Source organism: Nonomuraea sp. NPDC049649, from assembly GCF_040675175.1.
Classification (GTDB): Bacteria; Actinomycetota; Actinomycetes; order Streptosporangiales; family Streptosporangiaceae; genus Nonomuraea.
On the sequence record NZ_JBFAOH010000013.1, the window covers coordinates 1 to 56566 of the forward strand.

The window sequence follows — 56566 nt, forward strand, 5'->3', positions numbered from 1 at the left end:
GACCCTCAACGAGGCCGGTGTGAAGAAGATCGTGGCGACCTGCCCGCACTGCTTCAACACCCTGGCCAATGAGTATCCGGAGCTGGGCGGCACCTACGAGGTGATCCACCACACGCAGTTGCTGGCCCGGCTGGTGGATGAGGGCAAGCTGACCCCGGTCACCCCGATCGAGGAGAAGATCACCTATCACGACCCGTGTTTCCTGGGCCGGCACAACAAGGTCTACTCCCAGCCGCGCGACATCATGGCCAAGGTGCCGGGCGTGCAGGCGCAGGAGATGCACCGGCACAAGGACCGCGGTTTCTGCTGCGGCGCGGGTGGTGCGCGGATGTGGATGGAAGAGCGGATCGGTAAGCGGATCAACACCGAGCGGGTGGATGAGGCGCTGACCACGGATCCGGACACCGTTTCCACGGCGTGCCCGTTCTGCATGGTGATGCTGGGTGATGCGATCAACGAGAAGAAGAACAGCGGCGAGGCGAAGGAATCGCTGGAAGTCGTGGACGTCGCCCAGCTGTTGATCAAGTCGGTCAAGACCTCTGCCTGACGCGGGAAAGTGAAACTCCTCCACACGCCATGTGGAGGAGTTTCACCGGTCAAGAGGGGTGATCACCGGAAAACCGGCATCCACATAACGGGAAAATCACGGTAACCTCAACGTCGCATGGCTCTATTCGACGGGGAGGGGGGCTCGTGATGAGCGTCGTCGTCACAGACGCGGAAGTCACCCTGGCCGATGTCCTCTCCCTGCGCCTGGCCATGAAGGAGCCGCTGAAGAGCGGCACCGAGCTGGTGCTCCGCCACCGCACCACCGGCGTGGAGCGTGAGGTGACGCTCGGCACGCCCGGTGCCGTCGCCCGCGAGGCCACCGTCGCCGTGTCGCTGGCCCCGCTGCTGCTCACCGCCGGGCGCTGGGACGCCTACCTGCGGCATGAGGGCAAGCGCACCAGGCTGCGCAGCATCGACCCGGGTTTCTCGCTCGACCATCTCGACGCGTACGCGCTCTGCAAGCGCACGCTCGCCTACCGGTCCTACCGCACCCGCAACGGCTACCTCGCGCTCAAGATCGACGACGCCGCGCCCGCGGCGGAGGTGCGCGCGGTCTGGTTCCGGGAGGGCCGTTTCGAGGTGACCGGCCTGCTCGCCTACACCGGCCTGGAGGACGACGACTCCCGCCACGAGGCGATGCTCGCGCTGCACCGCAAGCAGACGGGCGCGCGGGTGTCGGCGACCGCCACCGTGCAGGGCGTGCGCTTCCACGCGGCCGTCTCGCTGGTCGACGTGCTCGCCGCCGACCCCGAGGCGTCGGGCACGTGGGTGCCGACGCTGGAGGTGGACGGCGTCGGCGAGCCGTTGCGGCTGGGCGGCTGGCTCGACGACGTCGACGGCAAGCGGCGCCGCCTCCATTACCCGTCGGCCCGGATCGACGGCGTGCCCATCCGGCCCTCCTACACGGCCGACGATGAGCTGCGCATCGAGGTGGGCGGGTGAAGGTCAGTTTTCTGCTCTCCTCGGCCTACGCCATGCGGGGAGATGTGCGATCGATCCTCAACCTCGCCGGCGCGCTGGCCCGGCGCCACGAGGTCGAGGTGATCAGTCTCAGGAGGCAGAAGGAGAAGCCGTTCTTCCCGGTCGCCCCGGGCGTGACGATGCGCTCGGTGGTCGACGTCCGGCCCGGGGTGCGGCATCTGCTGCCGCGCGGGCAGGTGCGCACGGAGGTGGCCCTCTGGCGGGTGCTGCGCTCGCTCAAGAGCGACGTGCTCATCACCGCCAGGCCGGGGCTGAGCGTCCAGGCCGCCCGGCACGCGCCGCGCGAGGTCCTGCGCATCGCCCGCGAGTGGGGCAGGCCCGCGGTCCCCGGCCCGGTCAAGAAGTTCTATCCGCGCCTGGACGCGGTGGTCGCGGCCACCGAGCCGGCCCGCGAGGAGTGGGGCGGGCTGCTCGACTCCGGGCCGCCGGTGTACGCGGTCCCGGACGCGCTGAGCGGGTCGCCGTGGCCGCGCTCGCGGATGGACAACCGCATCGTGGCGGCGGGCGGCCGGTGGGTGGCCGCCCGGTCGTACGACCGGCTGATCCGCGCCTTCGCCGTCGTCTGCGCCAGCCGTCCCGACTGGACGCTCAGGCTGTACGGGAGCGGCCCCGAGGAGCGCCGGCTGCGGGCGCTGGTCGACGAGCTGGGCCTGCACAACCACGTCTACTTCATGGGCACCACCCCCGACCTGACCGGCGAGTTCGCCAAGGCGTCGATCGTGGCCAACACCTCGCACAGCGCCGACATGGGGATGACCGTGCTGGAGGCGATGGGCTGCGGGGTGCCGGTCGTGGCGTTCGAGGGCGCTCACGGGCCCGCCGAGTTCGTGGCCACGGGCTACAACGGCGTGCTGGTGCCCGAGGCCGACGAGGAGGCGTTCGCCGCGGCCCTGCTGGCGCTCATCGGCGACGAGCGCAGGCGGCGCTCGCTGGCCGCCGGGGCGCTCGACACCGCCATCCACCACGCGGCCGACGAGGTGAGCGAGCAGTGGGAGAAGCTGTTCGCGGAGCTCCGCTGACAGATACCCGTAGCGGGTACCCTGGCGGTATGCATGGGTACAGCGGAGACAAGCAGGCCTATCTGACGCGACTCAGGCGTATCGAGGGGCAGATCAGGGGTCTGCAGCGCATGGTCGACGACGACGCCTACTGCATCGACATCCTCACCCAGGTCTCCGCGGCCACCCGGGCGCTGCAGGCGGTGGCGCTGGGGCTGCTGGAGGAGCACATCGCCCACTGCGTCGCCGACGCCATCGCCACCGGCGGCCCGGAGGCAGACGCCAAGGTCAAGGAGGCCTCGGCCGCGATCGCGCGGCTCGTCCGCTCGTAGGAGAGCCCTCCGGGGGACTAGTCATCGTGAGTCACCCCCTACATGACGAGTCCCGGACCCCTGAGGAGTCCGGGACCAGGCCGTGTGATCGTCTTCAGCGACTCGCCGAAGTCCGCAATCCGAGCGCGTCGTCGAGCTCGTCCAAGGTCAGCCGCCGCTCGCTGACAGCGACGGCGGTGAGCACCTCGGCGTAGAGCGCAATCTCGTCCAACGCGACACGGTCATGGACTCGAGTGTCCAAGTCTTCGTGCCCCACCGCGTCGTCCTTCCTCCCGCAGCCCACACCCTCTACGAGGTTACGGCTCGGGCCCTTCCGGCGACATGGCCCATCGGAGTCATTCCTTTCGCCGCCGAAGAGGCCCCAAGGGGGTCATTTCCCCGAGTAGAGATCACAATTCAGCTAATGCCGTGTGATCTTATGTGTTCAAACGATATAGGCGGAGTTAGGGTGAAATAGCGCCATTAGTGGTTTAGGTGGGACTGCTGGGGTCGTCTCGTTCCAAGATCAAGCGGCGCACCAGCGCCCGCGACCCCGCGAACCCCCGCTCCGGCACCCGCGCCCCGGAGACGCGATGCCAGGCCAGCCCCACCGCGTACGCCGCGCCCAGCACCGCCGCCGTGCTGTCACGGTCGGGCGGCATCAGCCCCGTCCCCGCCTCGTCGCGCACATGGGTGAACCCGTCACGCCGATCGTCGGGCCCGATTCCCGGCAGCCTGAGCCGCTCCGGACCGTCGCCCTCCACAGCCGTTCCCGAAATGTGACCTCTGCTCAACTTATTCGGCATGGGAATGCCTCCCATGCCGGGGAGCGGGCCGGACCCGCTGTGCGTCCCCGTAAAGGAACCCGTATCCGAGTTCCGGTAATGACCGGAAAACCCCGCCCGCACCTCGAACCCGTCCGGCTCGGTCCGCTCGCCCGCCGACGTGCCGGTCAGCCCGGCCCGCAGCAGCTCCTCGTACGCGTGACGGAGCCGGTGGTCGAGCCGGGACGGCAGCGCGCCTGCGGAGTCCGACAGATCTGCCAGATAGGCGGCGGCCGCCCGCGGCGGGTCGGGCGTGAACTCCAGCGCCTCCACGAGGTCGTAGACCGTGTGCGCCAGGTGCGCCTCCGGATCGGTCTCCACCAGCACGGCCCGCGCCAGCCGCGGCGGGCAGCGGCGCAGCCAGGTCTCGCGCAGCGCCTCGTCGCCGCGCGCGGCGGCCGCGTCGTCCAGCCCCGGCCTCCTGAGCGCGGGCTCCACCATCGTCAGCAGGGCGAGCGCGCGCGGCCGGAACCGGGTGTCGGACAGCAGGATGTGCGCGGTGTCGGCGATCAGCGCGGCCAGGCGCAGCGCGGCCCGCTCGTGACCGGCGCGCTGCCGCTCGGCCACGAGCGTGACCAGGTCGGCCAGCGGCGGCGCGGGCAGCCAGCGCACCCACTCGTCGCCCGGCAGCGACCGGCGCAGGAACTCGCCGAACAGGCTGATCAGCCGCTCGTTGCCGTCGAAGGCGGGCGCGTAGGCGCACCACATGACCGTGCCCCAGACCGCGGCGACCGTGCTGGGCACGTCGGCGCCGAAGATGTCGCCGAAGGCGGTGAGCGGGTACTCCACCTCGCTCCTGCGGCAGTGCGCCCGCACCAGGTCGTTGATCCGCTCGCACAGCTCCGGCGGCACGTCCGGGCCGACGAAGGCCTGGGTGGAGCCCGGCTCGGCGGCGAAGTCGGGACCCAGCGGGACGATCTCCGGGGGCAGCGCCGCGGGGGAGTGGCCGGCCTGCCGGGCGCGCAGGCGGCGGGGCGGCGGCGCCGGGTGCCAGCGCCCGCCGGCCGGGTCGTGCAGGTGCCAGCGCGCGTGCGCGCCGAACAGCCACCGGTCGCCGTCGCGGGTCACCAGCGCCCTGACGGCGATCGCGTGCGCCCGGGTGTCGCCGGGCAACTCCTGCCAGCGCGGGTCGACGACCATCGCGCGGATCTCCGCCTCGGCGGCGGTGAACGCATTCCAGGGGCGCACGGCGGTCATCGTAGCCGTCCGCTCTGAAACCGGAGTTTGGCGGTACACGGCAGAATGTCCGCTATGAGGGCGAGACTGGCGGGCATGGTGGCGGTCGTGGGCGTGCTCGGCGCGTGCGGGACGGGAACGGCGGCTCCCCCGCTGGAGGGGCCGGGCGTGCTCACCCTCGACAAGGCCCAGCCCCCGACACCCGGCGGGGAGGTGGGCGGCGCCTCCACGGAGTTCGCCACCGCCAAGGACCGGTCGATGTGGCTCAAGCTCAGCGACACCGAGAAGGACGTCGACCGCCTCGCCAAGCTCGACGTCGACAAGACCGCCAAGGGCGCCATGTACCTGGAGCCCCGGACCTCCGCCTGGTTCGACGGCTTCCGCGGCCCCTTCGTCTACCAGGACCTGGCCGGCGACATCGTCATGCACGCCCGGGTGAAGGTCCAGGGCAAGCGCGGCGCCAGGCCCCGCCGCACGTTCTCGCTCGGCGGGCTGATGGCCCGCGTGCCTGATTCGTACGAGAACCCCAACTGGGTGTCGATCACCACCGGCACGACCGACACGCCTGGCCGGATCGAGTCGAAGTACACCGGCGACGGCAGCTCCAAGCCCAAGGAGGTGGCCGCCAAGGGCGGCTGGAAGGAGTTCGTGCTCGCCCGGGTGGGCAGGATGTGCGCCGCGCTGTACAAGGAGGAGGGCGGCGAATGGAAGGTGGCCGACCGCTGGGCGACCGAGTTTCCGGAGGTGCTGCAGTGGGGCGTGACCGCGTACACCGACTGGGACAGCTACGGCCCGCTCAAGAAGAACCACGAGAAGGCCAACGCCAGGCAGGTGAGAGGGACGCCCGACCTGAGGATGACCGTCGATTACGTCAGGTTCCTCAGGCCGGAGCTCCCCGATTACGCCGATCCGCTGAATCCCGCGTCGGTGCCGGACGACGTGCTGATCAAAGTGCTGACGCCCGCCGATGCCTGACCGCGTTGGCCATGTAGGTCTCCGGCGTGCGGGCGAAGGACGCCCGGTCCTCGTCGGTCAGCTCGCGTACGATCTTGCCCGGCACCCCGGCCACCAGCACGCCCGCCGGGATCTTCTTGCCGGGGCCGATCAGCGCGCCGGCGGCGACGAGCGTGCCGGCTCCCACCCGGGCGCCGCCCAGCACGATCGCGCCGATGCCGATCAGCGCGCCCGACTCCACGTAGGCGCCGTGGACCATGGCCTTGTGGCCCAGGCTCACGCGCGGCTCCAGGATGGCCGGCTCGCCGGGGTCGGCGTGCAGGCAGCACAGGTCCTGGATATTGCACTCTTCACCGATCTCGATCCGTTCACTGTCGGCCCTGACCACCGAGCCGTACCAGATGCTCGACGCGCGGCCGATGGAGACCTTGCCCACCACGACGGCGCCGGGGGCGACGTAGGCGTCCGGGTGGATCTCCGGGACCGCCCCGTCGTCCAATGCAGCGATGTACATCTGGCCCATCGTAATTGCCGCTTTTCCCCGCCCGGCTCCGGCATTCCGGTTGCGGGTGTGGGCAGATGGCAGGAAAGTCGATTACTGACGTCTGGTCGTCAGACCCTCACAATCCGCAGTTTCCCCCGCCTCACGCTAACGTATAGGTAATCCCCATGACACACGGGCACGACAGCATTCCCGACCTGATGCAGGATGACACCTTCGAGGTCGCCCTGCGCGGCTACAACCGCCGCCAGGTGCACGACTACATGGCCAGGACGCGCAACCAGATCAGGGATCTGGAGGAGCGGCTGGCGCGCGCGATCGACCAGGCCGAGCAGAGCCGCATCGAGCTGGTGGAGGCCCGGCGGCAGATCGCCGAGGTGCCCAGCAACTTCAACCCCAGCACCCGGCTGGAGCAGATCCTGAAGCTGGGCCAGGAAGAGGCCGCCGCCCTGCGCGAGGAGGCCGAGGCCGAGAGCAAGGCCCTGCGCGAGTCGGCCCAGGCCGAGGCCGAACACCTGGTCACGACGGCCCGCGAGACCGCCGACAAGATGCTCACCTCCGCCCAGGCGGAGGCGGAGCGGCGGGTCGGCGAGGCCACCGAGGCGGCCGAGCGCATGGTGACGCAGGCCGACGCCGACGCCGAGGAGACCCGCAGCGCGGCCCACGCCGAGGCCGAGAAGGCGGTGCGGGAGGCGCACGCCGAGGCGGAGCGGATGCTCACGACGGCCCGCGAGGAGGCCGAGCGGCTGGTCTCGTCCGCGATGGCCGAGGCGGAGCAGACCCTGGCGGCCGCCCGCGCCGAGGCGGAGCAGACGGTGACGGCCGCCCGCGCCGAGGCCGAGGCGTCGCTGGCGGCGGCGCAGCAGCGGGTGGCCTCGCTCGACGAGCACGCCGGCCGCCGGGTGGAGTACCTGACCAACACCCACAACGAGGTGGTGCGCAGGCTGAACGAGGTCAACTCGGTGCTGAGCGACCTGATGCGCAAGGAGGCGGGCGCGGGCCCGCTGGTGCCGGAGGCGATCGCGCCGCCCGCCGCCCAACCTCAGCTGGCCAGCGGTCCGAGCCAGGACGATGTACGGGTCATCGTCGAGGAGCAGGAGCCGGAGCAGGAGCAGCCGCGGGAGGAGACCCCGTCGGAGGTCACGGACGTCAACCTGGGCCGGCTGGAGCTGCGGCAGTAACAGGTGGAAGCCTCCGCCCCCGATCGGGTCGGAGGCTTCCACGCGTGCCCCCTCTTGGTGGCCCGGTGCCGGGGCCGCCGAGACGCTGAACACGGCACCGGGCGGATCGTGGTGGCGGCGGGTGAGGCGCCCGCCGCTCACGGAGGGGCCGGGCCGGCGCGCCGCTGCGGCTCGCCCGCCCGCCTCTCCTGGTCCCGGAGCTGCTCGCGCAGGTCGTCCGGGTCGTCCGCGTCGATGGTCATCGCACATCCGGCGTCGCGCTGCGTCTCGCTGAGCGGGTGGTGGCGCGTGGCCCACCAGCGGCCGGCGTCGCTTCGCCAGATGGTCCACTGTGGGTACTCCCGGGCGATCTCAGCGAGATGCCGATCAAAGGCCATCCAGACCAACCTTCCGAGAGCACCCCTCGTGCGAGGGTCCATCCGCTATCGAGAGTGCGCCACCTCTCTAGAGAACGCAATGATCGTGGAGGTCAGGTCAACGTAGCCGCCGGGGTCAGGCGTCGAAGTCGTATTGGAGAACGTAGGCCGCCGCGTCCAGGACCATCTCGTTGACCTCGACGGGGAGCCCGCCGGCGGCGAAGGCGGTGCGGTCGACGACGATGACGGGGGTGCCGGCCGGCAGGCCGAGCAGGGCGCTCTCGCGGGGGCCCGGCATGCGGGCGCGGACCTCCTCGGTGAAGTGGGCGGGGGGCAGGCCGAGGTCGCCCAGCCGGGCGTAGACGCCGCCGGGGCCGGTCTCGTCCTGGGTGATGGGGCTGTCCTCGACGAGGTGGGCGGGGAAGTAGGAGCAGGCCAGCTGCACGGGCCGGGCGTCGACGAGGTAGCGGCGCCTGCGGACCCAGACGTCGGGGACGCCTAGCACGCGGGCCACCTCGTCGGGGGCCTGTTCGCGGGCCACCTCGACCTGGTCGACGATGAAGGGGCGGCCGCGGGTGTCGGCATCCCAGATCGAGCGTCCCTGGCCCCACTGTTCGCGGGCCAGCCTGCGGGAGCCGTGCCTGCGGATCGGTTTGAACAGTCGCACGTAGACCCCCGAGCCTCGCTTCGGCACCGCCAGGCCTTCGTTGATCAGGACCGCGAGCGCCTGCCTGGCGGTGGCCCGCGCGATCGTGTACTCGGCCATGAGGGCGTTCTCTCCTGGCAGCCGGTCCCCGTCGCGCAGGTCGCCGGAGAGGATCCGGTCGCGGAGAGCGTCGGCGATCTGGCGGTAGATGGGAGGTTCGTGGGGTACCGGGGACTCAGACACAGTTCAATCACCCTCTGTCACCGCATGGCTTTGGCGTCTCCAGAGAACTTGCCCCGTCTTGTCCACGATCGCACAGATACAGAGGTTGGTCGCGTGTCTCTTTTTGAGCGGTGTATGCCTGTGTGGTGATATCGGGCGGTTTTCTCGGAGCCGTTACCCGGGTTGGGGCGCATCCGTAACGTCCGGCGCCCACCAGCGGCGAGTAATCATCGCCGCCCCCACCGCACCGGCCGTGTTGATCAGGACGTCGTCCACGGACGAGAACCTGCCGAGTTCGAGCACGTACTGAAGAGTCTCCACGAGCAGCGAGGCCGCCGCCGCGACGGCGGCCACCCGCGGCGGCGAGGCCAGCGGCGCGGTGCGCACCGGGAGCAGCGCGCCGAGCGCGGCGAACACCAGCAGGTTGCCTCCGACCTGCACGAACACCGTCTCCGGCGGAGCCTGGACCACCTCGGCGAGGTCGGCGAGCGGGATCAGGCTGACGCCCTCCTGGCCGGTTCCCGGAGTGAGGATCATCCAGATCCAGGGCGCGGTGCCGGTCGCGATCCCGACGTCGGCCAGGGCGGTGCGCAGCGGGGCGGGGTGTCCCCGGCGGGTACGGCGGCGGGACAGGAGCAGCACGGCCACGGCCGCCAGCGGAAGGGCGAAAGCGCCGGCAATGATGACCGATCCCCACAAATCCCACGTACGCGTCACTGGATCATGATGTCCGCGGGCGACGGCTACGGGAAGATGACCCTCAGGACAGGTCGCGGACGCCGTGGCGCGTGGCGGCATGCCGGGAGACGATGCGAAGAGGAACGATCACGATCAAGCGGGAGTGACCCGATGCAGGATGAATGGTCGCAGGCAGTCGACACGCGGAGCCACGCCGCCGACCGATTGGCGGAGGCGGCGCGGTCGGGCAAGCCGTGCGAGCCGGTGCGTGACCTGATCGGCACCGCGGGCGAGGCGTACGCGGTGCAGGAGATCGGCACGCGGCGGGCGCTGAGTGAGGGGCGCCGGCTGGTGGGCCGGAAGGTCGGGATGACGAACCCGGCGGCGCGGGAGAAGTTCGGCATCGACCAACCCGACTACGGCATGCTTTTTGCGGATATGTCGTATCTCGATGGGCTGCCCATCCCCATCGACCGCTTCCTGCAGCCCAAGGTCGAGGCCGAGATCGCCTTCGTCATGGGCGCCGACCTGACCGGCGGCCCGTTCACCGTGGCCGAGGTGATCAGGGCGGTCGACTTCGTCCTGCCGGCCATCGAGATCGCCGACTCGCGCATCGCCGACTGGGACATCACCCTGCCCGACACCATCGCCGACAACGCCTCCGCGGGCGCCTTCGTGCTCGGCAACACGCCCGTCCCACTGACGGGCCCCGACCTGCGGCTGGCGGGCATGCGGATGACCCGCGCGGGCGCCGAGGTCTCCGCCGGGGGCGGCGCGGCCTGCATGGGCCACCCCCTCAACGCCGTCGTGTGGGTGGCCGGCGTGCTGGGCCGCACCGACTTCCCGCTCCGCGCCGGCGACGTGGTGCTGAGCGGCGCGCTCGGGCCGGTGGTCCCGGCCGAGCCGGGCGACGCGTTCGAGGCCGCCATCGACGGGCTCGGCTCGGTCCGGGCGGTGTTCTCCCGGTGACGGCCGACCAGAACCGCGCGGTGCGGGTCAAGGGCAAGGCGACGCCGCGCGGCCGGTTCCCGCACGCCCGCCGCGCCGGTGACTTCCTGTACGTCTCGGGCACCAGCTCCAGAAGGCCGGACAACACCTTCGTGGGCGCCCAGGCCGACGAGATGGGCGTCACCGACCTCGACATCCGCGCCCAGACCAGAGCCGTCATCGAGAACATCGGCGACATCCTCAAGGCCGCCGGCGGCTCGCTGGCCGACCTCGTCCAGATCACCACGTACCTGGTGAACATGAACGACTACAAGGGCTACAACGAGGTCTACGCCGAGTTCTTCGACGAGGAGGGGCCGACCAGGACCACGGTGGCCGTCCACCAGCTCCCGCACCCGCATCTGCTCATCGAGATGCAGGCCGTCGCCTATCACCCACTGGAGAGATCATGATCCCCCCGATCGACTTCACGAAATGGATCGACGAGCACTCCCACCTGCTCAAGCCCCCGGTCGGCAACAAGGTCGTCTTCGAGCAGGCCGAGGACTTCATCGTCATGGTGGTCGGCGGGCCGAACTCGCGCACCGACTACCACGTCGACCCGTATGAGGAGCTCTTCTACCAGGTACGGGGCAACATGCACGTCAATGTGATCACCGAGCGGGGCCCCGAGACCGTGCACATCAGGGAGGGGCAGATGTGGCTGCTGCCCCCGTCCATGCCGCACTCCCCGCAGCGCCCCGAGGAGGGGTCGGTCGGGTTGGTGGTGGAGCGGATCCGGCCGGAGGGCACGCTGGAGAAGTTCCAGTGGTACTGCGAGCAGTGCGGATCGCTGGTCCACGAGGTCGAGCTGCAGGTACGCGACATCGTCAAGGACCTGCCGCCGGTGTTCGACGCGTTCTACGCCGACGAGCGGGCGCGCACCTGCGCGAGCTGCGGCGCCCTCCACCCGGGCAAGGGCTGAATGATCATCGACGTACACACCCACTTCGTGCCCAAGGGCTGGCCCGACCTGGGCTGGCCGGGCGCGCCCAGCCTGCGGGTCGAGTCGGAGCGGGAGGCGGTCATCCTCGTCGGCGGCGCCGACTTCCGCCGGATCCGCCACGAGGCCTGGGATCCGCGGGTGCGGCTGGAGGCGATGGACGCCGACGGGGTGGACCGGCAGGTGGTCTCGCCGACGCCGGTGTTCTTCGGGTACGACCGGCCGCCCGCCGAGGGCGTCCGGATCGCCAGGGTCTTCAACGACCTGGCGCTGGAGATCTGCGACGGCGACCGGCTGATCCCGTTCTGCCAGGTGCCGCTGCAGGACCCCGACCTGGCCTGCGAGGAGCTGGACCGGTGCCTGGCGAACGGGCACCGGGGGGTCGAGATCGGCAACCACGTCGGCGACCGCGACCTGGATGACGACGGGATCGTGCGGTTCCTGGCGCACTGCGCCGAGCGGGGTGTCCCGGTGTTCGTGCACCCGTGGGACATGCCGGCGGGGCCGCGGCTGGACCGGTGGATGGCGCAGTGGCTGGTGGGCATGCCGGCCGAGACCCATCTGTCGATGCTGGCGATGATCCTCGGCGGGGTGTTCGACCGGGTGCCCGAGAGCCTGCGGATCTGCTTCGCCCACGGCGGGGGGTCGTTCGCGTTCTGGCTGGGCCGGTTCGAGAACGCCTGGCACCGCAGGAAGGACCTGGTCGGGGTGTCGAAGCTGCCGCCGTCCGGATATATCGGCAGATTCAGCGTGGACTCGGTGGTCTTCGACGAGCGCGCGCTCCGGCTGCTCGTCGACACCTTCGGCGAGGACCACGTCATGCTCGGCTCTGATTACCCGTACCCGCTGGGCGAGTCGCCGGCGGGCGAGCTGATCAGGACGGCCGGGTTCCTCACCGACGAGGCGCGGGCGAAGCTGCTGAGCCGGAACGCGGAGGTGTTCCTGGGCTGCTGAAGGGGCTCGCTTTGGAAGGCGCGGCGGTAGCAAAATGGTACAAATCGGGGCTATCGCCGCCCTTCCCCTCCTTAAGGAGTGCCAGTTGCTGGATCGCGACCGCTGCCTCGCCCTGGACGCCGAAGACCCGCTGCGGGAGTTCAGGGACGAGTTCGTGCTCCCGGAAGGCGCCGTCTACCTCGTCGGCAACTCGCTCGGCGCGCTGCCCCGCCACACCCCGGAACGCGTCCGCCAGGTGGTGGAGGACGAATGGGGCGGCCGGCTCGTCGGCGGCTGGAACAGCGCCGGCTGGTGGGAGAAGCCGCTGACCCTCGGCGACCGGATCGCCCCGCTCATCGGCGCCGGGCCGGGCCAGGTCGTGGTCGGCAACACCACCTCGATCGCCATCCACCAGGCGGTCGCGGCGGCCGTGCGGCTCCGCCCCGGCAGGAAGGTCATCGTCTCCGACGCGGACAACTTCCCGACCGACCAGTACATGATCCAGGGGCTGGCGGAGTCGCTCGGGTACGAGGTGCGCGACGTGTCCGAGGGCCGCTTCGACGACGTGGCCGCCGTGCTGCTGTCGGAGGTCGACTACCGCACCGCCGAGCGCTACGACGTGGCCGAGATGACCGCCCGCGTGCAGGACGCGGGGGCGCTGATGATCTGGGACCTCTGCCACAGCGTCGGCGCCATGGCCGTGGACGTGTCGGCCGCCGACTTCGCGGTCGGGTGCACGTACAAGTACCTCAACGGCGGGCCGGGCTCGCCCGCGTTCCTGTACGTGAACCCGGACCACCAGGCCGACGCCGTGAACGTGCTGTCGGGCTGGTACGGGCACGCCGAGCCGTTCGCGTTCGAGTCCGGCTACCGCCCGGCGCAGGGCATCCGGCGGTTCGCGGTGAGCACGCCGCACGTGCTGTCGTTCGCCGCGCTGGAGGCGGCGCTGGACGTCTGGGAGCGGGTGCCGCTCCACCTGCTGCGCGCCAAGAGCGTCGCGCTCGGCGAGCTCTTCATCGACCTGGTCGGCGACGCCCTGGAACTCGTCTCGCCCGCCGACCCCGAGCGGCGCGGCAGCCACGTCGCCTTCCGCCACCCCGACGGGTACCCGGTGATGCGCGCGCTCATCGACCGGGGCGTGCACGGCGACTTCCGCGCGCCCGACATCCTGCGCTTCGGACTCGCCCCGCTCTACGTCCGCTACGTCGACGTGTACGACGCGGCCCGCACGCTGCTGGAGGTGCTCGAAAAGGAGCTGTGGCGGGACGAGAAGTACGCCCAGCGCCTCGCCGTCACCTGACCCTTTCGTCGAGCTCCTTGACCGCCCGCTTCGGGGCGATCGTCCGGTAGCTCTCCTCGACCCAGTCGAGCAGCACCTCGGTGGGCGGCAGCGGCGACTCCAGCGGCACCGTCACCCACCCGGCCTTGCCGAGGCCGTAGCCGCTGGGCGCCGCCCCCTCCACGGTGAGCGCGTGCCCGTGCGCCTCCGACCGCAGCTTCACCCCGAACGCGGGCCGCCACCTGTCCGTCGGCTCCTCGGCCCCGAGGAACAGGAAGATCTTCTTGCCGACCTTGACGACGGTGTCGCCCCAGGGATGGTCCTCCCACGCCTCGGGCAGGCCGAGCGCGAAGGCGCGCAACTCCTCCCGGACGTCGCGCCAGCCGGTCATCGCGGCCCCTTCCTGAACTCGGTCAGCTTGCGGTCGATGTCGGCCCGGATGCGCTCGCGCGCCTCCATCCGGGGCACGCCCGCCATCAGCATCGCGTCGTACTCGGTGTCCTGGTGGCGGATGGAGGCGACCACCGCGAGCGTGATCGCCTCCTCGTCCAGCGCCTTGGCGGCGGCGGTACGGCCGACCCGGCCGCTGCCGCGCAGCCCGGCGTGCTCGGCGACGGCGCGGGCCCGCTCCGGCGGGCAGCCGGGGAACAGCCGGGCGATCTCGGTCGCCATCCGCTCCTGGTAGACCACGTCCTGCTCGGCCCGGCGCGCACGGTCGCGTTCCCGGCGGCGCGAGCGGGCCTCCTCGTCGGCCAGGCACCGCTCCTCCGCCCTGGCCAGCGCCTCCTCCTCGATCAGCAGGCCGCTGCGCCGGTAGACCTTGCGCCGCCGGTCGTAGCGGACGACTACCGCCGCCAGCCCGCTCTCCTGCTTGGCCCGGCGGCTCAGCGCCGCGTTCCCCGACGGCAGGAACACCAGGTGGTCCAGGTCCGCGCAGGTCAGGCAGTGCGGCCGGTCGTCCTCCATGATCAGATACGGCCCGGTGTCGGCGCACCCGGCGCACGTCCACGCCTCCTGCGGCTCGACCACGACCAGGTCCGGCGGCTTGGCCTGGCGTTCGGCGAGCCGCCGCACCCGCGCCTCGCTCATCTCAGGCGACAGCCAGTGCACGGTGAACGGCTCCTGCTCCGGATGCGCGGTGAAACGCAGCGGCCTGCGGTCGCGGCTGCCCGACACGTACGGCGCGGGCACCGGGCGCAGCCCCTTGGCCTCGGCCCAGTCGCGCAGCAGGGCGGCCGTGGTCAGCAGGCGGTCGCCGTCGACCGCGGCCAGTTCGGCGAGGGTGGCCGCGCGGCCCTGCCGCCAGACGTCGACGTGCCGGGTGCGCAGCCAGCGCAGCCCCGTCACCACGTCGAGGAACGTCACGTACTGGTGGTCGGCCAGCGCGATCTCGGCGGCCTGGGCGACCCTGCGGGCCAGGTTCGGCTTGCTCACGTCCCTCAGTGTGCCGCGCCTTTGTCGGCCGGTGGGCATCCCTTGTGCCGATCGCGGCGAGTTATCGGGGCAGGCCCTGTCCTTCGGAGGAATCTTGCGCCAGCTCTGGCCCGCCCTGCTCATGCTCGCCACGTCCTGCGGCACCACCGCCGCGGCACCGCTGCCCGAGGTGAAAGGCCCGTTCGGCGTCAGACCGGAGGTGACCATCCCGGGCGGCAAACCGGGGCACACCGCGCGGGTGGCGGTGCTGGAGCCGGGCGGCGGCCGGGCGACGGCCGCGGGAGACGTGGTGCTGGCCGACGTCGAGATCCGCCGCTGGCGGGACAACTCCACCCAGCTCAGCACGTACGGCACCCACCGGCCGGTCGCGGTCGTCCTCGACGGCCGGCCGCTCTCGCACGCCTGGCGGCGGGCCGTCGTCGGCCGGGCGGCGGGCAGCCGGGTGCTGCTGGTGGGGCCGGCCGGGCAGGTGCTCGGCCCGGACCTGGGCGCGGGCGCGCTGCCGCCGGGCGAGCCGCTGGTGGCCGTGGTCGACATCCTCGGCGGCTACCCGCGCGACGCCCGCCTCGTCGGCCGGCCGCTGCCCGCGCCGCCCTCCGGTCTCACGCCGGAGGCCCCGGCCCGCACGCTCATCGGGGGTTCGGGAGCGGAGCTGCGGGCCGGGGCCAAGGTGGTGGTGCAGTACGTGGCCGTCGACTGGCCGTCGGGAGCTCTGGCGGACTCCTCGTTCCGCACCGGGGGTCCCGCCGCCTTCACGCTGACCCCGGAAGGCGCGCCGCCCGGCTGGGTGGAGGGGCTGCGCGGGCAGCGGGTGGGCGGCCGGGTCGCGTTCGGCGCGCCTTCCGGGGTGGTCTACGTGGTCGACATCGTGGACTGCGTGACCTGCTAGCCGCAGTGCTGGAAGGGGCTGTCGTGGCTGGAGGATCCGGCCTTGCCGCCCCACTTGACGCACTTGCCCGCGGCCTTGGCGATGACCGGGCCGGCGTAGTAGGAGAAGTCGCCCGAGTCCGTCTTCCTGGCGCTGCCCTGGACCTCCAGGTAGGCGCTCGTAGCGGTGGGCGTGCCGATCGAGCTCCGCTTGATCGTGGTCACGCAGTTGTAGCCGTTGGACTTGTTGTAGAGCAGGTAGACGGTGCCCGCCGAGCCCAGCCCCGCCGAGTTGATCACCGTGTACCCGGAGCCGCAGACCGACTCCGCCGTGTGCGGGTTGGTGCTGCCGCCGCAGCCGTTGCGCGAGGTCAGCGTCTGGTTCGGGTAGCCGAACGTGACACCGTTGAAGACGGCCTTACGGACGTTCGCCGGGTAGTTGCTGCCCTGGCGGACCTCGAAGTGCAGATGGGCGCTGATGTTGTTGCCCGGCCTGCTGGTCTTGCCCACCGTGCCGATCTTCTGGCCCTGCGAGACCGACTGACCGGCGCTGACTGAGCGGGCGTTCAGATGGGCGTAGTAGGTGGACCAGCCGCCACCGTGGTCGATCTTCACCAGGTTGCCGAAACCGTTTGTCGAACCCTGGTGCGAGGAGATCACCACCGTGCCGGCGGCAGCGGCCACCACCGTGTCACCCAGATCGGCGTCCGGGCTGCCGCCCCGGTTGAAGTCGATTTCGTAGGAGGTGTGGGCGCTGCTGTTGTTCGAGTTGCCCGTCCACGACTGACCGCAGGGGAAAGGCAGCTGGAAATTGGTCGCCAGCAGCTGCGCCTGGTGCGTCGTCTCCGGCTGCGGATCGGCCGGGTCGGCTGCCGCCGCGGAAGCCGTTCCGAGGCACGTCACGAGAGCGACTCCGGCCACGATTGCTCCGCTGATCTTCATCAGGGTGATCCTTTCGGGGGAGATCTCTGCCACCCAGGGTCGGGATAACCCGTACAAGAAACGTCCAGAACCGGTACAACAAGCTGTCAGGCCTCATAGAGGAGCTGATGCGGTCATGACGGTCACCTTCCATGTGCTCGGACCGCTGGAAGTCCGGTCGGCGGGTCGCCCGATCCGGATCTCCGGCAGAAAGCCACGCCTGCTGCTCGCCACACTGCTGCTGCACGCCAACCAGCCGGTCGCCGCCGACCAGCTGGTGGAGGTGCTCTGGCCGGAGCGCGCCCCCCGCTCCGCCCTGGCCAACCTCCGCACCTACGCCAGCTCGCTCCGCGCCGCCCTGGCCGCCGCCCGCGCCGCCGGCGACACGTACGGGGAAGCCGCGATGCTGCGCGGCCTCGCCCAGGTCGCCCTCTACCGCGACCGGTACGAAGAGGCGGCCGACGGCTTCACCCGCTCCCGCCGGCTCTTCCGCGAACTGGGCGACCCGCGGGCCGAGGCCACCTCCGTCTGCGGCCTGGGCGCCGTCAGCCAGTTCGGCGGCCGGCACGCCCGCGCCCTCGGCCACTTCAAACAGGCGCTGGCCATGTTCCTGTCGGCGGGCGACCCGCACGGCGAGGCGTTCACCCGGCAGGCCATCGGACGGGCCTGCATCAAAGCCGGCGACCTGGCGCAGGCGTCCGAGTCGCTCGGCCAGGCCATGCGGCTCGCCCAGGAACTCGGCGACGCGCACCGCGAAGGCTGCGTCAGCCTGCAGATGGGCACCCTGCACGGGGCCATGTCGTTCCACCGGCACGCCCTGGAGATCTTCGAATCACTCGGCGACCGCCACTGCGGCGCGTACGCCCTGCAGAGCCTCGCCGGGCTGCAGGTCGACCGCGGTGAACTGGCCCCCGCCTCGGCCGGGCTGGAACGGTCACTGCTGGTCTTCCGCGAACTCGGCGACCGCAGCGGCGAGGCCTCCGCGACCCAGCTCCTCGGCGAACTCCACCGCTCCGCGGGGCGCACCGGCCTCGCCCTCGACTACCTCAACCACGCCAGCGCCCTCCGCCGCGAACTTCCCGCCTGACCCTGTGGAGGAAGGGTGTGGGAGAACATGCCGGCACTTTCCGCCGCGAGCCCTGCGGTGGTGACTCACTAGGAAGCAGGCGTAGGAGGACACACCAGCACTCTCCGCCGCCTGACCTGGGCGGCCCTCCCTCCTGCTGACCCCCGTCGCGTTTGTCCGCGGGTTTGATCGCCTGGTGGTCAGTCGTCGGGGAGGCAGCGCCAGCCTTCCCCTCGTATTGCCCCTGCTGCGTAGTTCGTGGTCATTCGTTGGGGAGGAGGCGGCGGAGGAAGCGTTTGAAGGGGGAGACGCGCTCGGGGATGCCTTCCAAGGCGGCCAGGGACTCGGCGGCCGTGGGGCGTTTGGCGGGGAGGGGGTCGATCATCCGGCGCACCACGTCGGGGACCTCCTGCCCGTAGGCGTCGGCGCTGGTCGGCAGCGTGCCGGTGAGCAACTGGTAGGCGATCACGCCGGCCGCGTACACGTCGGCGGCGGCGGTCATCCGGTCCGGCCGGTCCTGGCATTCGGGCGCGACGTAGTGGGCGTCGAGGACGTTGTGGAGCTCGTGCACCACCGTGTAGTCGCGCGGCCCCGGCTTGGCGTAGTCGAAGCCGGTCAGCACCGCGTGGCCGTCGTCGGTGACCAGCACGCTGGCCGGGGTGAGCGCGCGGTGGATCACCCCGTGGGCGTGCGCGTGGGCCAGCCCGCGCAGCAGGTCCTGGATCACGCCCAGCCGTTCGCCGCTGCCCAGCCGCAGGTGGAGCGCCTGCCCGTGGACGTCGTCGAGCACCAGCACGAACCGGCTCTCGTCGTCGATGGCGAAGAAGTCGCGCGAACGCACCACGCACGGGTGGGGAGGGATCCTGGCCAGCGTCTGGTAGGCGTTCGCGATGCGCTGCCGCTCGGCCACCCTCTCGGCCTGCCCGGCGAGCGGGTCGGCCTGGTAGACGCGGAGCAGCACGGTCTCGCTGCCCGGCAGGGTGGCGTTGTAGGCGCGGTATTCGGTGACCCGCGCGTCGCCGCCGAGCTGCTCCTCGACCTCCCAGTTGCCGAACCTGGGCGGCGCGGTGCTGCGCCGCACGGTCTGGTTGAGCGCGTCGAGCACGGCGGTGAGGTAGGGGCGTACGTCGGGGCTGCAGCCGCGCCGCACCCGCGAGACGTCGCTCAGCGTGGGGATCAGACCGGGCAGGTCGGTGACGTGGGGCGCGTCGCGTCCCGCCGGGTCGACCAGCTTGGCGTCGGGGGAGGTGAGCACCACCAGGCTGTCGACGTACACCCGCTCCAACTGGGTGGCCTTGGAGACGATCAGGCCCTTGAGCGCCTTGGCGGTGCCGCGCAGTTTGGTGACCGGCGAGCCGAACGCCTCCCGGCGTGGCGGGAACCACCGCGAACCCGACACCTCGATGCGGCCTCTGGTGCCCTTGACGTCCACGACCACCAGCGCGTGACCGGTCAGCACGAGCAGGTCGACCTCGAAGACGTCGTCGCCGCGCGGCACCTCGACGTTGTGCAGCAGCAGCCAGTCGGCGGGCGCGTGGTCTCTCAGATAGGCGATCACCCGCCGTTCGGCGTCGTTGACCGGCTTGCCGCCCCCGACGATCTCTGCCATGTGCTTATCCTCGCACGAATCGGATTGACAGCATGCTGTCGAAATGACAGTATGCTGTCATGAGTGAAGCGAAGAAGACCGTACATGTCGCGACTTACGACACGATGGCCGACTGGGAGGTCGGGCACGCCACCGCCCACCTGCGCACCGGCCACTTCCACCGCGACCCCGGCGGCTACGAGATCGTCATGGTGGGCCTCACCCGCGACCCGGTCACCAGCATGGGCGGCCTGCGCATCACCCCCGACGCTGCCCTCGACGAGATCTCGCCCGAGCAGAGCGCGCTGCTCATCCTGCCCGGCGCCGACCTGTGGGACGCGGGCGACGACCTCGCGCCGTTCGCCCGTACCGCGCGTGCGTGGCTCGACGCGGGCGTCCCGGTCGCCGCGATCTGCGGCGCCACGGCGGGGCTCGCCCGGGAGGGGCTGCTCGACGGGCGCGCCCACACCAGCGGCGCCGTCCAATACCTCCAGGCCCAGCAGGGCTACTCCGGCTCCTCCCGCTACGTCGAGACGGACGCGGTCACGGACGGCGACCTCATCACGGCGGGACCCACCGAGCCGGTCGCGTTCGCCAGAGAGATCTTCCGCCGGCTCGCCGTCAACCGTCCCGAGGTCATCGACGCCTGGTACCGGCTGTTCGGCCGTAGCGACGCTTCGGCGTACGAGGTCCTGATGTCGGCATGAGTGCCCGGAGAAAGATCTGTAACTGGCGGGCAGTCGGCCGGTGAAGAGGCCGGTCGGCCGAGCTTGCGTTGATCCGCAGGTGGGAGGCCGCAGCGGGCGAGTTGTCGCCCGGCGAGCCGAGTTCCGGTGGGGTGACGGGCGAAAGGTTCGCGACGGGCGACCGGTCGGCCGGTGGTCCGGCGGGTGGGTCCGTAGCGGGTGGGCCGCGCTCCCGGAGGGTCGGCGGGGGTCCGTGACGAGTGGGTCCTCGGCTGGTGTGTCGACTTCTGACGGTTGAGGAGTGGGAGGTTTGCAGTGAGTGGTGGGTCGGCTTCGGGTGGTGCGGAGGATGTGGGGGAGTTGCTGTCGGAGACGGCGGTGACGGTTTTTCGGGTGCATGGGCGGTTTCTGGAGGTCTCTGAGGGGTTGGCGCGGCCGGCGGGGTTGACGGCGGCGTGGTGGCAGGTGCTGGGGGCGGTGTTGCGGGAGCCGCTGCCGGTGGCGGGGATCGCGCGGGCGATGGGCATGACCCGCCAGGGGGTGCAGCGGGTCGCCGATCTGCTGGTGGAGAAGGAGCTGGCCGAGTATCGGCCTAATCCGGCGCATAAGCGGGCCAAGTTGCTCGCTCCGACCGATGAGGGGCGGGCCGCCGTCGCCAGGATTCGCCCGGGGCATCGGGAGCTGGCCGAGAGGCTGGCGGGCGAGCTGGGTGTCGACGGCTGGCGCGACTGCCTGGAGTCCCTGCGGCGGTTGAGCGCCGCCATGGAGCGGGTCACCGAAGCCTGAGGTCGGCGGTCTCGCGTCCGCGTGAACGGCCCCTGAGGTCAGCGGTCCGGGTCCGCGGTGGGGCGGACGGCGCCCAGGTAGGTGTGGCGGCGGTCTATGGGCTCCACGCGGACGCGGCCGCCGGTGTAGGGGGCGTTGACCATCCGCTTGCGGTTGATCGCGATGCCGACGTGCTCGGGGCCGGGGCGCTTGGGGTTGTTGTCGTAGAAGACCAGGTCGCCGGCCCGGACCTCGTGCCTGGGGATGCGGACGCCGTCGCGCCACTGGGCCTGGGAGGTGCGGCTGATGGTGACGCCGGCGACGGCCCAGGCGTACTGGGTCAGGCCGGAGCAGTCGAAGCCCCAGGTGCGGGCGCCGCGGCCGATGCCGTAGCCGGGGCCGCCGCTGCCGCCTCCGCCCCACGAGTAGGGGATGCCGATCGTCTCGAGGGCGGCCTCGGCCGCGATCCGGCCGGGTCTCATGCGATTCATCTGCTCGAAGCATTCCTCCAGGCGCAGGTCGAAACAGTCGTGCGCCTTCGCCATGGCCGCATTCGGGACGGCGGAAAAAGCACATGTCATGGCCGTGAGAATGAGTACGCGTCGTGCTCTCATCAGGAATTCACCGCTTCTGCCTTCTCGCGCCGATCCTCGCCGCCGGCGCCGCATCGTCCTCCCCTCATGGATGCTCCGCGGAGTATGTGGAGAAAACGCCCTTTAGCCAGGCGGGACGCACGTATGGCAGCAAGCTGAAAATAAGCCCCAGCGACTCACTGACAAAGCGGACCAATCCGGAAATATCCGCCCGCGAGATTGCGCGCTATTTTGTCATCCCGAAATGCATTGGGCCTTTCCCGAAAAACGCCCGATCGACTAGCCTTCTGCCCGGTTCATGGAAGGGTGTCATTTCGGTCATTTTCCCGCGAAGATTACATACGCAGGCATAGTTCGTGTATTGTGGGCAGCGACCGGCGTCCCCCGCCATAACGGGCCCGGTGACTACCCCCGTGGGCAGAGTGGGGGTGTGTGCGAGTGGTGACCGAGGAACTGGGCCGGCTGCTCTATCAGGACGCCCAGCTGCGGATCGTGGCGCGGAGCGCCCTGGACATCCTGTTGGTGGGCGAGATCGACGTCACCAACAGTCCGGCGGTCGCCCGTACGCTGCGAAGCTCGTGGCACGGCCGCGAGCCGCTGACCGTCGACACCGGCGGGCTGACCTTCGTCGACCTGTCCGGCCTGCGCGTGCTGGTCATGCCCGAGCTGCCGCCCGAGCAGCGGTGGATCCGGCTGACCAACGTGACTCCGTGCCAGAGGCGGCTGCTGGAGCTCCTGGGCTGGCACCCCGAAACCCCACGCAGCCGCTCACCGGAAACCCCGCCGAGAAGCGCCTAGAAGATCGCCAGGGCGGCCGTGCCGAGCCCGGTCGGCCCGGACGGCAGCCCCCGGAAGGCCTGGTTGTGCCGCCGCAGCGACTGCTCGTCGTAGCGGCGGCAGCCGCGATGCCAGACCAGGATCCCGGACAGCCAGTTCTCCAGGTCGCGCACGTACCCGTCGAGCGCCTCGGTCGCCCGCTCGTCCAGCCCGAGGTCGGCGCGGAGCACCGGCAGCTCGTGCGCCACCACGTGCTGGAACTGCCGCATCCGCGACTCCATCAGGTCGACCACGATCCGCAGGCCCTCCGGGTAGCCGCAGCCGAAGAAGTTCTGCACGACCAGCACCGCGTTGTGGATCTCCCCCTCGAACTCGATCTCCTTCTGGTACGAGAAGACGTCGTTGAGCAGGCAGGCGTAGTCCTGCGCGGCGTTCTCCAGCGACCGGAGGGGCCCGCTCTCGTACACCTCCGGAGGGATCGCGTCGGCGCGGGCCAGCCGGCACAGACTCATCGTCAGGTCGGAGCCGAACGTCAGCCGCCGCATCTCGATGTAGTCGACCGGCTCGGGGATGCGGTGCACCGCCTGGTTGGCCAGCTCCCACACCCAGCTCTCGGTCATGTCCTCGACGGCCTTGCGGAACGTCCGCCGGGCCTGCGGGCTCATCGGCCCGGCCGAGCGCGCCCACAGGTCGGCCAGCGAGCGTTCCAGCGGGCTCGCCGGCGTCGCGACGGGCGGCCCGTCGATCGGCATGAACGCGGGCAGCCGTGTCACCGCCGCCCGCGCGGCGACCAGGTTGCGCCCGAACACCTTGGGGAAGTAGTCGTCGCCGTACGTCCCCCAGGCCAGCCAGCCCGACGACACGTCCAGCTCCTCGGGCGTGGCGTCCGGGTGGATGCCGGCCGCGCAGAGCGGGAGGTCGTAGTCGACGATCTTCTCCTCGTCCCAGACCGCGAGGTCGAGGATGCCCATCCGCCGCGCCCACGCCACGAGGTTGCGCCGGGCGCCCTCCAGGTGCGGCGAGAGCCGCGCCGTGAACGGCATGTACAGGTCGGGCACCCGCGCCGGCCCCACCCGCTGGTACGGGACGTGCGTGTGGGAGCGGAACCGGTGCAACCCCAGCGACGCCATCCCGAGCGCGGGCCCCGGCTTGGCCTTGGTGTAGCGGCTGGACCGGGCGTGCCACTCGTGCCCGCCGGACTGCCAGTCCTGCAGCCCCTTCACGTACGCCAGCACCCCGGCGGCGCTGACCGGGTCGATCCGGTGCTCGGCCAGCAGCGGCCCCAGCTCGGTGGCGAAGGTGTGCTCGAACTGCTGCAGCCGCGCGGTCAGCAGGTCGTTGACCGCGTCGGCCGCCTGCTGCGTGGTGCACTCCAGGAACGTCTCCAGGACAAGCACCCCGTTGCTCAGCTCGCCCTCGTCGCCGGTCTCCCGCGCGTACGAGAAGAGGTCGTTGCGCAGGTGGACCCCGTCGGCGAAGGTGTCGCGGAGCACCCGCATCGGCCGCGACGCGGCGATCACGTCGGGCACCTCGGCCCCCACGGCGTGCTCGACCAGCCCGGCCGACCACGGCGCCCCGCCGACCTTGCGCCGCATCTCGATGTACTCGACCGGGTTCGCCACCCGGCCCTCGTTGATGTTGGACAGCTCCCACAGCGACTCGTTCAGCAGCGCCCTGGTGGCCTCCGCGAACCGGGAACGCCACCCGGCGGAGGTGCCCGGCACCGTGCGCGCCCACAGGTCGGCCAGCCCGGCCTCCACCGGGTTGGTCGGCTCGGGCACGGCGGCCCCCGGCTCCAGGGGCATGAAGGCGGGCAGCCGGTCGAGGTACGCCTTGCCGCCCTCGCGGTCGCCCGACCGCTTGAACACCTCCAGGAAGTGGTCGTCGAAGAAGAACACCCACACGTACCAGTCGGTGACCAGGCAGAGCTCGGCGGCGTCGCAGTCGGGATGGGTGTACGAGCAGAGCAGCGCGTAGTCGTGGGCCTCGAGATCGTCCGAGGTCCAGATGTCCGAGCCCTCCAGCATCCCCATGTCGCGCGCCCACCGCCGGGTGTGGGCCCTGGCCTCCTCCAGGTGCGGGTTGAGCCGCGCCGGGTGCGGCAGGTAGAAGTCCGGCATCTCGAAGCTCACCGGTACACCTCCACGTCGTCGAGCACGCCGAGCGCGTCGGGGACGAGCACGGCGGCCGAGTAGTAGGCGCTGACGAGGTAGGTGGTGATGCCCCGCTCGTCGAGCCCCATGACCCGGACGCTCAGCCCCGGCAGGTGCTCGTCGGGCACCTCGGCGGGGCGCAGCCCCACCACCCCCTGGTCCTCCTCGCCGACGCGCAGGGCCAGGATCGCGCTGGTGCCCGACCGGGACACCGGGATCTTGTCGCAGGGCAGGATGGGCACGCCGCGCCAGGCGGTCATCCGGCTCCCGTCCACCTCGACGCTGTCGGGGTAGACCCCGGCGGCGCTGCACTGGCGGCCGAACGCCGCGATGGCGAGCGGATGCGCCAGCAGGTAGCGGGTCTTGCGCCGGCGCGTCAGCAGGTTGTCGAGGTCGGCCGGGGCGGGCGGCCCCGACCGGGGGGTGAGCCGCTGCGCCGGGTGGGCGTTGCGCAGCAGCCCGAAGCCGGGGTTGCCGATCAGCTCGCGCTCCTGCGCCTCGCGGATCGCCTCGACGGTGAGCCGGATCTGCTCGCGGGTCTGGTCCATCGGCTCGCTGAACAGGTCGGCGACCCTGGTGTGGATCCGGAGCACGGCCTGGGACACGCTCAGTTCGTACTCGCGAGGGTCGGGATCGTAGTCGGGAAAGGTGCCGGGCAGCTCCGGCTCACCCCGGTGGCCGGAGGCCAGCTCGATCGCGACCTCGCCGCGCCGGTTGACCGGGCGCGGGTCGGGCCGCTCCGGGGTGGGGGTGAGCCGGCGGTTCACCCGGTAGCTCCCCGCGGGGAGCTCCACCCACGGCAGCGCGCGCAGCAGCCACCGGGGGGAGCTCTCCAGCGTCTGGGGAGCTGTCTTGGTCGTCGTGGCCAGCGTGCGCGCCGCGGGCGTGCCGAGGCTCAGCGGCCCTTCCAGCTCTGGCGGCACTTAGTCCTCGCGGCCGATCTCGACGTCCTCCAGTACGGCCAGCGCGTCGGGGACGAGCACCGCGGCCGAGTAGTAGGCGCTGACCAGGTAGGAGATGACGGCCTTCTCGTTGATGTTCATGAACCGGACCGACAGGCTCGGCTGGTACTCGTCGGGGATGCCGGTCTGGTGGAGCCCGACCACGCCCTGGTTCTCCTGGCCGGTGCGCATGAGCAGGATCGAGCTCATCCGCTGCCCGCTGACCGGGATCTTGTTGCACGGGAAGATCGGCACGCCCCGCCAGGCCGGCACCCGGTGGCCGTTGACCTCCGTGGACTGAGGGTAGAGGCCGCGCTTGCTGCACTCCCTGCCGAACGCGGCGATCGCCTGCGGGTGGGCCAGGAAGAACGCCGGCTCCTTCCACACCTTGACGAGCAGGTCGTCCAGGTCGTCGGGGGTGGGCGGGCCGGTGCGGGTGCGGATGCGCTGGGAGAAGTCGGCGTTGTGGAGCAGCCCGAAGTCGGGGCTGTTGATCAGGTCGTGTTCCTGCCGCTCGCGCAGCGCCTCGATGGTCAGCCTGAGCTGCTGCTCCAGCTGGTTCATCGGCTGGTTGTAGAGGTCGGAGACCCGGCTGTGGACGCGCAGCACGGTCTGCGCCACGGCCAGCTCGTACTCGCGGGGGCTCAGCTCGTAGTCGACGAACGTGCCCGGCAGCGTCGGCTCGCCGCTGTGGCCGGACGACATCTCGATCGCGGCCTCGCCGTGGTCGTTGGCCGCCCGGCCGCCGCTGTCCTGCCACGCCTCCAGGTGTTCGCGCAGGCTCGGCGAGCGGTCGAGCAGCGCCTGGAAGTCCTCGCGGGAGAGCGTCAGCAGGGTGGCGGAGGTCCTGGCGCGGGCGGTGTACTCCCAGGCGCCGCCGCCCGCCAGCATCGACGCGCCCAGGTGGTCGCCGTCGGCCAGCACGCCCAGGTTCTGCTCGTCGCCGTAGGCGCCCTGGGCCGCCCTGCCGATCCGGCCGTGGGCGATCAGCACGAGCTGGTCGACGGGCTCGCCCTCGCGGACGATCTCGTCGCCCGGCTCCACCTCCCGCTGCGCGAACCGGTACGCGAGCGCCTCCAGGACCTCGATGTCGCCGAAGCCGCGCAGCATCGGCAGCTCGCACAGCTCGGCCGGGACCACCCTCACCTCGGCCCCGGTCGTGCTGAAGGTGATGCGGCCGTCTCCGAGCGTGTACGTGAGCCGCCGGTTGACCCGGAAGACGCCGCCGGAGGTCTGGACCCAGGGCAGGAGCTTGAGCAGCCACCGTGAGGTGATCTCCTGCATCTGGGGGGCGGTCTTGGTGGTCGTCGCGAGGTTGCGCGCTGCGTCGGTGCTGAGGCTGAGCTGCTGGCCGGGGACGGCGGAGTCGGTCGTCTCTGTCATTCGGGCACCACCCATCATGAGTTTCTGTACGGAAAGTTACGGATAGTGGCTCTGGGTAATCGCTCGTGGGCAGGGGTCAGCCCCGGCCGTGTTCTCCACATGGCCGGGGTCAGCTGTCGCGGTGCGCGAGCCGGGTCGCGAGGATGGCCAGCGCCGCCCGCGCGCCGGCCTCGATCGGGGCGGCGTCGAGCGCTTCCATCGCCTGCTCGACCCGTTCCTTGATCATCGACTCGACCTCGTCGAGCGCGCCCGTCTCGCGCAGGATGCGGCGGAGCTCGGCCGCCTGCTCCTCGCCCAGCTCCGGATTGCCGTGCCAGGCGTCGAGGTAGGCCTGCTGCCCGGGGGTCGCCCGCGCCAGCGCGTGCGCGACCAGCACGGTGTGCTTGCCCTCGCGCAGGTCGTCGAGGGCCGACTTGCCAGTCTCGCCGGACGAGCCGAACGTGCCGAGTACGTCGTCGCGCAGCTGGAACGCCTCGCCGAGCGGCAGCCCGAACCGGGAGTAGGCGCGCAGCAGGGCGGGCTCGCCCCCGGCCAGCGCGCCGCCGATCTGCAGCGGCCGCTCGACGGTGTACTTGGCCGTCTTGTAGCGGATCGTCGTCAGCGCCTGCTCGACGCTCGCCCCGGCGCGGAGCTGGGCCAGCATGTCCAGATACTGGCCGCTGATGACCTCCGTGCGCATGGCGTCGAACAGGCGGTGCGCGGCCCGCAGCCGGTCCGGGGGCACGTCGCACGACGACAGCAGGGCATCCGACCAGGACAGGCTCAGCGTGCCCAGGAGTATCCCGCCCGCCTGCCCGAAGGCCTCCGCGCCAGGTCCTTCGTGCAGGCGGGCGAGGCTTCGGTGGATCGTCGCCTGCCCGCGGCGCAGCTCGCTGCCGTCCATGATGTCGTCATGGATCAGCAGGCCCGCGTGGCAGAGCTCCAGCGCCGCGGCGGCGCTGATGATCTCATCGCAGTCTTCGCCGCCGGCGCCCCGCCAGCCCCAGTAACACAGCTGGGGCCTGACCCGCTTGCCCCCGCCGAGAATGAAGTCGACCAGCAGCTGGTAGGCCGCCGCCACGTCGGGATCGGAGACCGGGGGCCGCCAGTCGTCGAGGAACCCGGCCAGCCGGTCGTCGATGCGGGGCGCCAGCAGGTCGGAGGTGATGCTCACGGTCATCAGCCAGGCTCCTTCGGGGTCCACTCTGGGCTACCAGTAGTTACTCACCGAATACGGAGTGTGTAAAGCGGGTTGGCGGACCGAATTTTCTCCGGGTCCTCCGGAGCCCCGCTCATGACCCTCCCGTGACCTCACGCCTATGGGCGTGTTCCCGGGGTATGCGGGTGTGGTCCGACGAGGAGGGGAACCATGAAGGCTGTCACATGGCACGGAAAGCGGGACGTACGGGTCGAAGAGGTGTCCGATCCGGAGATCAAGGAACCGACCGACGCCGTCATCAAGGTCACCAGCAGCGGGATCTGCGGCTCCGACCTCCATCTGTACGAGGTGCTCGGGCCGTTCCTCCAGGAGGGCGACATCCTCGGTCACGAGCCGATGGGCGTCGTGGAGGAGGTCGGCGCGCAGGTCAACGGGCTGCGGCCGGGCGACCGGGTGGTGATCCCGTTCAACATCGCCTGCGGCCGCTGCCACATGTGCGGGATGGAGCTGTACGCGCAGTGCGAGACCACCCAGGTCCGCGAGCACGGCATGGGCGCGGCCCTGTTCGGCTACACCAAGCTCTACGGCCAGGTGCCCGGCGGGCAGGCGGAGTACCTGCGGGTGCCGCAGGCGCACTTCGGACCGATCAAGGTGCCCGAGGGGCCGCCCGACGAGCGGTTCGTCTACCTGTCGGACGTGCTGCCCACCTCCTGGCAGGCCGTGGAGTGGGCGGGGGTGCCCGAGGGCGGCAGCGTCACCGTCTTCGGCCTCGGCCCCATCGGCCAGATGTGCGCGCGCATCGCCCGCCACCTCGGCCACCGGGTGATCGGCGTCGACGGGGTGCCCGAACGGCTCCAGATGGCCGCCAGGCACGGCGTCGAGGTCGTCGACGCGAGCGAGGTCACCGACGTGCCCGCCGCGATCCGCGACCTGACGTCCGGGCGCGGCACCGACTCGGTGATCGACGCGGTCGGCATGGAGGCGCACGGCTCGCCGGCCGGCCGGCTCGCCCAGCAGCTCACCACCTTCCTGCCGGGCGCGGTGGCGGCGCCGCTCATGACCCACGCCGGCGTGGACCGGCTGGCCGCGCTCAACGCGGCCATCGAGAGCGTACGGCGCGGCGGCACGATCTCGGTCATCGGCGTCTACGGCGGCATGACCGACCCGATGCCGATGCTGCGCATGTTCGACAAGGGCATCACGCTCCGCATGGGCCAGGCGCACGTCAAGCGCTGGATCGGCGCGCTGATGCCGCTGGTCACCGACGACGCCGACCCGCTCGGGGTCATGGACCTCACCACGCACACCATGCCGCTGGACAAGGCGCCCGAAGCGTACGAGATGTTCCAGAAGAAGCGGGACGGCGCGATAAAGATCCTGCTCAGGCCGTGACGAGGGCGGTTTCGCGGGGCGTGGCCGGGGCAGCGACACCGCCATGAGAGTCGTGGTGGTGGGTGCGACGGGCAACGTCGGGACCAGCGTGGTGCGGGCACTGGCAGCGGACGAGAGCGTGACGTCCATCGCGGGCGTGGCCAGGCGGCTGCCCGGCGCGCGGATCGGCGGGGACAAGACCGAGTGGCACCGGGCCGACGTGGTCCGCTCCGACCTGTCGCCGATCTTCGAGGGCGCCGACGCGGTCGTGCACCTGGCCTGGTTGTTCCAGCCGACCCGGGACCCCGCCGTCACCTGGCGGGCCAACGTGCTCGGCAGCACGCGGGTGTTCCGCGCCGCCGCGGAGGCGGGGGTGCCCGCGCTGGTGTACGCGTCCTCGGTCGGCGCGTACTCGCCCCGGGCCAAGGACGAGCCGGTGGACGAGAGCTGGCCCACGCACGGCTTCGGCGGCGCGGCCTACGGGCGGGAGAAGGCCTACGTGGAGCGGGTGCTCGACGTGTTCGAGAACGACAACCCGGGCATCCGCGTGGTCCGCATGCGGCCGGGCTTCATCTTCCAGCGGGCGGCGGCCAGTGAGCAGCGCAGGCTGTTCGCCGGGCCTTTCCTGCCGCGGCGGCTGGTCAGGGCGGGGCGGATCCCGTTCGTGCCGGACGTCCCCGGGCTCAAACTCCAGGTGCTGCACGCCGAGGACGCGGCGGAGGCGTTCCGGCTGGCCGTCACCACGCCGGTGAGCGGGGCCTTCAACCTCGCCGCCGAGCCGGTGCTCGACCCGCACACGCTGGCCGAGCTGCTGGGCGCCCGCGTCGTGCCGGTCTCGGGGCCGCTGGCCAGGGCCGCCGTGACGGCCGGCTGGCATCTGCGGCTGGTGCCCGCCGCGCCGGGCCTGCTGGAGCTGGCCCTGGCGATCCCGCTGATGAACGTGGACAGGGCCCGCGAGGTGCTGGGCTGGACGCCCCGCCGCACCGCCGAGGAAGCGATCTTGTCCGTACTGGAAGGCATGCGTGAGGGCGCCGGGCTGGACACCGCGCCGCTCGCCCCCGACAGCGGGCGGGGGCGGCTGCGCGAGGTGGCCACCGGCGTCGGCGCGCGCGATGTGTGAGGTATACCCCATCTGTTACGAAAGGGTGTGAATTCATTCCTTTGGGGAAAGGGGTTGACTATCGCGAGGTCCGGAAGCGCGGCCTGCGTGTCTCGACGACACGGAGGGATTCCATGGACCTCAAGCTCCCGATCCTCCCGGCCGGCGGCCCATGCGTGCGACACCCGGGCGCCTTCTCACCCCACGCGCCGGCGACATCAGGCAATCTCGAGGAGCCTGCCATGCGCACTCTCTTGGCCCAGCGCTTCACCGTCGAGGAGGTGCCCGCGATCCGCCACGCCGTCGCACGGGAGGCGACGGCCTGCGGACTGACCGGCCCGCGCCTGGACGACTTCGTCCTGGCCGTGCACGAGAGCGTCATCAACGCCGTCTCCCACGCCGGCGGGCGCGGCCACGTCCGGCTGTGGACCGTGGCCGGCGTCCTGCGCGCCGAGACCGTCGACCGCGGATCGGGCATCCCGGGCGGCTACCTGAACGGCCACCACCTGCCCGGCGAGACGGCCTCCGACGGCCGGGGGATCTTCCTCATCAGAGAACTCTGCGACGACGTCGTCTTCAGCACCGGGCCCCAGGGGACCCGCGTGGAGATCACCATGCGCCTGCCGCGGTGCCGCCGGCCGCTGTCACCCATGAGACGCGTCCGGGTGACGGCGCCCCGGCCGGGCCGCAACTTCATCGCCTGAAGCGGTGGGTACGCTCACATTAGAGCCAGCTGTCAGGGGGCCTTGTGAGCGACCGCAAACCGCCGGGGATGCCGTTCGAGACCTGGGTGGATCGGCAGATCCGCGAGGCGATGGAGCGCGGCGAGTTCGACGACCTGCCCGGCACCGGCAAGCCCATCCCCGGGCTCGACCGTCCCGACGACGAGATGTGGTGGGTCAAGCAGAAGGTCCGCTCCGAAGGGCTGTCCATGCCGCTGCCGCCGACGCTCCAGCTGCGCAAGGACGCCGAGGAGGCGCTGCGCCAGGCCAAGGGGGCGCGGACCGAGGCCGAGCTGCGGCGGATCGTCGGCGACATCAACGAGCGGATCCGCAAGGCCATCAGGACCGGTCTGTCCGGGCCGCCGCTCAACCTCATGCCGTACGACGTCGAACGCCTCGTGTCCGAGTGGCGCGAGAACCGTCGCTAGCCGCGGCCTCCCTGGTGCCCGGGTCGTTCACCACCAGGGGTTCGCTCCGTCCCCCCGAGGGCTCTGGTCGTGACGTGGGGCGTGCCGGCGGGCGCGGCGATCTCTGCTTTTCCCGTACGAGACGAACGCCCCTCGCGTCATGGCGCGAGGGGCGTCCGGGTTTGATACAGAGCCCAGGCCGGGGCAGGTCCTGCGGCCTGGGCCCTGTGCTCGGCGTCAGGGCAGCGGCGGGTACGCGTTCCTGACGAGCTCCTGGAACTGGGCGGAGAACCACTGGCCGGAGATCGGCGCGTCGGCCAGGGCGCCACTCGGGTTGTTGCCGTTCAGCTCGTTGCCCATGTACGTCGGGTCGCACATGCGGTCGAACCGCTTGCCCTCGTCGTTGTCGATCTCACGGCTGGCGCCGTCCGACTCGCCGGGCGGCTTGACCCAGACGTAGGCGTCGAAGCCCGTGGCGGGGTTGGCCCGCGGCCGCTCGCCGAGGCCCGCGCCGCTCTGGTTGCACCAGTTGCCGGCGTGGATGCGGCGGTCGGTCCGCGACTCCTCCACGAAGGTGTTCACGTTGGTCGAGCTGCTCGGCCCGGACGGGCGGGCGGTGCCGCCCCAGCCGTTGCGGGAGGTGTCGACGAGCATGCCGAGACCCTCGCGGAAGCCCTTCTGGATGAGGGCGTTGCGCAGGGCGGCGGCGAAGGTGGCCTCGTCGACGTAGTAGTTCCAGTCCACCCAGTCGGACTGGCGGACCGTGGTGCCGTTCACCGTGGTGTTGATGTTGAAGTGCGGCTCGCTGAGCGCGGAGTAGTTGGCGGTGTTGACGATGAAGCCGTCCACGCTGTCCACGTCCGCGGCGGTGCCCCGCACGGTCTCGTAGAACAGGTCGACCGCGGGCTGGAAGTTCGAGTCCCAGCCGAGCCAGGCGTGGTGGGCGGCGTCGACGTAGGTGTAGACGTTGGTGATCGCGTGCAGCTTGTCGAGCGCGTACCGGACGCCGTCACGGTAGCCGCCGGGGCCGTCGGCCTCCTGGCAGTCCGGGAACTGGTCGATGTTGGTGATCAGGTTCGGCAGCGAGTCGGGCTCGATGATGGTGACGATGCGCAGGTTGGCGTACTGCGGGTCGTCGAGGATGTCGGCGATCGGGTCGATGTACTCGGTCTTGTAGCGGTTGAAGCCGTTCTCGGAGATGCGCAGCTCGCCGTTGGAGGCCAGCGCCGAGCAGTCCCGGTTCGGCAGGTTGTAGATGACGACCTGGATGGTGAGCGGCGCGGCGCCGTTGGCGGCGTCCTGCCTGACCGCCTCGTCCATGTGCTCACGCAGGCTCATGGCGTCGGCGGAGCCGCCGATGGCGGCGGTCCGGTCCATCCACACGGCGGTGGAGATGTTGGCCACCGCGTCGCCGCCGGGCTCGGCCGCGGCCTTGGCCGACCAGTCGGGGTTCACGTAGCCGGTCGCTCCGGCGTACGGGTTCTCGACGTGCTCCGGCTCGGTGCCGCCGTCGTCGTCGGCCTCGGTGGCCGTGACGGTGCGGGAGGTCAGGCCGGTCGAGGAGACGGTGATGGTGCGGGTGCCGTTGGTGGTGTCGGCGTCCTGCGCGGCGGCGAGCGTCACGGTCTGCGGGGTGTTCCAGTTGCTCGGGGTGAAGGTGAGCGTGGCCCCGGAGGAGATCGTGATGTCCGTGTCGCCGCTGCCGGCGGCCGAGGTGACGGTCACGTTCTCGTCCGGCTGGGCCGCCAGGCGGACGGTGTACGTGGCGGTGCTGCCCTCGGGCACGGTCACCGACGTCGGCGTGACGATCAGCGACTGCTCCTGGGTGGCGTCGTCGTCGATCTCGCTGGCCTCGACGGTCGCCGGGGTGACGCCGGGCCCGCCCACGGTGAAGACGGCGGTGCCGGAGACGGCGTCGGCGTCCTGCGCGGCGGCCAGGGTCACGGTCTGCGGGGTGTCCCAGTTGCTCGGCGTGAACGTGAGCGAGGCGCCGGAGGCGACGCTCAGGTCGGAGTCGCCGCTGGTCCTGGTGGTGTTCACGGTCACGTTCGAGGAGGGGGCGGACGACAGGCGGGTGGTGAAGGTGGCGGTGCCGCCCTCGGGGACCGCGACCGAGCTGGCGGAGGTGATGACCGCGGGGGTCTCAGTGCTGGGCTCGCCGCAGGTGGTGCCGTTGATGGCGAACGAGGTGGGCGCCGGGTTGCTGCCGGTCCAGGAGCCGTTGAAGCCGATGCTGGTGCTGGCTCCGGTGGCGAGGCTGCCGTTCCACTCCATGTTCTGGGCCGTGACCCGGGTGCCGGACTGGCTCCAGGTCGCGCTCCAGCCCTGCTCGTAGCGCTGGCCGGTGGTGGGGAAGTCGAAGGTCAGCGTCCAGTTGCTGAGCGCGTCACCGCGGTTCTCGATGGTGATGGAGGCGGTGAAGCCACCGCTGGAGCCGTTGCTCCAGTCGTTGGAGGTGTACGAGACGTCACAGGAGACCGCGGCTTGCGCCGCCGTGGTCTGCACGGCGACCAGTCCGAAGGCCGCGACGAAGGTCGCGGTCGCGGTCACGGCCCATTTGCGCAGGCCGCGTGGGATCTTCACGAGTCATCATCTCCTGGGGGACAGAGGCTGACTTGGGAGCGCTCCCAATGGTGCAGGCGGTCCGCCGGGGTGTACAGCACGCGACGCTCCGCGATGGCCGTCACGCGGTCGCACGCTCGCTGAACGCCCCTGAAGGGGTGTGAAACTTTCATGCCACGCCACCAGGTGAGAGGAAATACGGGCGTCACGCGGAGGGCGTTTCGTTGACAGCGGCTCTACAGCGCATCGCACAATCCCCATTGGGAGCGCTCCCACCCCCTACTCCCATGGAGCAGCCGTGATCCGTAGACCCAGATCGATGCTCGCGCGATGGGCCAGGAGACTCGCCGCACCCGCGGTCCTGGTCCTCGTGGCGGGCACCACCACCGTACTCGCGCAGGCACCGGCCAGCGCGGCCGTCGCCTGCCAGGTGTCCTACACCTCCAACGACTGGAGCAACGGCTCCAGCGGTGGCTTCACCGCCTCCATCACCATCGAGAACCGCGGTGACGCGCTCAGCAACTGGACCCTGACCTTCGACTTCCCCACCACCGGCCAGCGCTACGAGCAGGGCTGGAGCGCGACCTGGAGCCAGTCCGGCACCCGGGTCACGGCCCAGAACATGCCGTGGAACGGCAGCCTCGCCACCGGAGCCAGCACCAGCATCGGCTTCAACGGCACCTGGACCGGCAGCAACCCGGCGCCCACCTCGTTCGCCATCAACGGCACCACCTGTGGTGACGAGCAGACCAACAACCCGCCCACGGTCTCGCTGACCTCGCCGAACGCCGGGCAGAACTTCACCGCCCCGGCCACCGTGCCGATCGCCGCGACCGCCGCGGACTCCGACGGCACCATCGCCAAGGTCGACTTCTACCAGGGCGACACGCTCCTGGGCACCGACACGAGCGCCCCCTACACGTACAACTGGCAGAACGTGCCGGCGGGCAACTACTCGATCACCGCCCGGGCGACCGACGACGGCGGCGAGACCACCGTCTCGTCCCCGGTCGGCATCACCGTCACCTCGGACAGCAGCCCGGCGCTGCTCGTCAGCCCGCTCAGCCTGGCCGTGCCCGAGGACGGTGACGCCTCCTTCACCGTCCAGCTCTCGGCAGAGCCCACCGGCAACGTGACCGTGACCACCGAGCGGGTGAGCGGCGACACCGACCTCACCGTCGGCTCCGGGGCCACCCGGACCTTCACCCCGTCGAACTGGAACACCCCGCAGACCGTGACGCTGCACGCCGCCAACGACGCGGACGACGTCAGCGGCTCGGCCGTGTTCCGGGTCAGCGCGACCGGCTACAGCCCGGTCGAGGTGACCGCCACCGAGGTGGACGACGACGGGACCGGCGGCGACAACGAGTACATCCAGCGCTTCACCGAGCTCTACAACGACCTGCACGACCCCGCCAACGGCTACTTCTCGCCCGAGGGCGTGCCGTACCACTCGGTGGAGACGTTCCTGGTCGAGGCGCCCGACCACGGGCACGAGACCACGTCCGAGGCCTACAGCTACTACCTGTGGCTGGAGGCGGTCTACGGGCAGGTCACCGGCGACTGGTCGAAGTTCAACGACGCCTGGGCCTCCATGGAGACGTACATCATCCCGGCCACGGCCGACCAGCCGACCAACTCGTTCTACGACCCGTCCAGCCCGGCCACGTACGCGGCCGAGCACAACAGCATCAGCAACTACCCGTCGCCGATCGACCCGAGCGTGAGCGTGGGCAGCGACCCCATCGCGAACGAGCTGCAGAGCGCGTACGGCACCCGTGACATCTACGGCATGCACTGGCTGCTCGACGTCGACAACACCTACGGCTTCGGCCGGTGCGGCGACGGCACCACCAGGCCCGCCTACATCAACACCTACCAGCGCGGGGCCGAGGAGTCCGTGTTCGAGACCATCCCGCAGCCCTCGTGCGACACGTTCGAGCACGGCGGGCCGAACGGCTTCCTCGACCTGTTCATCGACGACTCCGCCTACGCCAAGCAGTGGAAGTACACCAACGCCCCCGACGCCGACGCCCGTGCGGTGCAGGTGGCGTACTGGGCGCTGACCTGGGCCAAGGCGCAGGGCAAGGAGTCGGAGATCTCCGCCACCGTGGCCAAGGCCGCGAAGATGGGCGACTACCTGCGCTACGCGATGTACGACAAGTACTTCAAGCAGCCCGGGTGCACCAGCCCGTCCTGCCCGGCGGGCACCGGCAAGAACTCCGCCTCCTACCTGCTGTCCTGGTACTACGCCTGGGGCGGCGCGACCGACGCCAACGCCGGATGGGCCTGGCGGATCGGCTCCAGCCACAACCACGCCGGCTACCAGAACCCGTTCGCGGCCTGGGCGCTGTCGAACGTGGCCGAGCTGCGGCCGCGCGGCTCCACCGCCGCGGACGACTGGAGCACCAGCCTCACCCGGCAGCTGCAGTTCTACACCTGGCTGCAGTCGGCCGAGGGCGCGATCGCGGGCGGCGCGACCAACAGCTGGGAGGGCCACTACGCCACCCCGCCGAGCAACCTGCCCAAGTTCCACGGCATGACCTACGACTGGCAGCCCGTCTACCACGACCCGCCGTCCAACCAGTGGTTCGGCTTCCAGGCCTGGACGATGGAGCGGGTGGCCGAGCTGTACAACGTCACCGGCAACGCCGACGCCAAGCGGCTGCTGGACAAGTGGGTGGAGTGGGCGCTCGACCACACCACGGTCGGGCCCGACGGCGACTACCAGATCCCGTCCACGCTGAGCTGGACCGGCGCGCCCGCCGGTGACTTCAACGCCACCAGCGGCATGCCGCCGGCCAACCCGGACCTGCACGTCGAGGTCGTGAACCACACCCAGGACGTGGGCGTGGCCGGCTCCTACGCCAAGGTCCTGATGTACTACGCGGCCAGGGCGAACCACGCCGAGGCCCGTGACACGGCCAAGGCGCTGCTCGACGCCGTGTGGGAGAACCGCGACGACAAGGGCGTCTCGGTCGAGGAGACCAGGGCCGACTACGAGCGCGTGGCCGACCCGGTCTACGTGCCGCCGGGCTGGACCGGCACCATGCCGAACGGCGACCCGATCAACTCGAACTCCACGTTCATGTCGATCAGGTCCTTCTACGAGGACGACCCGGACTGGCCGCGGGTGCAGGCCTTCCTGAACGGCACCGGGCCGGCCCCGACGTTCAACTACCACCGGTTCTGGGCTCAGGTCGACGTGGCCGTGGCCCTGGCCGAGTACGGGCGGCTCTTCCCGTGATCAGCCGCTTCACCAGGAGGGCCGCCGCCGTCGCGGCGGCGGCCCTCGCCCTTCCGCTCCTCGCCGTACCGGGCGCCCAAGCGGCGGCCCCGGCGTTCGCGTACGGCGAGGCCCTTCAGAAGTCGCTCTGGTTCTACGAGGCTCAGCAGTCGGGCGAGCTGCCCGACTGGAACCGTGTGAGCTGGCGGGGCGACTCCGCGCTGGACGACGGGTCGGACGTCGGGCTCGACCTGACCGGCGGCTGGTACGACGCCGGCGACCACGTCAAGTTCGGCTTCCCGATGGCGTTCTCCGCCACGATGCTGGCCTGGGGCGCGGTCGAGTACCGCGACGCCTACGAGGACTCGGGCCAGCTCACCCACCTGCTGAACAACCTCAGGTGGGTCAACGACTACTTCATCAAGGCCCACCCGTCGCCGAACGTCCTGTACGGGCAGGTCGGCAACGGCGGCACCGACCATGCCTGGTGGGGCCCGGCCGAGGCGATGTCCATGGCCCGTCCCGCGTACAAGATCGACGCGTCGTGCGGCGGGTCGGACCTGGCGGGGGAGACGGCGGCGGCGATGGCCGCCGCGTCGATCGTCTTCCGGCCGACCGACCCGGACTACGCCGACACGCTGGTCACGCACGCCAGGCAGCTCTACACCTTCGCCGACACCGTGAGAGAGGAGTACAGCGACTGCATCACCGACGCCCAGAGCTACTACAAGTCCTGGAGCGGATACACCGATGAGCTGGTCTGGGGCGCGATCTGGCTGTACAGGGCAACACAGGACCCGGCTTTCCTGACCAAGGCCGAGTCGCTCTACGACAGCCTCGGCACCGAGCCCCAGACCTCCATCAAGTCGTACAAGTGGACCATCGCCTGGGACGACAAGTCCTACGGCACCTACGTGCTGCTGCACAAGCTGACCGGCAAGCAGAAGTACCTCGACGACGCCAACCGCTGGCTCGACTGGTGGACGGTCGGGGTGAACGGCTCCCGGGTGGCGTACTCGCCCGGCGGCCAGGCCGTGCTGGACCGGTGGGGGTCGCTGCGGTACGCGTCCAACACCGCCTTCGCGGCGCTCGTGCACAGCGACTCCATCAGCGACGCCACGCGTAAGGCCCGCTACCACGACTTCGCGGTGCGGCAGATCGACTACGCGCTCGGCGACAACCCGCGCAACTCGTCCTACGTCGTCGGATTCGGCAACAACCCGCCGAAGAACCCGCACCACCGCACCGCGCACGGCTCGTGGACGGACCAGCTCTCCTCGCCGGAGGAGACCCGTCACACCCTGTACGGCGCGCTCGTCGGCGGACCGCCCGACCCGAACGACGCCTACACCGACGAGCGGGACGACTACGTGATGAACGAGGTCGCCACCGACTACAACGCGGGCTTCACCAGCGCGCTCGCCCGGCTCTACCAGGAGTACGGCGGGGCGCCCGCGGCCGGCTTCCCCACCGAGGAGGAGCCCGACGGGCCGGAGATCTTCGTGGAGGCCGCGGTCAACGCCACCGGCCAGAACTTCACCGAGATCAAGGCCATCATCCGCAACCGGTCGGCCTGGCCCGCCCGGGTCCTGGACGACGGCTCGTTCCGCTACTACTTCACCCTCGACGGCGACACCACGGCCTCGCAGATCACCGTGTCGTCCGCGTACACCCAGTGCGCCCAGCCGACCCTGCACGCGGCGGGCGGCAGGACGTACTACGCGGCCGTCGACTGCTCCGGCGAGGACATCGCCCCGGCGGGACAGTCGCAGCACCGCCGAGAGATCCAGTTCCGGATCGCCAGCTCCGGCACGTGGGACCCGGCCAACGACTGGTCCTACCAGGGCGTGGCCACCACGCCGGGCGCGACGCCGGTACGGGTGGACAACATCACGCTCTACAGCGGCGCCACCAAGATCTGGGGTCAGCCGCCCGGACCCGAGGAGGAGGACGACACCCCGCCCGGCACCCCGGGCACCCCGGCGGCCTCCGCGATCACCGGCTCCACGGCCCGGCTGACGTGGACGGCGGCCACCGACGACGTGGGCGTCAGCGGCTATGACGTCTATCTGGACGGGGAGAAGGCGGGCACCGCCACGGGCACGACCTTCGACCTGACCGGGCTCACCCCCGGCACCGAGTACACCGCGTACGTGGTCGCCAGGGACGCGGCGGGCAACACCTCGCCGCCGTCCGGCAGTGTCACGTTCACCACGACCGACCAACCGGCCCCGACCGGCGGCTGCACCGCCGAGTTCAAGGTCGTCAACTCCTGGAGCGGCGGCTACCAGGCCGAGGTCACCGTGGCGAACGCCGGCACCGAGCCCATCACCGGCTGGGCCGTCTCCTGGACCGGCTCCGGCACGATCAACCAGATCTGGGGTGGCAAGCACACCGCGTCCGGCTCGTCCGTGACCGTACGGAACGAGAGCTGGAACGGCGCCCTCGCCCCCGCGGGCACCACCACGTTCGGCTTCCTGGCCAACGGCACCGGCACCGTGCCCGACCCCGTCACCTGCACCCCTGAGGGCAGCTCATGAGATCACGCCTCGCCGCCCTGGCGGCGCTCATCCTCCTCCCGGTCGCCCTGATCAGCCAACCGGCGCACGCCGCCACCGGCATCCACGTCAGCGGCGCGAACATCGTCGAGAGCGGCGGACAGAACCTGATCCTCCGCGGCACCAGCCACCCGCACGCCTGGTACACCGGCCAGACCCAGTCGTTCCGCGACATCAAGTCGCTCGGCGCCAACGCGGTGCGCGTGGTGCTGAGCGGCGGCCGGTGGACCCCCAACAACACCGCCGACGTGGCCGGCGTCGTCTCCCTGTGCAAGCAGAACAAGCTGATCTGCGTCCTGGAGAACCACGACACCACCGGCTACGGCGAGCAGAGCGGCGCCTACACCCTGGACCAGGCCGCCGACTACTGGATCAGCGTCAAGTCCGCCCTGGTGGGCCAGGAGGACTACGTCATCGTCAACATCGGCAACGAGCCGATCGGCAACAACGCCGTCACGCCCGGCTGGGCCGCCGCCACCTCGGCCGCGATCCAGAAGCTGCGGTCCAACGGCTTCGACCACGCGCTCATGGTGGACGCCCCCAACTGGGGCCAGGACTGGCAGTTCACCATGCGCGACAACGCCCAGGCCGTCTTCGACAGCGACCCAGACCGCAACGTGATCTTCTCGATTCACATGTACGGGGTCTTCGACACGGCCGCGGAGATCACCGCCTACATGGACGCGTTCAAGACCGCCGGGCTGCCGCTGGTCGTGGGCGAGTTCGGGCACGACCACTCCGACGGCGACCCCGACGAGGACACGATCATGGCCCAGGCCGTGAGCCGCGGCCTCGGCTACTTCGGCTGGTCGTGGAGCGGCAACGGCGGCGGCGTCGAATACCTCGACCAGGTCGTCAACTTCGACGTGAACCAGCTCACCTCCTGGGGCGAGCGGCTGTTCAACGGGACCGACGGCATCCGGGCCACCGCCCGCGAGGCCGCGATCTACGGCGGCGGCGGCCCGGCGGACACCACCCCGCCGACCGCCCCCGGCACCCCGTCGGCGTCGGACGTGACCGCCACCGGCGCCCGCCTCACCTGGGCCGCCTCCACCGACGACGTGGGCGTCACCGGCTACGACGTCTACCGCTCCGGCGGCACGCTCCTCGGCCGGACGGCGACCACCTCCATCACGCTCTCCGGCCTCACCCCGGACACCGCCTACCAGGTGTACGTGCGAGCCAGGGACGCGGCGGGCAACCAGTCCGCACCGTCGCCGGACGCCTCGTTCACCACCGAGCCGGGCAGCCCCGGCGGCGGCTGCTCGGTGACCGCCTCCGTGCAGAGCCAGTGGGGCAGCGGGTACGTGGCCCAGGCCACCGTCACCAACACCGGCTCCGCGGCCGTCGACGGCTGGACGGTGACGTTCACGCTGCCCGCCGGCCACGAGATCACCGGCTACTGGAACGCCGACATCACCGTCAGCGGCCAGACCGTGACCGCCAGGAACGTCGGCTACAACGGCAACCTCGGCCCGGACGCGAGCACCGGCTTCGGCTTCCAGGCCGGCCGCCCCGACGGCCAGACCAGCGTGCCGTCCGGCTACTCCTGCGCCACCTGACCGACCCGTCCCCTACCTGAAGGAGGTGAGGCCCCACCCCGACTGAAGTCAACCGCCCCTGCGAATCATCCCCGCCCGGATGGCGCGAACGCGGCTGGCCCGACGAGACCTCCCCCTCACCGGCCGCGTTCGCGTGCGGGCCACCGCTCCCGCGGTGCCCGCCCGCTTCCTCTCTTGGGCTTTACGAGGCCCGGTTTCCTGGGCCTCACGGGGCCCGGTTTCGTGGGCCTTACGAGGCCGTTCTTCTGGGCCTTACGGAGGCCCGCTCTTCTACTTGGCCTGCTTGGCCTGCTCGAATCTCTCGCGCGCCGTGTCCAGCGCCGGACCGTCGTCCAGCTCGGCGAACGCCTCATCGTGCAGGCGCTCCGGGAACAGCTCCTTCACGCGCTCCGGGTAACCGGGCCCAGGGGGCGGGACCCGTACCTCCGCGTGGTGGCCGAACCGTACGGCGAGAGGCCCGGCGACCCGTACGGACGTCTTCCAGTCCGTGCCGGGGCCGGTGATCGCGCACATGTGCCGGGCGTACACCCACTCCACCTGAGTCACGTCCTGCGCGCCCTCGGGGGCCACGCCGAACGGCTCCACAGCGCAGATGACCTGCCCGGCGTCCTCTTCGAAGTGATGCCCGTGATCGTGGTGCTCCTCCGGCGAAGCCTGCTCCAGCAGCACCGTCACCCGGGCGGCGAGCTCCTGGTGCAGGTCCTGCGGCAGGTCGGCCTGCCGCAGGACCGCCAGGAGCGACGTACCGGCGATGCCGGCCACGACCACGGCGGCGACGGCCATGAAACCGCGCCGCCGGGCCGGTGGCTTACGCACGTCCTCCAGCATCAGCCTGCCTTTACGAGCTTGTGCAGGTCAGTGTCGGAACCGGGCTGGGCACGCTGCCCGTGGCGTTGAACCCGAACGTGGTCGAGGCGTTCGGGGCCAGCTGCCCGTTGTACGACGCGTTCTTGGCCACCACGTTCGGTGGCTGCCCGGTCAGCGTCGCGTTCCACGGAGCTCCGTCGAAGCCCTGGCCGCCGGAGTAGGTCCAGGAGACCGTCCAGCCGTTGATCGTGGCGTCGCCGGTGTTGGTGACGGTCACCTCGCCCTGGAAGTGCCCGGCCCAGCCGTTGTCGGTGGCCCGGAAGGTGGCCGTGCAGTCACCGTCGGCCGGCGGCGGGGTCTCCTCGTCCGTGGGGGTGGGGGTCGGGCCGGGGGAGCTGCCGCCCGGGCCGACACCCGTGACCTCGCCGTTGCCGCCGTCGAAGACGACGTCCGAGCAGCTGAAGAAGTTCTCGTTGCTGTCGGAGCGCTTCCAGTGGATGTACAGGATGTGGTCACCGCTCTTGCCGGCCGGAAGAGTGGTGTTCCAGTAGTAGTAGCCGAGCCCGCCCGGGGCGCCCGACTGCGGAGGGTCGGTCACCTCGGCGAACTTCTCCAGGTCGCCCCAGCCCAGCGGGCCGTTGGGGTTCCACCCGTTCTTGGTGATGTACAGGTCGAACGTGCCCGGGTGGTGCGCCCAGTTGCTGTGCCGGATCTGGATGTTGGCGCCCGACGTCAGGTGCGTCTTCGGCCAGTCGTTCCGGACCGCGTTGTAGGCGCTGAAGTCGTACGGGCCGCCGGTGCCGCCGCTGCAGAGCTGGCCGTCGGGGATGTACCCGACGGTCCTGCCTGCCGCGTCGGACCGCAGCACGGCGAACCAGTTGTAGAGCGGCGTGGTGCCGCTCTGCGCGACCGCCGCCGCACAGGCGGGGTTGTACGGCTGGATGGCGCCGTTCTCCCGGAGGCCGTCCTGCCAGCACAGGAAGGTGCGGCTGCCGGGGAACATGGTGACGCCGTGGGCCGAGGCCGCGTGGGGGACGACGAAGGACGTAATGATCAGTGCGAACGCCGCGGCGACCCCAAGGGCCACCGAACGCATGACTTTCATGAACAAGATTCCTTTGCTCGCATGACAGAGGAACCCACCACGAACCGCCCGCCCGGCAGCTTTCGCGTGATCGCATTACAACATGTCCGTATTAATCCGACAACACCGGGTGAAACTTTCAGTTCATCCCGGCGACGGTTTCCGCTGGTGGCCTGCCCTGCCGCCACACCTCCGCACGTGACCGAGGTTGCCGGGACCGGCCGCGGCTCGTGATCCTGACGGCCATGAGACGCGTGCACATCCCCCTGGTCCTCGCGCTCCTCCTGACGACGCACGCCGCGCGTGTCATCTCCGAGAAGTACGATTCGGAGCGCATCCCGAACGACCGCTACCGAGAATTTGGTCAGTGCTCTGGAGTTGAAAGCCGACATGCACGAGTTTTCTCCGGGGCGCGAGTGCGCCAGCCCGAATATCGGTATTCAGCTGCTCGGTCGGCTGGAGCTCGGTAGTGTGTTCGATGTGCGGGGCGAAGGGTCACTCCGGAAGCTTCGAATCGTCACGGCCGACACAGCGTGACTGTCGCCGCCGGACGGGCGGAGACGAAAAACGCCTTCCGCGCCAGCGGACGAGACGATCCTCGTATTCGTTCTGGTGGAGGCCCGGTAAGACCATTCTCACCGATGGCGCAGGCCGACGAAGCAGGAAGCCACAGAGGTGCCGCATGACCGTGGGGCACGGACTGAATCTCCGGCATTCATACCGGAGAGCGCGTCAAATCGTCCAGAACAACGTGTGTGGGGGGCGTCGGCCCTGGGGTCGGGCCCTAGGCGGGCGGCACAAGGCAGGCCGTCAACTCCTTCGCCGTCACCTCCTCGGGTGGCGGGGGTCAGGGGGAGCGGCGGGCGGCGCTGATCTCGTTCAGGCGAATTTCCAACTGGGAACGGCAGGCCGGGTCGAGCCTGCCCTCCCGCTCGCGTTCCGCCAGCTTCCGGCGGAGACCGGCGAGGCGGGAGTCCTCCTCGCCCTGCGCCACCATCGCCCCGCGGAGGACCTGTTTGAGGTCGAGGGCCACGTCGCCGTCGAGCGCGCCGCACGCGTCGGAGGCTTCGAGGGTGGCGTGGAAGCCGTCGATGGCCTGCCGGACCGTCTGCCCCTCGGCCGGGGTCCGCTCCATCATGGGCAGCGAGTCCTCCGGCGTAGGCGTCGGCACCTCGGGGATGGAGGCCACGGCTGTCGGCGGCGTCTCCACCGGGACCGGCATCGCCCACCGCGGCACCTCCAGCAGCGCGACGAGCGACAGGGCGAGCGCCCCCGCCCCGGCCACGGCCAGCCCGCGCCGCACCCGCTTGGGCAGGCTGAGTGCGGCGGACAGCGCGGTCGCGGCCTCCGCCGCCGTGGGCCGGCGGCGGGGGTCGGGGTCGAGGCAGCGCTGGCAGAGCGTCGCGACGGCGTGCGGCGCGCCGGGCGGGCGGGGCGGCGGGTACGGGCGGCGCGCGGTCTCCAGCTGTTCCCAGGTGGTCTCCGGGTACGGGGTATGCCCGGCGATCATGGTGAACAGCAGCACGCCGAGCGCGTACACGTCCACGGCCGGATGGGTCGGCTTCCCGTCGAGCCGTTCGGGCGCCACGTAGGGCGGCGTGCCCGCCTCGTCGTCCGGGTCGCCGGCCCAGGCGGCGATGCCGAAGTCGAGCAGCTTCATCCCGTCGGGGGTGAGCAGCACGTTCTCGGCGGTGACGTCCCGGTGCACGAGCCCGCGCTCGTGCCCGGCGGCGAGCACGCGGGCGGTCCGCAGGGCGACGGCGGCGGCCTGCGGCCAGGGCAGCGGCCCCTGTTCGAGCCGTTCGGCCAGCGGGACCCCGTCGAGCAGCGGCATGACGACGAAGGCCGCGACCTCCCCGCTGGTGGTCACGGCCTCCCCGTAGTCGTAGATCTCGATGGCGTCCGGATGGATGAACCGGGCGGCGGCCCGTGCCTCGCTTCGCGCTCTTACCCGGTCGCCGAGGCCCGTCTGGAGGGACGAGCACTGCACCTTGACCGCCACCATGCGATGCAGCGACTGGTCGAAGGCGCGCCAGATGACGGACATGCCGCCCCGGGCCAGCGGGTCCAGGAGGAGGTACCTGCGGGCCAGGATGTCGCCGGGTTCATGCCGAGTCACGGATGACCAGTTCTGTCGGGAGGATCGGATCGACTCCGGTCGTGCCGGACAGTAGCAACCTGGTCGCGATGGTGGCCACCTCCTCGACAGGCTGGCGGACGGTGGTGAGTGCCGGGTTGGTGTGCCGGGCGACCGGCGCGTCGTCGAACCCGATCACCGCGACGTCGGCGGGCACCCTGCGGCCGGCTCGGCGCAGCGCCTGGATCGCCCCGGCGGCCATCAGGTCGGAGGCGGCGAAGACCGCGTCCAGGCCGGGGGCGTGGCGCAGCAGCCACTGCATGGCGTGGGTGCCCGAGGCGGCGGTGAAGTCCCCGTACGCGACCGGGACCTCGGCCACGCCCGCCTCCCGCAACGTCTTGACCAGGCCGTCGAGCCGGTCCTTGGCGGCGGGCAGCGAGGGCGGACCGCCGATGGCGGCGACGGATTTGCGGCCGGTGAGCAGGAAGTGCTCGGCGGCCTGGCGTCCGCCGTCGTAGTTGTCGACGTCGGCGTACGGGAGTTTCAGGTCGTGCGGCGGCCGGCCGATGTTGCGCACGGCGATGCCGGAGGTGCAGAGCTTGATGGCGAGGGGGTGCCGTTCCCGGGCGCCGATGAGGAGCACGGCGCCGGACAGGGTGGGCAGGACGGACGAGGTCGGGTTGACCGTGGTGATGGTCAGGGTGGTGCCGTTCTCGGCGACGACGGCGCCGCTGGCGGAGAGCAGCCGGGCATAGTACGGTTCTGAGAATAATCGCGGCAGATGGTCACACACGACTGCGGTGACTCCGGTCGCCGCGTTCCTGGAGACCGACCCCCTGGGTGCGCGCTGCCGCACATAACCCATCCGGGAGACTGCCTCGTAGACCTGTCGACGGGTCGACGTGCTGACCCGGACCGAGCCGGTGAGCACGCGGGAGGCGGTGGCCGGGGAGACCCCGGCGGCCGCCGCGACCTGGGCCAGTGTGGGCTGCTCGGACATGCTCGACACCTCGCGCCGAAGATCCCTGGGAGCGCTCCCACGTTACCAATGTTTCGCCTCCGTTAACAGGGCCCCTGTACTGCACAGTTAGACGTGAGTAAGGAAACCGCAGGTAGCGGCGGCGCGAGGACTCGAAGAAGTTTCAACGAGTTGGCCGCGGAGGGGGACCGGCCCCCTCCGCGGGTCTCAGCCCTGACCGGTCCCGGTGCTGACCGGTCCCGATACGGGTGTCAGTCCTGACCGGTCCCGACGCTGGTGTCGGTGCCGGAGTCGATGTCGTGCAGCGCGGTCGGCTCGCGCTCCCGCTTGACCGGCGCGCAGCTCGACCCGCAGCCGCCGAACCTCGAGGTGTTCAGCGGGTGGAAGTCCGTAGGCTCGGTGCCCTTCAGCGCCGCGATCATGGTGTCGCGCCAGATGGGCCCCGGAATGCTGGCGCCGAAGACGTTGGGGTAGTAACGGCCGCCGATCGTCACGTTGTTCAGCTTGTAGCGCTGCGAGCCGCGCGGGTCGCCGATGCTGACCGCGCCCGCCAGGTCGGGCGTGAAGCCGGCGAACCAGGCCGTCGCCTGCTGGTCCGTGGTGCCCGTCTTGCCCGCCGCCGGGCGGCCGATGCCGCCCACGCCGCGCATCGTGCCCTTGGTGAACACCCCTTCCAGGATGTGCGCCGCGGCGTCCGCGACCTCGGGGTCCAGCGCCTGCTTGCACTTCGGCTCGTACTTCGTGACCTTGCCGTCGCGGTCGGTGATCTCGGTGACGACCATCGGCGCGCAGTACTTGCCGCGCGCCCCGATCGCCGCGTAGGAGTTGGCGACCGTCACCGGGTCCATCTCGTTGATGCCGAGCGTGAACGTGGAGTACTCCTGCAGCGGCAGGCCGTCGGAGCGCTTGACGCCCAGCGACTTGGCCGTCTTGATCGTCTCGCAGAGCCCGACCTTCTCCTCCAGTTTCATGAAGAAGGTGTTGACCGAGCCCCAGGTCCCGGTCGACAGGGTCTTGAAGCCGCCGGACCCCTCGTCGTTGGTGACGGTGTGGGTCGGGTCGCCGATGTTCTCGCCCTTGCAGTTCTTGAACGTCGAGTAGCCGGGAGCGCGGTAACCCGCGCCCACCGAGAAGCCGTCGTTGACCTTCATGCCCTGCTTGAGGCCGGTCAGGAGGGTGTAGACCTTGAACGTCGATCCGGCCTGGAAGCCCACGCCGCCGCCGTGCGCCGCGTCAGCCACGACGTTGTACGACATCTCGTTGCGCTTCTTGGAGCGGCCGTAGGTGCGGCTCGCGGCCATCGCCTTGATCGCGCCGGTGCCGGGCTCGATCAGGGCCTCGGAGGCGACCGGGTTGTCGGAGGCGTGCACCCACTTCTTGATCGCCCGCTCGGCGGCCCGCTGCATCTTGGGGTCGAGCGTGGTCTTGATCGTCAGGCCGCCCCGGTTGAGGAGCTGGGTGCGCTGCTTCTTGGTCTTGCCGAAGATCGGGTTGTTGAGGATCTCGGCTCGTACGTACATGCAGTAGTACGGGTAGGGGCTGGCGCCGCAGCCGCCGGGCAGCGGGGTGCCCTTGTAGCCGAGCTTCTTGGCCTTGGCCTCCTTCAGCTCGGCGTCGGTGATCTTGCCGAGCTCGTGCATCCGGTTGAGCACGACGTTGCGCCGCTCCAGCAGGCGCTGGCGGTGCTTCCTGCCGAGGTTCGGGTCGGTGCGGTTCGGGTCCTGCACGGCTCCGGCGAGGGTGGCGGCCTGGGCCAGGTCGAGGTCCTTGGCCGAGACGCCGAAGAACCGCTTGGCGGCGGCCTCCACGCCGTTCGCGCTCGCGCCGAAGTAGGCGATGTTGAGGTACTTCTCCAGGATCTCGTCCTTGGTGTACTTCTCCTCGACGCCCATCGCGTAGCGCAGCTCGTTGAGCTTGCGGGCGTAACTGGCCTCCAGCGCCTTGGCCTTCTCCTCCTCGGTGACGGCCGAGTTGAGCAGCACCTGCTTGACGTACTGCTGGGTGATGCTGGAGCCGCCCTGGGAGATGCCGCCGGAGGTCAGGTTCTTGGCCAGGGCGCGGAGCGTGCCCTCGATGTCGATGGCGCCGTGCTCGTAGAAGCGGTAGTCCTCGATGGCGATGATCGCGGTCTTCATCACATCGGAGATCTCGTCGAGCTTGACGACCTCGCGGTACTCCTCGTAGAACTGGCCGATCTCGTTGCCCTTGGAGTCGAGCAGGGTGGTCTTCTCGGCCAGCGGCGGCTCCTTGAGCGCCATCGCCTTGAGGTTCAGCTCGTCCGCGGTGTTGACGAACACCGCCCCGGCGCCGCCGACGGCCGGAAGGGCTATGGCGGCCACCAGCACACCGGCCGCCGCCGCCGCGCCCGCGAGCCGCAGGATCCCCGCTCCCCGGTCCATATGTACGAGTCCTCCCCGATCATCAAGCCCTTGCCGAAAGCCTATAGCCTTGGTAATGACGTAATATCCGTTCTTTTACCAAGACGCAGGTCGGCGGCGTGGTCAGGTCAGCTCGGAGAAGCGCTCGATCTGGTCCGTCCTGCCGGAGACGAGGATGATGTCGCCGTACGACAGCTCGGTCTCCGCGGTCGCGTAGGTGAACTCCTCGCCCTCCTTCTTCACCGCCACGATTGTGACGCCGTATTTGCGCCGAAGGTTCGATTCGCCCAAGGGGACGCCGACGTACTCCTTCGGCGGCCGGGTCTTGATCAGCGCGAAGTTCTCGTCCACCTCCATGTAGTCGAGCATCCGCCCGCTGACCAGATGGGCCACCCGCTCGCCCATGTCGTGCTCGGGCAGCACGACGTGGTGGACGCCGACCCGGCTGAGGATGCGGCGGTGCTGCTGGCTGACGGCCTTGGCCCAGATGTCGTCGATCTCCAGCTCGACCAGCAGGGAAGCGGTCAGGATGCTGGCCTCCAGGTCGCCGATCGCGACCACGGCGCGGTAGAAGTCGCCCACCCCGAGCTGCCGGAGCGTCTCCAGGTCGGTGGCGTCGGCGGTCGCCAGGTGCGTGATGTGCCCGGACAGCCCCTGCACGATCTTCGGTCGCTGGTCGATGGCCAGCACCTCGGTCCCGCGCCTGGTGAGCTCGAGCGCCAGCGCGGAGCCGAACCGCCCGAGGCCGATCACCACCACGGGGTCATTGCGTAGGTCAGCCAACGATCATCCGCTCCTCGGGTAGTTCGTACCGCCGGGCGCGCTCCTTGAGAGCCAGCGCGGAGCCGATCGTGAGCGGGCCGATCCGGCCCACGAACATGAGCACGATGAGCAGCACGTGCCCGGCGGGCGGGATCTCATTCGTGATGCCGGTCGTCAGCCCCGCCGTGCTGAACGCGGCGGTCACCTCGAACAGCACCCGGTCCAGGCTGTGCGGGGTGAGCACGAGCAGCACGTAGGTGCTGAAGACCACCAGGGCCCCGCTCATCGCCGTCACCACCACGGCCTGGCGCTGGGCGGTCTCCGGCACCTGGCGGTGGCGGACGTTCACCTTGGGCTCGCCGCGCAGCTCGGCCCAGATGACGAAGAGCAGCAGGCCGAGCGTGGTCACCTTGATGCCGCCCGCGGTGCCGGCGCTGCCGCCGCCGATGAACATGAGCACGTCGCTGAGCAGCCAGCTCGACGGGTACAGATCGCCGATGTCGACGCTGTTGAACCCGGCCGTGCGGGCCATCGCCGACAGGAAGAAGGCGCCCAGCAGCTTGCCGGAGTCGTCCAGCCCGCCGAGCGTGCCGGGGTTGTGCCACTCGGTGGCCAGGTAGACCAGCGTGCCCAGGACCAGCAGGACCAGCGTGGCGAAGACGGTGATCGTGGTGAGCACGCTCCACCTGCCCGGGTGCCGCCAGGAGCGCAGCAGCTCGAACACCACCGGGAAGCCCAGCCCGCCCACGATGACCGCGGCGGCGACCGTCAGGCAGATCCACGGGTCGCCCGCGAAGCGGACGAGGCTGTCGGACCAGAGCGTGAACCCGGCGTTGTTGAAGGCCGAGACGCCGTGGAAGACCCCGAGGTAGAGCGCCCGCCCGAACCCCTCGCCGTATCCCGTCATGAACCGCACGGTGAACACGGCGGCGGCGACCGCCTCGCACACCAGGCTGTAGACGACGACCTTGCGCACGACCGACCGCATCCCCGCCATGGTCGGGGTCTTGGTCTCGGCCTGCGCGAACAGCCGGGCCCGCAGCCCCAGCCTGCCGGAGACGAGCACGGTGAAGACCGTGGCCAGGGTCATGATGCCGAGCCCGCCGATCTGCACCAGCCCGATGATGATCACCTCGCCGAACGCCGACCAGTGGACCGGGGTGTCGACGATGGTCAGCCCGGTCAGGGAGACGGCGGCGGTGGCGGTCCACACGGCCGTCATCCAGTCGGTCGTCTGACCGGCGGCGGTGGCGGCGGGCAGGGACAGCAGGAGGGCACCCAGCAGGATCGCGATGCCGAACCCCACCGCGATCATCTGGGTGGGGTGCTGGTAGCCGCCGAAGAGGGCGGAGGCGGCCCGGACACGTTTCATGTGAATGTCAGGCTTCCCCGAAGAGGTTCCGGCGGATCCCGCGTCAGCGTACAGCGCACGAGAATATCCGGTCTGGAACACTGGACCATCCCCGGGCTTCGGCCCCCATCAGCGGTGTTCTCGTTTGACAGGGAACCGCCAGAAAGAATGGGTAGTCTGCGTCGACATGAGCTGGCAGCGGAGAATCAACAAAGCGCTGGTCAGGTTCACCGGATTTCAGGTCAACCGAGTAGGAAACCAAGGAACCCCGACCAGGTCGTCGGCTCCGGCCAAGGCGGCTTCCGCGTCCGCCAAGGCGAAGGCCAAGCAGACCGAGGCCGAGATCAGGCCGCCGGTCGATCCGAAGGCCGACCGGTTGCTGACCGCGCCGATCTTCATCATGTCCCCGGTGCGGTCCGGCTCGACCCTGCTGCGTTCGATCCTGAACGCCCACTCGGACCTGCACGCCCCGCACGAGCTCCACGTGCGGCGGCTCAGAGTGGAGTTCGGCACGTCCCTCGCGGTCAAGGCGATGGAGGCGCTCGGCCACAACCAGGCCGACCTCGAACACCTGCTCTGGGACCGGGTGCTCCACCGCGAGCTGGTACGGAGCGGTAAGCGTTTCATCGTCGACAAGACGCCGGCCAACACGTTCGCCTACGAGCGGATCGCCACCTGCTGGCCCGACGCCCGCTACATCTTCCTGCTGCGCCACCCGGCCTCGATCGCCACCTCCTGGTACGAGGCGAGCCCGGACAAGCGCGACCGGGAGGAGGCCGCGGCCGACGCCCTGCGCTACATGAAGGCCACCGAGAAGGCGCGGTCGGCGCTGTCCGGCCTGACCGTCCGCTACGAGGACCTCAGCTCCGAGCCGGAGCGGGTGACCCGCGAGATCTGCGACTTCCTCGGCCTGGCCTGGGAGCCGGGGATGCTCTCGTACGGCGAGCAGACGGTCATCCAGAAGGGCCTGGGCGACTGGCGCGACAAGATCCGCACGGGCACCGTGCAGCCGGGCCGGGCGCTGCCGGACCCCGACTCGATCCCCGAAACCCTGAAGCCGATGTGCCGGACCTGGGGCTACCTGGAATGAAGATCCGCTACCTGATGCTGCACGCCTACGGCATGGGCGGCACCATCCGCACCGTGGTCAGCCAGGCCAACGCCATGGCCAGGGCCGGTCACGACGTGGAGATCGTCAGCGTGGTGCGCCGCCGTAACAAGCCGCAGTTCGCCATCCACCGGGACGTCCGCGTCAGCGCCCTGGTGGACCAGCGTCAGGGCAGGCAGCCCGACTCGTTCGCGCGCAGGGCGTGGCGCAGGCTCCGCGGCAAGATCGTGCCCCGCGGCGAGTTCGCGGCCGAATACTTCACCGAGCGGGTGGAGAAGGCCGTCATGGACTACGTCGCCGGGCTCGACGGCGGGATCCTGGTCACCACCCGCCCGGCGCTCAACCTGATCGCCGCCCGGCGGGCGTCGAGAAACGTGATCAAGGTGGCGCAGGAACACATGAACCTGGCCGCCTACCCCGAAACCATCCGCGAGGAGATCGCCCGCTACTACGGCCGGTTCGACGCCGTGGCGGTGCTCACGGAGACGAACCGGCGGGAGTACGAGCAGATCCTGCCCGACACCCGGATCGTGCAGATCCCGAACGCGGTCCACAAGGTCGACCAGGAGCGCTCCACCCAGCAGAACCCGGTCGTGGTGGCCGCCGGCCGGCTGGTGCCGCAGAAGGGGTTCGACCTGCTCATCCCGGCGTTCGCCCAGGTGGCGGCCGAGTACCCCGACTGGAAGCTGCGCATCTTCGGCAACGGCCCGCGCCAGGCCAGGCTCCAGGCGCAGATCGACGAGCTGGGCATGGGCGGCAACATCGCGCTCATGGGCCGCACCGACCGCCTCGACGACGAGCTCGCGGCCGCCTCGGTGTACGCGCTCAGCTCGCGCTTCGAGGGCCTGCCGATGGTCATGATCGAGGCGATGACGCACGCCCTGGCGATCGTCGCCTTCGACTGCCCGACCGGCCCGCGCGACGTGCTCACCGACGGGGTCGACGGGGTGCTGGTGCCGCCCCGCGACGTCGACGCGCTGGCCGCCGCGCTCAAGTCGGTCGTCCGTGACCGCAGGCGCCGCCTGGAGCTGGGCGCCGCCGCGGCCGCGACTGCGCGCGGCTACGCCCCCGACGTGGTGATGCCGATGTGGGAGGACCTCTTCACCGAGCTGCTGCGGGCCGAGCGGGCGCGCCCGGCCTGAGCTCAGTCGTCGTCATCCTCGAAGACCTCTTCGAGCAGCTCGGCGGCGATCATGCCGCCGGCCACGCCCGCGGCCACCCCCACGGCTCCGGCCGCGAGCGCGCCGCCCATGCCACCGCCCCCGTGATGGTGGTGGTCGTGGTCGTGGTAGCCCGGCTCGCCGTAGCCGGTGTGCTGCTCGTACGAGGCGAGGCCCGCCAGCCAGTTGCCCAGCTCGGCCGCCCAGTCCATGCGCAGCGCCTCGTCGTGGCCCACCCGGAAGCGGCCGACCGCGTCTGAGCCGTAGTGACCGGAGCGCCGGTCGGCCTCGATGACGATGTCCATGCCGTCGGGGTCGGCGACGAACGTCAGCTCCGCCTCGGCGATCGCCCCGGGCGGGCCGTAGAACTCGATCTCCTGGTAGCACGGCAGCTCCTGGTGGGTGCCGTAGATCTGCCCCATCTCCAGGTCGGCCGACTTGAACGCGAAGCCGAGCTGCAGGAACGCCTCCATGACCCGTTCCTGCGACGGCAGCGGCTCGACCGAGATCGGGTCGAGGTCGCCCTTGTCGACGGCCTTGGCGATGGCCAGCTCGGTGCGGACGCCGAGCGCCATCCCGGTGAGCGGCTGCCCCCGCACCTCGCTGATCGGCGCCTCCCACGGCAGCTCGAACGCGAACGGGATCGTCCGGTCCTCGCCCTCGGCGAGCGTGAACGGCCCGGAGACCTGGACCCGGAGGAGCTCGGCGAGCCCGGTGCGCTCGTCGTCACCGGCCTCCGCCTCGGCACGGGCGACCAGGGAGAGCGTCACATGCTCGACGGCGGCGTCGAACTCGCCGCCTCTCAGCCGGACCTCGCCGGTCATCGTGTCGCCGGGCCGCAGCCGGGCTGTGCTGAGGACCGTGTCGACCGAGGGGGCTCCGACGCCGAACGCGCCCAGCATCCTTTTGAATACCATTGCTCACTCTCCGTTTCCTTACGGCTGGCGACCGTACCGGAAACGATCTTGAGGTTCGCGCGGTTCCGGTAAATTCAGCTCGGCCAGGATCTCCGCGACGCTGTCGCGTACCTCCACGTACGCCAGCAGGCCGGTGCGCCGCAGCACGTCCAGCAGGTGACCGGTGGGCCGGACCAGGACCAGCCGCCCGCCGCCCGCGACCCGCATCCGCTGCAGCGCCACGGCCAGCACGCCGACCGCCGAGGAGTCGTAGAACAGCAGCTCGCCGAGGTCGAACACGAGCACCGTACCGGGCGACCGGTCCCACTCCGCGCGGACGTGCGTGCTGAAGGCGGCCCGCCCCGCGTGGTCGAGCACGCCGCGCGCCCGCAGGACCACGCACCCGCGGTGGCGGGTCGTCTCGATCCGCAAGCTCTCGGCACCTAGGACGGCTGCCCGCGAGACGACGCACCACGCCCGGGGTTCGCGAACTCTAACCCCGGCAGCAAGGTGGTCGGGCGTCGTCGTGATCCCTCATGCGCGCCCCCGTACCCGGCGAGCCCCCCGCCGTACGCCCAGCCCGGCGGCCACGACCAGGTACGGGACGCTCAGCAGGGCGAACGTCAGCCCGTGCGAGACCAGACCGGACGCGGCCGCGTAGGCGGCGTAGACCGTCATCGTGACCAGGCTGGTGCCCAGACCGGCGACCGAGGTGACGGTGGCGCGGCTCGGGCCGCCGATGCTGTCCTGCAGCCGGACCCCGGCCACCACCTCCGCGAGCTGGAACAGGCCGAACGCCGCCGCGATCAGCACGAACCCCGCCGGGTGCCCGCTCAGCGCCCCACCGGCCAGCGCCGCCGCCGCGACGGCCAGCAGAGCGCCGAGGCCCCGGCCGCGCAGCCGCCGCGCCCGCCCCGCCAGCAGCCCGCCCGCCGTCGCACCGGCCCACACGAGCAGGACCACCAGCGGGATCGCCGTCGCCGGCACCCCGGTCTCGGTGCCGAGGAACGGCACGTACTCCTCCAGAGCTCCCCACCCGGCGGTCACGACGGCGACAAGGATCAGCCGGTCACGCACCCGCCGATCCTCCCGCGCCTCGGCCAGCCCCGCCCTCAGCACCCGCCCGTACGAGACCTCCTCGCCGGGGGCCGCGGGGGAGCGGTGCTCGCGGAAGGCCAGCCCGGTGGCGGCGGTGAGCAGGCAGGCCAGCACGCTGGCCGCGCCCACCGCCGGGTAGCCGCCGGCGGCGAAGACCGGGACGGCCAGCGCGATCGCCACGGCGTCCGCCGCCACCCCGATCGCCGTCGCCCGGCCCATGACGTGCCCGTACCGCTCCGTCTCATCGGTACGGTCGAGCTCCTCGTACACCAGAGCCTCCATCGCGCCCGAGGTGAGGGCGTCCCGGGTGCCCCAGAGGACGAAACCCAGCGCGAAGATCCAGTAGGACGGGAAGACGACCCAGAGCGCGAACCCGGCGGCGGCGAGCACCGGCCCCGCGCACAGCAGCAGCCGCCGGGACACGGCGTCCGCCAGCGCGCCGGACGGCACCTCCAGCACCAGCCCCGTGACCGACCAGATGACGAAGAGCGAAGACGTCTCGGCCACGGACAGCCCGGTCTCGGTGAACAGCAGCGCGTAGACCGGGTAGAACAGGACGAGCTCGTCGAGGAACGTGTAGACGTAGAGCGTGCGGACGAGCCGCTTGGCAGGCGGTGACATGTGTGAGGCCTTCCGGAGGAGACGGGCGGGGGCTGCGGACGCCTGCCTGCGCGGCGGCCCGCGGATCCTCCGGCCTCGGGTGACGCATCAATGTCGCCAGGTCATACGGCGATGTTAACTCCCGCCGCCCGGCAGCCGCAGCTCGGTAAAGACCCCCCGATGGTCGGTGCCCGGCACGTCCAGCACGGCGAAGGAGCTCACCCCGGCCCGCTCGTCCACGAGGATGTGGTCGATCGCGATCAGGGGCGGCATCCGGCCCCCGTTCGGCCAGGTCGGCGTCAGGCCCGCACCCACCCGGCGGGCGGCGTCGGCGTAGCCGCGGCCGAGCAGGTCGCGCAGGGCCCGGTGGTCCAGGCTGGCGTTGAAGTCGCCCGCCAGGACGCGGACCGCGCCGCCGCCCGCCGATGGGAAGGACTCCAGCGCCCGGTTCCACTTGTCGACCATCGGGCCCAGCGGCGGATTCGGGTGGACCGCGACCACCTCCACCCGCTTCCCGGACGGCAGGGTCAGGGCCGCCGCCGGCATGTTGTGGCCGATCGGCGTGAACAGGTCCGGCAGCTCCGTGAGCGGGTGCCGGCCGTAGAGGCCGCTGCCCCTCGCGTCGTGCTCGTCGTGCAGGACGCGGTGCGGCAGCAGCTCGTCCAGCCCGGCCGCGTGCAGCTCGGCGACCTGGCGCGAGGTGAGCTCGGTCGCGGCGAACACGTCCGGCCGCAGTTCCCGTACGAGACGAGCCACCGCCTCCGGGTCGGCCCGGCCGTACAGGTTGATCGCCAGCACCCGGAACGGCGTGCCGCCGGTGACCTGCCCGCCCACCGGGAACGCTCTCGGCACCACGACGGCCGCCATCGTCAGCCCCGCCGCCAGCGCCACGATCGCGGCCTTCCTGTTCCGCCTGATCAGGGCCAC

General features: G+C 70.8%; 51 protein-coding genes (1 of these 51 cut by a window edge). 25 read left to right on the forward strand and 26 right to left on the reverse strand.

Going from position 1 to position 56566, the window contains the following annotated elements; all coding sequences use genetic code 11:
• From AB0J42_RS18575 to AB0J42_RS18590, 4 genes are all read left to right on the forward strand, one after another.
• The coding region (locus AB0J42_RS18575) for a (Fe-S)-binding protein (protein WP_364295812.1) at positions 1-547 on the forward strand (547 nt) is incomplete at its 5' end.
• A 149-nt stretch (positions 548-696) separates the two neighbouring features.
• Positions 697-1491, forward strand: coding sequence for a hypothetical protein (locus AB0J42_RS18580; protein WP_364295815.1), 795 nt, complete (start codon positions 697-699; stop codon positions 1489-1491).
• A complete protein-coding gene (locus AB0J42_RS18585; RefSeq protein ID WP_364295818.1) occupies positions 1488-2549 on the forward strand; it encodes a glycosyltransferase in 1062 nt (353 codons plus the stop codon). The genes AB0J42_RS18580 and AB0J42_RS18585 overlap by 4 nt, the downstream gene beginning before the upstream one ends.
• 29 nt (positions 2550-2578) lie before the next feature.
• Entirely contained in the window at positions 2579-2860 is a 282-nt protein-coding gene (locus AB0J42_RS18590; protein ID WP_364295820.1) for a metal-sensitive transcriptional regulator, read from the forward strand.
• A 470-nt stretch (positions 2861-3330) separates the two neighbouring features.
• On the opposite strand, the gene AB0J42_RS18595 is transcribed toward AB0J42_RS18590, so the two are convergent.
• Positions 3331-4851 (reverse strand): hypothetical protein, encoded by a 1521-nt coding sequence (locus AB0J42_RS18595; RefSeq protein WP_364295822.1) that lies wholly within the window; start codon positions 4849-4851, stop codon positions 3331-3333.
• Between the two features lie 63 nt (positions 4852-4914).
• On the opposite strand from AB0J42_RS18595, the gene AB0J42_RS18600 reads away from it, so the two are divergent.
• Positions 4915-5814 (forward strand): hypothetical protein, encoded by a 900-nt coding sequence (locus AB0J42_RS18600; protein WP_364295825.1) that lies wholly within the window; start codon positions 4915-4917, stop codon positions 5812-5814.
• On the opposite strand, the gene AB0J42_RS18605 is transcribed toward AB0J42_RS18600, so the two are convergent.
• Positions 5786-6307, reverse strand: a complete 522-nt coding sequence (locus AB0J42_RS18605; RefSeq protein WP_364295828.1) for a gamma carbonic anhydrase family protein — start codon at positions 6305-6307, stop codon at positions 5786-5788. The two genes, AB0J42_RS18600 and AB0J42_RS18605, sit on opposite strands and share 29 nt — an antisense overlap.
• Before the next feature lie 155 nt (positions 6308-6462).
• Between AB0J42_RS18605 and AB0J42_RS18610 the strand changes: the two genes are divergently transcribed.
• The gene (locus AB0J42_RS18610; protein WP_364295831.1) at positions 6463-7476 is read left to right on the forward strand and encodes a hypothetical protein; all 1014 of its coding nucleotides are present in this window, start codon (positions 6463-6465) and stop codon (positions 7474-7476) included.
• A 137-nt stretch (positions 7477-7613) separates the two neighbouring features.
• Here the strand turns inward: AB0J42_RS18610 and AB0J42_RS18615 are convergent, their stop codons facing one another.
• From AB0J42_RS18615 to AB0J42_RS18625, 3 genes are all read right to left on the reverse strand, one after another.
• On the reverse strand, positions 7614-7853 hold the full coding sequence (locus AB0J42_RS18615; protein WP_364295834.1) for a hypothetical protein: 240 nt from the start codon (positions 7851-7853) through the stop codon (positions 7614-7616).
• Positions 7854-7968: 115 nt separating this feature from the next.
• Positions 7969-8721, reverse strand: coding sequence for a GntR family transcriptional regulator (locus tag AB0J42_RS18620; protein WP_364295837.1), 753 nt, complete (start codon positions 8719-8721; stop codon positions 7969-7971).
• 153 nt (positions 8722-8874) lie between these two features.
• Positions 8875-9348, reverse strand: a complete 474-nt coding sequence (locus AB0J42_RS18625; protein WP_364295840.1) for a VanZ family protein — start codon at positions 9346-9348, stop codon at positions 8875-8877.
• A gap of 201 nt (positions 9349-9549) precedes the next feature.
• Between AB0J42_RS18625 and AB0J42_RS18630 the strand changes: the two genes are divergently transcribed.
• Genes AB0J42_RS18630 through kynU form a run of 5 tightly spaced genes read left to right on the forward strand, consistent with a single transcriptional unit; the run spans position 9550 to position 13541 of the window.
• A complete protein-coding gene (locus AB0J42_RS18630) occupies positions 9550-10347 on the forward strand; it encodes a fumarylacetoacetate hydrolase family protein (RefSeq protein WP_364295843.1) in 798 nt (265 codons plus the stop codon).
• Complete coding sequence (locus AB0J42_RS18635) at positions 10344-10778, forward strand: RidA family protein (RefSeq protein ID WP_364295846.1); 435 nt, start codon at positions 10344-10346, stop codon at positions 10776-10778. Before AB0J42_RS18630 ends, AB0J42_RS18635 begins: the two co-directional genes overlap by 4 nt.
• The gene (locus AB0J42_RS18640; RefSeq protein ID WP_364295849.1) at positions 10775-11290 is read left to right on the forward strand and encodes a 3-hydroxyanthranilate 3,4-dioxygenase; all 516 of its coding nucleotides are present in this window, start codon (positions 10775-10777) and stop codon (positions 11288-11290) included. Before AB0J42_RS18635 ends, AB0J42_RS18640 begins: the two co-directional genes overlap by 4 nt.
• The gene (locus AB0J42_RS18645) at positions 11291-12262 is read left to right on the forward strand and encodes an amidohydrolase family protein (protein ID WP_364295852.1); all 972 of its coding nucleotides are present in this window, start codon (positions 11291-11293) and stop codon (positions 12260-12262) included. It abuts the gene before it with no gap.
• A gap of 34 nt (positions 12263-12296) precedes the next feature.
• Positions 12297-13541, forward strand: coding sequence for a kynureninase (gene kynU, locus AB0J42_RS18650; RefSeq protein ID WP_364295855.1), 1245 nt, complete (start codon positions 12297-12299; stop codon positions 13539-13541).
• Here kynU and AB0J42_RS18655 read toward each other — a convergent pair.
• Together AB0J42_RS18655 and AB0J42_RS18660 are read right to left on the reverse strand one after the other, a co-directional pair.
• Entirely contained in the window at positions 13534-13911 is a 378-nt protein-coding gene (locus AB0J42_RS18655) for an MmcQ/YjbR family DNA-binding protein (protein ID WP_364295858.1), read from the reverse strand. The genes kynU and AB0J42_RS18655 overlap by 8 nt on opposite strands.
• Positions 13908-14954: a DUF2293 domain-containing protein gene (locus tag AB0J42_RS18660; protein ID WP_364295861.1), complete on the reverse strand. Its 1047-nt coding sequence runs from the start codon at positions 14952-14954 to the stop codon at positions 13908-13910. The genes AB0J42_RS18655 and AB0J42_RS18660 overlap by 4 nt, the downstream gene beginning before the upstream one ends.
• A gap of 94 nt (positions 14955-15048) precedes the next feature.
• Between AB0J42_RS18660 and AB0J42_RS18665 the strand changes: the two genes are divergently transcribed.
• A complete protein-coding gene (locus tag AB0J42_RS18665; RefSeq protein ID WP_364295864.1) occupies positions 15049-15843 on the forward strand; it encodes an FKBP-type peptidyl-prolyl cis-trans isomerase in 795 nt (264 codons plus the stop codon).
• Here AB0J42_RS18665 and AB0J42_RS18670 read toward each other — a convergent pair.
• Positions 15840-16763: a M23 family metallopeptidase gene (locus tag AB0J42_RS18670; protein WP_364295867.1), complete on the reverse strand. Its 924-nt coding sequence runs from the start codon at positions 16761-16763 to the stop codon at positions 15840-15842. The genes AB0J42_RS18665 and AB0J42_RS18670 overlap by 4 nt on opposite strands.
• Positions 16764-16878: 115 nt before the next feature.
• Between AB0J42_RS18670 and AB0J42_RS18675 the strand changes: the two genes are divergently transcribed.
• Positions 16879-17829, forward strand: a complete 951-nt coding sequence (locus AB0J42_RS18675) for a tetratricopeptide repeat protein (protein ID WP_364295870.1) — start codon at positions 16879-16881, stop codon at positions 17827-17829.
• Positions 17830-18070: 241 nt separating this feature from the next.
• Here AB0J42_RS18675 and AB0J42_RS18680 read toward each other — a convergent pair whose 3' ends face one another.
• Positions 18071-19417, reverse strand: coding sequence for an NERD domain-containing protein kinase family protein (locus AB0J42_RS18680; protein WP_364295873.1), 1347 nt, complete (start codon positions 19415-19417; stop codon positions 18071-18073).
• 59 nt (positions 19418-19476) lie between these two features.
• Here AB0J42_RS18680 and AB0J42_RS18685 point away from each other — a divergent pair, with 59 nt between their 5' ends.
• Positions 19477-20103, forward strand: coding sequence for a type 1 glutamine amidotransferase family protein (locus AB0J42_RS18685; RefSeq protein WP_364295876.1), 627 nt, complete (start codon positions 19477-19479; stop codon positions 20101-20103).
• Positions 20104-20460: 357 nt separating this feature from the next.
• Positions 20461-20868 (forward strand): helix-turn-helix domain-containing protein, encoded by a 408-nt coding sequence (locus AB0J42_RS18690; protein ID WP_364295878.1) that lies wholly within the window; start codon positions 20461-20463, stop codon positions 20866-20868.
• A 38-nt stretch (positions 20869-20906) separates the two neighbouring features.
• On the opposite strand, the gene AB0J42_RS18695 is transcribed toward AB0J42_RS18690, so the two are convergent.
• Positions 20907-21392, reverse strand: coding sequence for an NlpC/P60 family protein (locus AB0J42_RS18695; protein ID WP_364295880.1), 486 nt, complete (start codon positions 21390-21392; stop codon positions 20907-20909).
• A gap of 480 nt (positions 21393-21872) precedes the next feature.
• On the opposite strand from AB0J42_RS18695, the gene AB0J42_RS18700 reads away from it, so the two are divergent.
• Positions 21873-22238 (forward strand): STAS domain-containing protein, encoded by a 366-nt coding sequence (locus AB0J42_RS18700; protein ID WP_364295882.1) that lies wholly within the window; start codon positions 21873-21875, stop codon positions 22236-22238.
• Here AB0J42_RS18700 and AB0J42_RS18705 read toward each other — a convergent pair.
• The 4 genes from AB0J42_RS18705 to AB0J42_RS18720 all read right to left on the reverse strand — a co-directional run bounded on the left by AB0J42_RS18705 (position 22235) and on the right by AB0J42_RS18720 (position 27853).
• Positions 22235-24349, reverse strand: a complete 2115-nt coding sequence (locus tag AB0J42_RS18705) for a terpene synthase family protein (protein ID WP_364295884.1) — start codon at positions 24347-24349, stop codon at positions 22235-22237. The two genes, AB0J42_RS18700 and AB0J42_RS18705, sit on opposite strands and share 4 nt — an antisense overlap.
• Positions 24346-25293 carry a family 2B encapsulin nanocompartment shell protein gene (locus AB0J42_RS18710; protein ID WP_364295886.1) on the reverse strand — a complete coding sequence of 316 codons (948 nt, stop codon included), beginning with the start codon at positions 25291-25293 and terminating at the stop codon, positions 24346-24348. The genes AB0J42_RS18705 and AB0J42_RS18710 overlap by 4 nt, the downstream gene beginning before the upstream one ends.
• Positions 25294-26694, reverse strand: coding sequence for a family 2B encapsulin nanocompartment shell protein (locus tag AB0J42_RS18715; protein ID WP_364295888.1), 1401 nt, complete (start codon positions 26692-26694; stop codon positions 25294-25296).
• Between the two features lie 109 nt (positions 26695-26803).
• Positions 26804-27853 carry a polyprenyl synthetase family protein gene (locus tag AB0J42_RS18720; RefSeq protein WP_364295890.1) on the reverse strand — a complete coding sequence of 350 codons (1050 nt, stop codon included), beginning with the start codon at positions 27851-27853 and terminating at the stop codon, positions 26804-26806.
• Between the two features lie 189 nt (positions 27854-28042).
• On the opposite strand from AB0J42_RS18720, the gene AB0J42_RS18725 reads away from it, so the two are divergent.
• From AB0J42_RS18725 to AB0J42_RS18740, 4 genes are all read left to right on the forward strand, one after another.
• Positions 28043-29224, forward strand: a complete 1182-nt coding sequence (locus tag AB0J42_RS18725) for a zinc-dependent alcohol dehydrogenase (RefSeq protein WP_364295892.1) — start codon at positions 28043-28045, stop codon at positions 29222-29224.
• Positions 29225-29267: 43 nt separating this feature from the next.
• On the forward strand, positions 29268-30323 hold the full coding sequence (locus AB0J42_RS18730) for an NAD-dependent epimerase/dehydratase family protein (RefSeq protein ID WP_364295894.1): 1056 nt from the start codon (positions 29268-29270) through the stop codon (positions 30321-30323).
• A 221-nt stretch (positions 30324-30544) separates the two neighbouring features.
• Positions 30545-31006: an ATP-binding protein gene (locus AB0J42_RS18735; RefSeq protein WP_364295896.1), complete on the forward strand. Its 462-nt coding sequence runs from the start codon at positions 30545-30547 to the stop codon at positions 31004-31006.
• Between the two features lie 44 nt (positions 31007-31050).
• Positions 31051-31452, forward strand: a complete 402-nt coding sequence (locus tag AB0J42_RS18740; protein ID WP_364295898.1) for a DUF1992 domain-containing protein — start codon at positions 31051-31053, stop codon at positions 31450-31452.
• A gap of 216 nt (positions 31453-31668) precedes the next feature.
• Here AB0J42_RS18740 and AB0J42_RS18745 read toward each other — a convergent pair whose 3' ends face one another.
• Entirely contained in the window at positions 31669-34014 is a 2346-nt protein-coding gene (locus AB0J42_RS18745) for a glycoside hydrolase family 6 protein (protein WP_364295900.1), read from the reverse strand.
• A gap of 298 nt (positions 34015-34312) precedes the next feature.
• On the opposite strand from AB0J42_RS18745, the gene AB0J42_RS18750 reads away from it, so the two are divergent.
• Genes AB0J42_RS18750 through AB0J42_RS18760 form a run of 3 tightly spaced genes read left to right on the forward strand, consistent with a single transcriptional unit; the run spans position 34313 to position 41339 of the window.
• On the forward strand, positions 34313-37240 hold the full coding sequence (locus AB0J42_RS18750) for a glycoside hydrolase family 48 protein (protein WP_364295902.1): 2928 nt from the start codon (positions 34313-34315) through the stop codon (positions 37238-37240).
• Positions 37237-39759 carry a glycoside hydrolase family 9 protein gene (locus tag AB0J42_RS18755; protein ID WP_364295904.1) on the forward strand — a complete coding sequence of 841 codons (2523 nt, stop codon included), beginning with the start codon at positions 37237-37239 and terminating at the stop codon, positions 39757-39759. Before AB0J42_RS18750 ends, AB0J42_RS18755 begins: the two co-directional genes overlap by 4 nt.
• Positions 39756-41339 (forward strand): cellulase family glycosylhydrolase, encoded by a 1584-nt coding sequence (locus AB0J42_RS18760; protein ID WP_364295906.1) that lies wholly within the window; start codon positions 39756-39758, stop codon positions 41337-41339. Before AB0J42_RS18755 ends, AB0J42_RS18760 begins: the two co-directional genes overlap by 4 nt.
• A gap of 270 nt (positions 41340-41609) precedes the next feature.
• Here the strand turns inward: AB0J42_RS18760 and AB0J42_RS18765 are convergent, their stop codons facing one another.
• The 7 genes from AB0J42_RS18765 to AB0J42_RS18795 form a co-directional block, all read right to left on the reverse strand.
• On the reverse strand, positions 41610-42155 hold the full coding sequence (locus tag AB0J42_RS18765; RefSeq protein WP_364295908.1) for a hypothetical protein: 546 nt from the start codon (positions 42153-42155) through the stop codon (positions 41610-41612).
• A gap of 22 nt (positions 42156-42177) precedes the next feature.
• Complete coding sequence (locus tag AB0J42_RS18770) at positions 42178-43251, reverse strand: lytic polysaccharide monooxygenase (RefSeq protein ID WP_364295910.1); 1074 nt, start codon at positions 43249-43251, stop codon at positions 42178-42180.
• 826 nt (positions 43252-44077) lie between these two features.
• The gene (locus AB0J42_RS18775; protein WP_364295912.1) at positions 44078-45349 is read right to left on the reverse strand and encodes a serine/threonine-protein kinase; all 1272 of its coding nucleotides are present in this window, start codon (positions 45347-45349) and stop codon (positions 44078-44080) included.
• Positions 45336-46307, reverse strand: a complete 972-nt coding sequence (locus AB0J42_RS18780; RefSeq protein ID WP_364295914.1) for a LacI family DNA-binding transcriptional regulator — start codon at positions 46305-46307, stop codon at positions 45336-45338. The genes AB0J42_RS18775 and AB0J42_RS18780 overlap by 14 nt, the downstream gene beginning before the upstream one ends.
• 230 nt (positions 46308-46537) lie before the next feature.
• Positions 46538-48685: a transglycosylase domain-containing protein gene (locus tag AB0J42_RS18785; protein WP_364295916.1), complete on the reverse strand. Its 2148-nt coding sequence runs from the start codon at positions 48683-48685 to the stop codon at positions 46538-46540.
• A gap of 102 nt (positions 48686-48787) precedes the next feature.
• Positions 48788-49447 carry a TrkA family potassium uptake protein gene (locus AB0J42_RS18790; protein ID WP_364295918.1) on the reverse strand — a complete coding sequence of 220 codons (660 nt, stop codon included), beginning with the start codon at positions 49445-49447 and terminating at the stop codon, positions 48788-48790.
• Positions 49440-50798 carry a potassium transporter TrkG gene (locus AB0J42_RS18795; protein ID WP_364295920.1) on the reverse strand — a complete coding sequence of 453 codons (1359 nt, stop codon included), beginning with the start codon at positions 50796-50798 and terminating at the stop codon, positions 49440-49442. Before AB0J42_RS18795 ends, AB0J42_RS18790 begins: the two co-directional genes overlap by 8 nt.
• A 166-nt stretch (positions 50799-50964) precedes the next feature.
• On the opposite strand from AB0J42_RS18795, the gene AB0J42_RS18800 reads away from it, so the two are divergent.
• The gene (locus AB0J42_RS18800; RefSeq protein ID WP_364295922.1) at positions 50965-51867 is read left to right on the forward strand and encodes a sulfotransferase; all 903 of its coding nucleotides are present in this window, start codon (positions 50965-50967) and stop codon (positions 51865-51867) included.
• The gene (locus AB0J42_RS18805; protein ID WP_364295924.1) at positions 51864-53027 is read left to right on the forward strand and encodes a glycosyltransferase family 4 protein; all 1164 of its coding nucleotides are present in this window, start codon (positions 51864-51866) and stop codon (positions 53025-53027) included. The genes AB0J42_RS18800 and AB0J42_RS18805 overlap by 4 nt, the downstream gene beginning before the upstream one ends.
• Positions 53028-53029: 2 nt before the next feature.
• Here the strand turns inward: AB0J42_RS18805 and AB0J42_RS18810 are convergent, their stop codons facing one another.
• From AB0J42_RS18810 to AB0J42_RS18825, 4 genes are all read right to left on the reverse strand, one after another.
• Positions 53030-53962, reverse strand: a complete 933-nt coding sequence (locus AB0J42_RS18810) for a sporulation protein (protein WP_364295926.1) — start codon at positions 53960-53962, stop codon at positions 53030-53032.
• Positions 53963-53980: 18 nt separating this feature from the next.
• Entirely contained in the window at positions 53981-54373 is a 393-nt protein-coding gene (locus tag AB0J42_RS18815) for an STAS domain-containing protein (RefSeq protein ID WP_364295928.1), read from the reverse strand.
• Positions 54374-54475: 102 nt separating this feature from the next.
• The gene (locus tag AB0J42_RS18820; RefSeq protein ID WP_364295930.1) at positions 54476-55660 is read right to left on the reverse strand and encodes an MFS transporter; all 1185 of its coding nucleotides are present in this window, start codon (positions 55658-55660) and stop codon (positions 54476-54478) included.
• 114 nt (positions 55661-55774) lie between these two features.
• Positions 55775-56566: the 3' portion of an endonuclease/exonuclease/phosphatase family protein gene (locus AB0J42_RS18825; protein WP_364295932.1), read on the reverse strand. It continues 201 nt past the right edge of the window; 792 of the gene's 993 nt are visible here — the last part of the coding sequence; the start codon falls outside the window, past its right edge; its stop codon occupies positions 55775-55777.

What these genes read in the sequence shown, in the direction of transcription:
- AB0J42_RS18600 (WP_364295825.1), top strand. Translation starts at nt 4,915, where the DNA reads ATGAGGGCGAGACTGGCGGGCATGGTGGCGGTCGTGGGCGTGCTCGGC.
- AB0J42_RS18695 (WP_364295880.1), bottom strand. Translation starts at nt 21,392, where the DNA reads ATGGCGAAGGCGCACGACTGTTTCGACCTGCGCCTGGAGGAATGCTTC.
- AB0J42_RS18750 (WP_364295902.1), top strand. Translation starts at nt 34,313, where the DNA reads ATGCTCGCGCGATGGGCCAGGAGACTCGCCGCACCCGCGGTCCTGGTC.
- AB0J42_RS18580 (WP_364295815.1), top strand. Translation starts at nt 697, where the DNA reads ATGAGCGTCGTCGTCACAGACGCGGAAGTCACCCTGGCCGATGTCCTC.
- AB0J42_RS18800 (WP_364295922.1), top strand. Translation starts at nt 50,965, where the DNA reads ATGAGCTGGCAGCGGAGAATCAACAAAGCGCTGGTCAGGTTCACCGGA.
- AB0J42_RS18735 (WP_364295896.1), top strand. Translation starts at nt 30,545, where the DNA reads ATGCGCACTCTCTTGGCCCAGCGCTTCACCGTCGAGGAGGTGCCCGCG.
- AB0J42_RS18805 (WP_364295924.1), top strand. Translation starts at nt 51,864, where the DNA reads ATGAAGATCCGCTACCTGATGCTGCACGCCTACGGCATGGGCGGCACC.
- AB0J42_RS18630 (WP_364295843.1), top strand. Translation starts at nt 9,550, where the DNA reads ATGCAGGATGAATGGTCGCAGGCAGTCGACACGCGGAGCCACGCCGCC.
- AB0J42_RS18645 (WP_364295852.1), top strand. Translation starts at nt 11,291, where the DNA reads ATGATCATCGACGTACACACCCACTTCGTGCCCAAGGGCTGGCCCGAC.
- AB0J42_RS18785 (WP_364295916.1), bottom strand. Translation starts at nt 48,685, where the DNA reads ATGGACCGGGGAGCGGGGATCCTGCGGCTCGCGGGCGCGGCGGCGGCG.
- AB0J42_RS18685 (WP_364295876.1), top strand. Translation starts at nt 19,477, where the DNA reads ATGAGTGAAGCGAAGAAGACCGTACATGTCGCGACTTACGACACGATG.
- AB0J42_RS18720 (WP_364295890.1), bottom strand. Translation starts at nt 27,853, where the DNA reads ATGACCGTGAGCATCACCTCCGACCTGCTGGCGCCCCGCATCGACGAC.
- AB0J42_RS18605 (WP_364295828.1), bottom strand. Translation starts at nt 6,307, where the DNA reads ATGTACATCGCTGCATTGGACGACGGGGCGGTCCCGGAGATCCACCCG.
- AB0J42_RS18770 (WP_364295910.1), bottom strand. Translation starts at nt 43,251, where the DNA reads ATGAAAGTCATGCGTTCGGTGGCCCTTGGGGTCGCCGCGGCGTTCGCA.
- AB0J42_RS18610 (WP_364295831.1), top strand. Translation starts at nt 6,463, where the DNA reads ATGACACACGGGCACGACAGCATTCCCGACCTGATGCAGGATGACACC.
- AB0J42_RS18680 (WP_364295873.1), bottom strand. Translation starts at nt 19,417, where the DNA reads ATGGCAGAGATCGTCGGGGGCGGCAAGCCGGTCAACGACGCCGAACGG.
- AB0J42_RS18615 (WP_364295834.1), bottom strand. Translation starts at nt 7,853, where the DNA reads ATGGCCTTTGATCGGCATCTCGCTGAGATCGCCCGGGAGTACCCACAG.
- AB0J42_RS18715 (WP_364295888.1), bottom strand. Translation starts at nt 26,694, where the DNA reads ATGACAGAGACGACCGACTCCGCCGTCCCCGGCCAGCAGCTCAGCCTC.
- AB0J42_RS18820 (WP_364295930.1), bottom strand. Translation starts at nt 55,660, where the DNA reads ATGTCACCGCCTGCCAAGCGGCTCGTCCGCACGCTCTACGTCTACACG.
- AB0J42_RS18725 (WP_364295892.1), top strand. Translation starts at nt 28,043, where the DNA reads ATGAAGGCTGTCACATGGCACGGAAAGCGGGACGTACGGGTCGAAGAG.
- AB0J42_RS18640 (WP_364295849.1), top strand. Translation starts at nt 10,775, where the DNA reads ATGATCCCCCCGATCGACTTCACGAAATGGATCGACGAGCACTCCCAC.
- AB0J42_RS18590 (WP_364295820.1), top strand. Translation starts at nt 2,579, where the DNA reads ATGCATGGGTACAGCGGAGACAAGCAGGCCTATCTGACGCGACTCAGG.
- AB0J42_RS18780 (WP_364295914.1), bottom strand. Translation starts at nt 46,307, where the DNA reads ATGTCCGAGCAGCCCACACTGGCCCAGGTCGCGGCGGCCGCCGGGGTC.
- AB0J42_RS18675 (WP_364295870.1), top strand. Translation starts at nt 16,879, where the DNA reads ATGACGGTCACCTTCCATGTGCTCGGACCGCTGGAAGTCCGGTCGGCG.
- kynU (WP_364295855.1), top strand. Translation starts at nt 12,297, where the DNA reads ATGGTACAAATCGGGGCTATCGCCGCCCTTCCCCTCCTTAAGGAGTGC.
- AB0J42_RS18670 (WP_364295867.1), bottom strand. Translation starts at nt 16,763, where the DNA reads ATGAAGATCAGCGGAGCAATCGTGGCCGGAGTCGCTCTCGTGACGTGC.
- AB0J42_RS18810 (WP_364295926.1), bottom strand. Translation starts at nt 53,962, where the DNA reads ATGGTATTCAAAAGGATGCTGGGCGCGTTCGGCGTCGGAGCCCCCTCG.
- AB0J42_RS18730 (WP_364295894.1), top strand. Translation starts at nt 29,268, where the DNA reads ATGAGAGTCGTGGTGGTGGGTGCGACGGGCAACGTCGGGACCAGCGTG.
- AB0J42_RS18655 (WP_364295858.1), bottom strand. Translation starts at nt 13,911, where the DNA reads ATGACCGGCTGGCGCGACGTCCGGGAGGAGTTGCGCGCCTTCGCGCTC.
- AB0J42_RS18795 (WP_364295920.1), bottom strand. Translation starts at nt 50,798, where the DNA reads ATGAAACGTGTCCGGGCCGCCTCCGCCCTCTTCGGCGGCTACCAGCAC.
- AB0J42_RS18760 (WP_364295906.1), top strand. Translation starts at nt 39,756, where the DNA reads ATGAGATCACGCCTCGCCGCCCTGGCGGCGCTCATCCTCCTCCCGGTC.